We start from the raw sequence: 57,671 nt of genomic DNA, 5'->3' as shown, positions 1-57,671 counted from the left end.
AAAGACATTTATTTTAGAAAAAGTTACTCCTTATTTTAAAAACGCTCGCAAGGAAATAACAAAAGCGCCCGTGTATTATTTTTATGATATCGGCTTGCGGAATTACGCGGCTGGAGATTTTGGGCGGATTAGTTTGGAAGATAATATTGGATTTGTATTTGAAAATTATGTTTTTAGCGTTCTTAAAGAAAAAACAAGGCATTCGTCATCGTCTATTCATTTTTGGCGCTCTAAAGACGGCGCGGAAGTAGATTTTATTATTAACTCTGGTAGAACCGTTATTCCCGTGGAGGCAAAAAAACAAAATTTACGACAGTCGGAAATTACCCGCTCGCTTCGTAGTTTTATAACTAAATATAGCCCAGAAGAAGCTTGGGTGGTGAATTTAACTTTAAGTGATGAAATAATAGTTAGAAACACAGCAATGCGTTTTGTCCCATACTACGGGCTTCGGCTGGAGTTGTTTCTTTTATGATAATTTACAAGGAAGATGAAGAGTATCCTGAACTTTTAAAACAAACTAAGGGCGCGCCTAAGCAATTGTATTATAAAGGCGATTTTGACTTGAGTATTTTTGAAAATTGTTTGGCGGTTATTGGGAGCAGGAGATTGACTTCTTATGGCGAGCGGATAATGGAGCAGATAGTTGGCGAAATCGCGATGGCTGGAATTACGATTGTTTCTGGATTTATGTATGGAGGCGATGCGGCGGCTCATGAAGCGGCGATTAAAGCGGGCGGGCGAACGATTGCGGTGATGCCATGCGGGATTGATTTAATTCATCCGGCTCATCAAAAAAAAACTTTATAAGAGTATTTTGGAGAGCGGGGGGCTAATAATTTCTGAATATGAAGGGGAGATGAAGCCGGCGCTTTGGACTTATCCTCAAAGAAACAGAATTGTGGCTGGTTTATCAAAGGCGCTTTTGGTGATTGAGGCGGGAGAAAAGAGCGGTTGTTTGATTACTGCTAATTGCGCGAAGAAGTTTGGCCGAAAGGTTTTTGCCACGCCAGGGCCGATAACGGGTTCGTTGTCAAAGGGGACTAATTTATTAATTAAGAATGGGGCGGAAATGGTTTTGAGCGCGGAGGATGTTTTAAGGGGGATGGGGGCAGCCCCCGAAGACGAGGGACTGTCCCCAAGAGAGGGGATGGGGGCTGCCCCCGTTGCGGGGGCAGCCCCCGAAGCCAGGATTTTAAGAAAATTAGAGCAGGAGCCGATGGGGATAGATGAATTATCGCGCGGTTTGGAAATGTCGGTTTCGGAATTAAGTGTTAAGTTATCGTTGATGGAAATTAGGGGGCTAATTAAATTAAGAGGAGGGAAGTATAATACTAAATAGCTAAGACGGGGACAGTCCCCAAGAGAGGGGATGGGGGCTGCCCCCGTTGCGGGGGCAGCCCCCTAATTTAAATTTATGTTATCAAAAATTCCGTCGGTTTTGTATTCTGGTTTGGAGGCCTTGCCTGTGGATGTGGAAGTTAATATCGCCAGCCGAGGTTTGCCTGGGTTTGAGATTGTCGGCTTGCCCGGAAAAGCGGTGGACGAAAGCAGGGAGAGAGTCAAGGCGGCTATTGTTAATTCCGGCATGGACTTCCCGATGAAAAAAATCACCGTTAATTTGGCGCCGGCGGATATTCCCAAAGATGGTTCTTTTTATGATTTGCCAATCGCGATTGGAATTTTATCCGCTGTGATGGGTTTTCCCATTCCGGAAAAAACGCTCTTTTTCGGCGAACTTTCTTTTGACGGGACTTTGCGGCACACCAGAGGCGCTTTTCTTTTGGCTTTATTCGCCAAAGAACATGGTTTTAAAAATATTTTTTTGCCCAAGGATTCGGTTAACGAGGCGTCTGTTTTTCCGTCAATTAATGTTTATCCGGTGGAACGACTTTCTCAATTATTGTCTTGCTTATTGAATAAGCAAGAAATTCAAAAAGTAAAATACATAAAGTCGGTTAATCCTGATTTAACATCTAGCGAATTTGATATGAGAGAGGTGTTGGGGCAAGAACAAGCGAAAAGGGCGATGGAAATAGCCGCGGCGGGCGGGCATAATGTTATCATGACAGGCAGTCCGGGTTCTGGCAAAACGATGCTGGCGCGCGCGCTGACTGGAATTTTGCCTCCTTTGAGCGAGCCGGAAGCGATAGAAACAACTAAGATTTATTCAGCCAGCGGCAATATTCCGCCGGGCGCTTCAATTGTCAGGACTCGTCCTTTTAGGTCTCCTCATCATTCCACTTCTTTGGTTGGTTTGGTTGGCGGGGGTTCTAATCCGCGGCCGGGCGAAATTAGTTTGGCCCATCGGGGCGTGCTTTTTTTAGACGAGTTTAACGAGTTCCCGCGCGCGGTTTTGGAATCGCTTCGCCAGCCCATGGAAGATGGTTGGGTGGTTATTTCTCGGGCTAAAGCAATGGTCAAATATCCAGCCAGATTTATTTTGGTCGCTTCGGCTAATCCTTGTCCTTGCGGTTATTTAGACCACCCTAAAAAAGAGTGCGCTTGTTCGCCGCAGGAAATTAAAAGATATGGCAAGAAAATTTCAGGTCCTATTTTAGATAGAATAGATCTTCATATCAAGGCGCCAATTGTTGATATTAATAAATTATCTCAAAGTGAAAGGGCTAACAAATTTTTGGAAAGTTCAGCGTCCATCAGGGAACGGGTTTGTCGCGCCAGGGAAATTCAGCAAAAACGATTTAGGCGGGGAACTATTTATAATAACGCCGAAATGAATAATAAAGATATTAAAAGATATTGTTCTTTATCTCAAGAAGCGGAAAGAATACTTGGGCAAGCGGCGATCGCTTTTCAACTTTCGGCTCGTTCTTATTTTAAGATGCTCAAGGTCGCTCGAACAATCGCTGATTTAGAGGGAGCGGAGAAAATAGATGTTTCGCATACGGCTGAAGCGTTGCAGTATCGTAACTAAGATGGGGGCAGCCCCCGAAGACGGGGGACTGTCCCCGGGGATGGGAGAAAGGGGGCAGCCCTCGTTGCGGGGGCTGCCCCCGGTGTGTAATATGAACAAAGATATAATTTGGAAAATAGGGGAGGACGCGGCTAAAAATTATTTGGAGAGTAAAAATTATAAGATTATAGAGAAGAATTATAGGACTAAATACGCTGAAATTGATTTGGTCGCCAGAAAAGATAATATTTTAATATTTGTGGAAGTGAGAACCAAAAGGAGTCGCGCTTTTGTCGCGCCGGAGGAATCAATTAATTATAAAAAGTTAAAAAAATTATATTGGAACGCGAATGCTTATGTCGCGTTTAAAAAATGGAAAGGCGCGTATAGAATAGACGCGATTTGCATTGTTCTTAATCCGGATAATACTGTTGCCGAGTTGGAACATTTTGAGGGGGTGTGATAACTAAGACGGGGACAGTCCCCCAGAGGGGACTGTCCCCTCGTGGCGAAATGGGGGCAGCCCCCGAGGACGGGGGGCTGCCCCCGAGAAAGGGAAAGGGGGCAGCCCTCGCGGCGGGGGCTGCTCCCATCGGAAAAACCTGATGGGGATAATTCGGGCTTTTATTTTTTCAATTTTTTGGTATAATAAAAAAAGAGAATCCGGGGACAGTCCCCAAGAGGGGACTGTCCCCAGTCGTCTAATAAAGTCCTTGAAGGATTTGTTGGTGGTGATTGAAAAAGCCAGCGGCAATTCGAGAGGCAAAAAAAAAGATGAGGAAGATATACAACTTCGCGATTAAGTATTCGGTTTACGCGCTGGTTCTTTTGCTGCCTTTATTTTGGCTGCCTTGGACAGCGGAAGTGTTTGAGTTTAATAAGCAATATTTGCTTTTTGTTTTGGCCTCTTTGGCCTTGTTCGCTTGGCTCGCGAAAACAATTATTGTTCGAAAGAAAGTTGTCTTTCGTCGGACGCCTTTAGATATTTGGGTTTTGGTTTTTATGCTCATGGTTATTTTGAGCGCTGTTTTTTCAATTAATAGTGTTTCTTCGTGGCTGGGCGGGTATGGGAAGTTTTCGGATTCGGCGATTGGTTTATTGGCGATGTGTTTGCTTTATTTTGTCGTGGTGAATAATGTGATGGTTTCTAAGACGGGGGCAGCCCCCGAAGACGGGGGACTGCCCCCTGATATAAACGCAGTCGCGACAACAAAGAAAAGAATGTTGATTTGTTCGCCTGGGGTTTGTTTGAGGACGGTAATTAATTTAGTTTTGGTCTCGGGCTGGGTGGCTGTTTTGGCGGCTTATCTTTCTGTTTTTAATCTTTGGAGCAAAATTCCGGGTCTGCCTGAGATTATGAATTTGCGTTCTTTTAACCCAGTGAGCGGCTCGTTTGAGGGGTTAAGCATATTTTTGGCGGCGATTGTCGGACTGATCACAGGCGTCTTTTTACAGGGCAAAAAAAGAGGCGTTTTAGCAAAGGTCTTAAGTTACGGATTATTGGCGGCGTCGGTTATTCTTTTGGTTGTCATTAACTTTTGGGCGGCTTGGGTTTCTTTAGCGGCGGCGATGGCTCTTTTGTTAATTATCGCTTTTTGGACGCGAATTTTTCGCAAGAGAGTCAACGCGTTGATGTTGCCGATCGCTTTGCTAATTATCGCCGGAATTTTTATTGTTAATTTGCCGGGCCGGGTGGAGTTATTGAGCGATTTTAACAATATTAACCAGGATATACCCAAGGAACTGATTTTGGACGGGGCAATGACAAATACGATTACATGGCAGACGCTCAAAGAATACCCAATTCTGGGTTCGGGAGAAGGAACTTTTTTAGCTAATTTCGCCAAGTTTAAGCCGGCTGAATTTAACAACAGTCAGTTTTGGAACATTAGGTTTGACAGGGCGTCAAATTATTTTATGGAAACGACGGGGGCGCTTGGCATTTTGGGAATTTTAAGTTATTTAACGGTTGTCTTTATGTTCTTGCTGATTATGGTTTTGTCTTTGTGGCGGCTTAAGAAAAGTAAGGATGTCGCCGCCGCCGAACTGATTATTCTGCCTTTTCTTCTTTTCTGGTTAATTTTATTTATTTCTCAATTTGTCTATTCGCAAAATACGGTTTTGCTTTTCTATTTCTGGCTCTTTACGGCATTAGGTATCGTCAGTTGGCAAGGTCTTCAAGAGAAACCTTGCAAGAAAATATCTTTTTCTTTCAAAAAACTGCCAGAAGTGGGATTGGTCATTAATGTTGTTTTGTTGATTTTGATCTTTGTGATGGCGGGCCTCTTTTATTTAGGGGGCAGATTTTATTTAGCGGAAGCAAAATTAATTCAGACGGCGACTGACAGGCAAGATTTAATTCGCCGCGCCGAAGAAATAGTTAATTTGAACAGATACAGGGCGAGTTATCGGCAGAATTTGTCGCAGATTTATTTGGTTTCCGCTTGGGAAGAGGCGCGAAAGGCGGAGGCGGAGAGAAATATTGAATTGTTACAAACACTTGCCGCCGGTTCTATTCAGCAAGCGAGAGTGGCGACCGATTTGAGTCCCAATTCCGTGAGCGCTTGGGAAAATTTGGGAGCGGTTTATCGGGACGCGCGTGGCTTGGTTGGCGGAACTTTGCCTTTCGCTATGGAGGCGTTCGCGAAAGCGTTGGAGTTAGAGCCGAGCAATCCTGTTTTTTATCGGGAACTTTGTCGGTTGAATTTAATTACGGAAGACGAGACGGTTGAAAAAGAGAATTGGGACGAAACAGTCGCTTATTGTCAAAAGGCGGTTGATTTGAAAGCTAATTATTTAGACGCGCATATTCAATTGGCGTTGGCTTATGAGCAGAAGGGCGAGCTTGAAAGAGCGCTTGAGCAGACGCAATCGGTTTTAACGAAATTAAAAGGGGTGAGTTTCCAGAGGGGTTCGGAATTGGCGGGCGCGGCGACTGAAATTTATTTCCAGATGGGCCGTCTCTATTTCAACCTCAACAGAGTGAGCGAGGCCATTCCTATGTTTGAGCAGGCGGTGATTATTACGCCGCAATACGCTAATGGGCGATACGCTTTAGCGTTGTCCTATCAAGTTGCGGGACGAAACGCGGACGCGTTGATTCAATTTAAGATCGTAGACCAGTTGGTCCCGGGGAATGAGAATATTATGAAGATAATACAGGAATTGGAGGCGCCGGTAGTCGAATAAACTAAGATGGGGGCAGCCCCCGAAGACGGGGGACTGTCCCCGAGAGAGGGAAAGGGGGCAGCCCTCGTTGCGGGGGCTGCTCCCGTCGGGTCCCCGGTGAAGGGCTTGACTTATTTTTTTGGTTATGTATACTTGGAGGGTAGTTTAGGTTTATTTAATTTAGCCGCCTACTTTTTATGTCTTTTTGGCGGGATTGTCGGGAATAATTTTGAATATTTTTTTAAACGACCTTTCTGAAGCGTGAAGGAAGGGTTTTGTTTTGCGTAAGATTTTTTATTTTATGTCTAAAAAAGTCCATTCTCAATGTTGGGACGGTCAAAGTGTTGGCTGTCTCCCTAAGCGATTTAGCGCGGCTTCCGCTTCCCAGCGGAATGAGTATGAATTGCCCAACCTCGTAGAGATACAAAAAAATTCGTATCGGTGGTTTTGGGAAAAAGGCCTGCGCGAACTTTTAGATGAGTTTTCCCCGATTAAGGATTGGGGAGGCAAAGAACTTGAACTTTCTTTTGGCGACTATCGTCTGGATGAGCCGAAATATGACGAAAGAGAAGCCAGAACTCGCAATGTTTCTTACGAGGCGTCTTTGTATTGTCGAGTCAAGTTGATTAACAGAAAAACAAAAGAAGTCAAAGAGCAAGAAATTTTCTTTGGCGATTTTCCCGTGATGACTGACCGCGGGACATTTATCGTGAACGCCGTGGAGAGGGTCGTGATTTCGCAACTAATTAGATCTTCTGGGGCGTTTTTTGTTTCTCAATTTTTAAGAGGCCAGCAAAGATTTGGAGCAAAAGTTATTCCAAGCCGCGGCGCTTGGTTGGAATTTGAAACGGATTCGGACGGCGCGATTGCCGTAAAAATTGATAGAAAGAGAAAAGTTTCAGTGACCGCTTTAATGCGGGTTTTTGCCGCGCTTGAAGGAAATGACAATTTATCTAACGATGAGATCAAGGGATTTTTCTCCGATATTAACAATGGCGAAACGGATTACATTGAAGCGACAATTGAAAAGGACTCAGCTAAAACGGCGGGCGAGTCGTTTGTTTCGGTTTACAAAAGAATTCGTCCGGGCGATTTAGCAACGGAAGATAACGCGCGTGGATTTATTGAAGCGATGCTTTCTTTTGAAAGATACGATTTGGGAGAAGTGGGAAGATGGAAGTTAGGGCAGAGGGTGGGGAATTGGGGGCAGCCCCCGAAGACGGGGGACTGTCCCCAAAAAAAGAGGGTGCTTTGTTTGGAGGATATTAAGAATATTATTCGGGAAATTATTGTTTTAAATAATACGCCAGGCGCGACGCCGGACGATATTGACCATTTGGGCAATCGCCGCGTCAAGTCCATGGGGGAATTATTGCAGAATAAATTGCGAGTCGGAATGGCGCGGACAGAAAGAATTATCCGCGACCGAATGTCCACGCTTGACCCTTATGAAATGATGCCGGGGCAGTTGATTAATGTTCGGCCTTTTATTGCTTCAGTGAAAGAATTTTTTTCCTCTTCGCAATTGTCGCAATTTATGGACCAGCACAATCCTTTGGCAGAACTGGAGCATAAACGACGGTTATCGGCGATGGGTCCGGGTGGTTTGACGAGGGAAAGAGCGGGGTTTGAAGTGAGAGATGTGCACTCAAGTCACTACGGAAGAATTTGTCCAATTCATACTTCGGAAGGTCCGAACATTGGTTTGATTGGGCATTTAACTGTGACAGCGCGTTTGAATGAATATGGTTTTCTTGAAACGCCTTATCGCAGAGTAGTTAAAGGGAAACCGACAAAAGAGGTTGTTTGTCTTAATGCCGCCGAAGAGGAGAAATACAATATCGCGCATAAGGGGGTTGCTATTGGGGCGGACGGGCGGCTGGCTGACAAAATCGTGGAAGCGCGGGTTAAGGGACAGCCGAGCGTCATTGACCGCTCCAAGGTTGATTTTATTGATGTTTCGCGGCAGCAGCCAATTAGTGTTGCTACTTCTTTGATTCCGTTTTTGGAACACGACGATAGCAACCGCGCTTTGATGGGCTCAAATATGCAGAGACAGGCGGTTTCTTGCGTTAAACCGCAGGCGCCTTTGGTTGGGACGGGCATGGAAGACCGAGCGGCGAGGGATTCGGGTAGTTTGATTATTGCCGAGGAGGACGGAACGATTGAAGAGGTTGACGCGGAGCATATCGCGGTTAGACCCAAAAAAGGAAAATTAAAAACATATTATTTGCGTTCTTTTACGCGAACAAACCAATATACTTGCGTTTGTCAGCATCCACTTGTTCAAAAAGGACAGAGGGTTAAGAAAGATGATATTTTAGCGGATGGCGCCTCCACCGACCAGGGACGGCTGGCTCTGGGGCAAAATCTTTTGGTCGCTTTTATGTCATGGCGAGGGTACAATTTTGAAGACGCGATTATTCTTTCTGAGAAATTAGTCAAAGACGACCGATTTACCTCAATTCATATTGAAAGTTTTACCTGCTTCGTCCGGGAAACAAAATTAGGGCCAGAAACGACCACGCCTGATATTCCTAATGTGGGCGAAGACCGACTCAAGGATTTAGACGAAGAGGGGATTGTCCGCGTTGGAGCGGAAGTCGGACCTAATGATATTTTAGTTGGCAAAATTTCTCCCAAAGGAGAAACCGATTTGACGGCGGAAGAAAGATTATTGCAGGCGATTTTTGGAGAGAAAGCGCGCGATGTTAAAGACACTTCTTTGCGAATGCCGCATGGAAAAAGAGGCCGGGTCGTCGGAATTAAAATTTTCTCGCGCGATAATGGCGACAAATTGCAGAGCGGAGTAATTCGGAGCATCCAAGTGGAAGTGGCGCAATTGCGCAAAATTTCGGTGGGCGACAAACTTGCTGGCCGGCACGGAAACAAGGGCGTCATTTCTAAAATTCTTCCAGAAGAAGATATGCCTCATTTGGCGGACGGAACGCCGGTGGAAATTATTCTTAATCCTTTGGGCGTTGCTTCGCGGATGAACATCGGTCAAATTTTGGAAACACATCTTGGTTGGGCGGCGAAGGAATTGGGGTATCAAGCGATTACTCCGGCTTTGGCTGGATTTAAGGAAAGCGAAATTAAAAGCGAATTAAAGAAAGCTGGCTTGCCCGAAAGCGGAAAAGTTATTTTATACGATGGGCGAAATGGCGAGCCGTTTGAACAGCCGATTACGGTCGGATATACATATATTTTGAAATTATTGCATTTGGTTGAAGACAAGATGCACATGCGTTCAGTTGGGCCTTATTCCTTGATTACTCAACAGCCCTTGGGCGGAAAAGCGCAATTTGGCGGGCAGAGATTTGGGGAAATGGAGGTTTGGGCGTTGGAAGGATACGGCGCGGCGCACACTTTGCAGGAAATTTTAACGATTAAATCGGACGATGTGAGCGGGCGGACGAATGTTTACGACGCGATTATTCGCGGAAGAGAAATCCAAGCGCCGAACATTCCGGCTTCCTTTAATGTTTTGTTAAGCGAGTTAAAGGCGCTGGGACTGGGGATGGAACTGACAGGGAAGTAGTCAAAATTTTCAATTTTCAATTCTCAATTTTCAAACAATTTTCAATGACTGAATTTTCAAAACATGAAGTATGATTTAGAAGACAGAACAAAGAATTTTAGCAAGAATATTATAATACTGCTAAGAGAAATAAGAAAAGATGAAATAAACAGAAATTTAATATCGCAACTTATTAGATCAGCGACAAGTATTGGGGCTAATTATTGCGAAGCAAATAATGCCAGTTCTAATAAAGATTTTAAGAACAAAATATTTATTTGCAGAAAAGAAATTCAAGAAACCAAATATTGGATAGAAATAATGGCGCAATCAAATCCAGAAGAAAAAGATAAACTTAGAAAATTATGGTTGGAAGCTCACGAATTTGCTTTGATATTTAATAAAATATCTTCAACAATGAAACAAAACCAAAAAGCCGATAATTGAAAATTAAAGCATTGGAAATTTTTTGAAAATTGATAATTGAAAATTGATAATTATAAATCTTATGAGCACATTAGTTAGCGATTTCAAATCTATTCGGTTGAAGTTGGCCTCCCCAGAGGAAATTTTGGGGTGGTCGCGGGGGGAAGTGACTAAGCCGGAGACGATTAATTACAGGACGCAGAGAGCCGAAAAAGACGGTTTGTTTTGCGAGAAAATTTTTGGACCAGAAAAGGACTGGGAGTGTTATTGCGGCAAATATCGCCGCGTTCGCTACAAAGGAATTGTTTGCGATAAATGTGGAGTTGAAGTGACGCGCTCAAATGTTCGCCGCGAAAGAATGGGGCATATTAATTTAGCGGTGCCTGTTTCGCATATCTGGTTTTTGAAGGGTCTGCCTTCTAAAATGGGCTTGGTTTTGGATCGTTCGGCGCAGGAATTGGAAAAAGTGATTTATTTCGCCGGGTATATTATTACTAAAATCAACGAAGAAGAAAGAGGAGAGGTGATGAGCGAAATTAAAAAGGAGTATAAGACGAAGTTAAAAGAGATTGGTCCTAAAGCGGGTGAGAAACAAAACCTTAAAGAGCAGCAGGACGCAGCGATTCGGGAAGTGAGGGGGCTATATAAACATCAAATTCTTTCGGAAATTGATTATCGCGCTTTGAGTATGAAATATGGGCAGGTTTTTGAAGCGGGGACGGGTTCGGAAACATTAAGGACAATTTTTGAGGGAATTAATTTAGAAGCGCTTGCTAAAAAACTGGATGACCAGGCGAAAACGGCGAGCGTGGCGATTAAGGCAAAAATGCTCAAGCGGTTGCGACTGATTGAGGGAATGATTCGCGCTAAAATTCGCCCGGAATGGATGTTCTGGACGGTCTTGCCGGTCTTGCCGCCTGATTTGCGTCCGATGGTTCAATTGGATGGAAGCCGTTACGCGACTTCTGATGTCAATGATTTGTATCGCCGAGTGATTAATAGAAATAACCGCTTAAAGCGGCTTTTGGAGTTGAAAGCGCCGGAGGTTATTTGCCGCAACGAGAAAAGAATGTTGCAGGAAGCGGTTGACGCTTTGATTGACAACACGAGCCGTCGCGGACAAGTGACGGTTGCCGCGTCTACCGGGCAAAAACGCGTTTTGAAATCGTTGGCGGATATGCTTAAAGGCAAACAGGGCAGATTTAGACAAAACCTTTTAGGAAAAAGAGTTGACTATTCAGGCCGTTCAGTTATTGTTGTTGGTCCTGATTTAAAATTGAACCAGTGCGGATTGCCTAAATATATGGCCTTGGAACTTTTCAAGCCGTTTGTAATTAACAAATTAGTTGAGAGAGAGTTGGCGCATAATGTGAGAGGCGCAGGACGGCTGATTGAGGAAGAAATTGACGAGGTTTGGGATATTTTAGAAGAAGTGACCAAGAATAGATATGTGCTTTTGAACAGAGCGCCGACTTTGCATCGTTTGGGAATACAGGCCTTCCAGCCGATTTTAATTGAAGGAAAAGCAATTCAGGTTCATCCTCTTGTTTGTAGCGCTTTTAACGCCGACTTTGACGGCGACCAAATGGCAGTTCATTTACCTTTAGGCAAGGCGGCGCAAAAAGAGGCGAAGGAGATTATGCTTTCTTCGGTCAATATTTTAAAGCCATCTACGGGCGAACCGGTCGCGGTGCCTTCTTTGGATATGGTTTTGGGTTGCTACTGGATGACAAAAATTGAGGAGGGGCTAGTTGGCGAAGGGAAGATTTTTTCGGGCATTTCGGAGGCGCTTTTAGCGAAGCATTTTGGCGATGTCCATTTGAAAGCGAGGGTCAAAGTTCGCTTAGAGAACGGAGAATTAGTGGAAACATCTATTGGGCGAGTAATTTTTAACGAGCCCTTGCCAGAAGGAATGGAGTTTGTCAACAAGACGATGAATAAAAAAGAAATCCGCAAATTGGTCTCGGAAATAGTTGATAAATTTGGTATTAAAAAAACAGCGGTTATCTTAGACAAACTTAAGAGAATGGGCTTTAAATACGCTTCGGTTTCTGGCATTAGTTGGGGCATGGATGATTTACAAGTTCCTAAAGAGAAAAAAGAAGAATTAGAAAAGGCCTCGCGCGAGTCGGTTAAAGTTCAGGGGCAATATGACGACGGGTTGTTGACGGATGACGAAAGAAGAGCGCGCGTAATTGAGATTTGGCTGGGCGTGAGCGATAAAATATCCAAAAAAACAATGGAGGTCCTTGACCCAAACGGCCCAGTTTTCAGTATTTTTGATTCGGGCGCGCGCGGGTCTTTAAAACAGTTATCTCAAATGATGGGAATGAAAGGGTTGGTTGTCAACCCGTCTAATGAAATTATTGAACTGCCGATTAAAAATTCGTATAAAGAGGGCTTGAGCGTTTTGGAATATTTCATTTCCACTCATGGAGGCAGAAAGGGATTGGCTGACACGGCTCTGAACACGGCGCAAGCAGGGTATTTGACGCGTCGCTTGGTTGATGTCTGTCAGGATGTGGTCATTCGCGAAAAGGATTGCGGAGATACGACCGGGATTAAAATTTATCGCGAGGACGAAGAAGATTTGGGAGTTTCGTTCGCTTATCGGATTGTCGGGAGAATCGCGTTAGATAATATTTACGCGGAGGCGGGCAAAGGCGGCAAGAAAAAATTGTTGGCGAAAGCAGGCGAGATCATTAGTCAAAAAGCCGCTCAGATTATAGATGAAGCGGGCGTTAAAAGCGTCAGAGTTAGGTCTGTCATCGCTTGCAAGTCGTTGGATGGAGTTTGTCAAAGTTGTTATGGATATGATTTGGGTAGAAACGCGTTAATTGAATTAGGCGAGGCGGTTGGAATTGTGACGGCGCAGGCGATTGGCGAGCCGGCGACCCAGTTGACTTTGCGGACCTTCCACACGGGCGGTGTCGCGGGCGGGCAGGATATTACGCAGGGTCTTCCTCGGATTGAGGAAATTTTTGAAGCGCGCGTTCCCAAAGGCAAGACCGTCATTTCAGAAGTGGACGGCAAGGTGAAAAATATTATTGAAAATGGAACACAGAGAATTGTTCAGATAGAGGTTTTGGATGACGGGAAACAAAAGAAAGACAAGAATAAAAAAGCGGTTTTGGAATATACTCTTCCGTCGCATATCGCGATGCAAATTGAAAAAGGCGACTTGGTTGGAAAAGGACAGCAATTAGGAGAGGGGCATGTTGACTTGGCTGATTTGTATAAAGTGGCGGGAAGGGAAGCGGTTCAGAGATATATTCTGAAAGAGGTTCAACAAATTTACGCGTTTGTCGGAGCAAATATCAACGATAAGCACATAGAGATGATTATTCGCCAGATGTTTTCTCGCGTCAAAGTCAAAAACCCCGGCTCAACGACTCTTTTAGGGGATGAGATTGTTGAACAAAGTCGTTTTACGGCGGAGAATAATGAGGCCGCGGCAAAAGGCGGAGAACTTGCGTCTGGCGAGCAGATTTTGCTTGGTATTACCAAGGTTTCTTTGACGACGGAAAGTTTTCTTTCGGCAGCTTCGTTTATTCAAACGACGCAGGTTTTGATTAACGCCAGCATCCAAGGAAAAGAGGATAAATTAAAGGGGTTGAAGGAAAATGTAATTATTGGTAAACTAATACCAGCAGGAACAGGATACGGGAAATAGCAAAGAAAGACGGGGGCTGCCCCCGTTGCGGGGGCAGCCCCCTTAGAATCTTAGAATTATGCCCAAAAAGACCAAAAAAAAACTTAAAAAGGGTGGCGTTAAAAAGAAGATTTCTTTCCTCCACCCTGAAACCAAGAAGGGGGTTTTGGTGATTATTTTTTTCACTTTTGCCGCTGTTAGTTTGTTAAGTTTTTTGGGCGTGGCCGGGACATTTGGCGAATATTTTTTCAAATTGAGCGTAATGCTTTTTGGCAAGGGATTTTTCTTGGTTTCTATTAGTTTTGTTCTCGCTGGGCTGGCGGTTTTGCTTCCTGGTTTTGGTTTTGGCGGGCGAAGCAACCCTGTTTATCGGACGATTCTATCGGGAATGGCCCTTTTTATTTTCAGTGTTTTAGGTCTTTTTCATATTTTGACCGCTGAAGGCGGATATTTGGGATTGGTTTTGGGTTATCCCTCTTCTAAATTTCTGGGATTTTGGGCGGGACTGGTTGTCCTGTTCGCTGTTTTGGCGATTTCTATTTTAATTACTTTTAATATTTCTCTAATACCGGCGCGGGCGGTTAAATCCTCCTCCGCCAAATCTTCGGAGGACGAGAAAGAGGAATCTTTAGCTGTTGAGGTAAAAAACAGCGTTTGGCAACGGCTTAAAAGAAAATCTGATTTGCCAGACAATAAGCCAGAAATTGGAGGTGACCATATTGTAGGAAAAGAGGCGGCTCCCGATGTAAAGGCGAAAGCAAAAGCGACTGTTATTCCTATGGTTTCAATTTCGGACGGTTTGAACAAGCAATTTAGCGGTTTTCAATTGCCTCCTCTTGAGTTTTTGGAAAAAGATGTCGGCCAGCCGACGAGCGGCGATATTAAAGCGAATATTAATATTATAAAAAGAACGCTGGAGAATTTTGGGATTGAAGTGGAAATGGCGGAAGTAAATGTTGGACCGACGGTGACACAATATACTTTGAGGCCAGCCCAAGGAGTTAAACTTGCTAAAATTACTTCTTTGCAAAATGATTTGGCTTTGGCTTTGGCGGCGCATCCCTTAAGAATAGAGGCGCCCATTCCCAAAAGGTCTTTGGTTGGGATAGAAATTCCCAATAAATCAATGGTTTTGGTGCGATTAAGAACGCTTTTGGAGAGGCCCGCTTTTCAAGAATCCACTGCGGGATTGGTTCTCGCTTTAGGACGCGATGTGGCGGGCAAGCCGGTCTTTGCTGATTTGTCGCAAATGCCTCATCTCTTGGTTTCCGGCGCGACAGGAACGGGCAAAACGATTGCTTTGAATAATGTTATTTTGAGTTTACTTTATCGCGCTTTGCCTGAAAATTTGAAACTTATTTTAATTGACCCGAAAAGGGTTGAGTTAACGGCGTATAGCAACATTCCTCATTTATTAACGCCGGTAATTGTTAAGCCAGACAAGGCAGTCGGCGCTTTACGGTGGGCGGTTGGGGAAATGGAAAGACGGTTTGGCGTTCTTCAAGGGGCAGGGAAACGGGATATTGGAAGTTATAATAAGGATATAGACGGAGAGCGGTTACCATATATCGTGATTGTGATTGACGAGTTGGCGGACCTAATGTCGTCTTATGGACGCGAGGCAGAAGGAGCGATTGTGAGAATCGCTCAAATGGCGCGCGCGGTCGGGATTCACCTGATTGTCGCGACCCAAAGGCCTTCGGTTGAAGTAATTACGGGTTTAATTAAAGCGAATATTACTTCAAGAATGGCTTTTCAAGTTGCTTCACAGATTGATTCGCGGACGATTTTGGATATGGGCGGGGCAGAAAAATTATTAGGCAACGGCGATATGCTTTTCTTGGCAGGAAATTCTGCTAAGCCGATTCGGGTTCAGGGCGGATATGTTTCAGAAAAAGAGATTAAAAAAGTGACGGATTATTTAAGAAAGGGTTGCGAGCCGGAGTATAAGGATGAGTTGGATTCTTCCGGAACAGAGTCAAGAAGAACTTCGTTTAGCGCCGACGGTTCGGAAGCGGACGACGAGCTTTACGAAGAAGCGAAAGCGGAAGTTATCCGCGCCGGAAAAGCGTCTGCGTCCTTACTCCAAAGGCGTTTAAGGGTTGGATACGCCCGCGCCGCTCGTCTGATTGATATTTTAGAAGATAGAGGCGTAGTCGGCCCATCCGATGGAGCGAAGGCGAGAGATGTTTTTGAGGATAAGGGAGAAGAAGAGATATAATTTTCAATTCTCAATTATCAATTTCCAAATAAGAAAAATAAGAAAAACAAGAACAAGATTAAGAAAAATTTGAGAGTTTTAAAAATTGGAAATTAAAAATTTTTATGTCTAAACAAAAAACAGCGGTGGAGGTGAGGGAGGAGAAAATAAAGATATTGGACGCGACGGTTGATGAAATCAGGGGGCGTTTTGGCGATGGCGCGATTATGAAATTGGGCGACGCGAAGCATGTTGATGTTGACGCTATCCCGACGGGCTCAATCGCTCTGGATTTGGCTTTGGGGGTTGGCGGAATGCCGCGCGGGAGAATTATTGAAATTTTTGGGATGGAGTCAAGCGGCAAAAGCACCCTGGCGCTTCATATTGTTGCCGAGGCGCAAAAAAAAGGCGGTTTGGCGGCCTTTATAGACGCGGAACACGCTCTGGATCCGGAATACGCCAAAAAAATTGGCGTAAAAGTTAATGATTTGTTTATTTCCCAGCCAGATACAGGCGAGCAAGCATTGGAGATTTTGGAGAGTTTAGTCAGGTCGGGGGCGGTTGATTTAGTTGTAATTGACTCGGTTGCCGCTTTGACGCCCAGAGCTGAAATTGAAGGTGAAATGGGGCAGTCGCACATGGGTTTACAGGCGCGGCTTATGTCGCAGGCGTTAAGAAAATTGACCGCTATTGTTCATAAAAGCGGAACGACTGTTATTTTTATTAATCAAATTAGAATGAAAATAGGGATTGTTTTCGGAAACCCCGAAGAAACGCCCGGCGGAAAGGCATTGAAGTTTTATTCCTCGGTTCGCTTAGAACTTCGTCGCTCGGCGAAAATTCAGCAGGGCGAGCAAATTATCGGCAATAGGACGAAAGTTAAAGTAGTTAAAAACAAAGTTGCTCCTCCTTTTAGGCAGGCGGAGTTTGATATTTTTTACAATGAAGGAATTTCCCGTCTCGGGGACATTGTTAATACGGGCGTTAAGTTCGGCGTGATTAAAAGAGCAGGCGCTTGGTTTTCTTACGGAGAAACGAAATTGGGGCAGGGCGTAGAAGCGTCAAAAAAATACCTAAAAGAAAATCCCCGCCTTGTGGCGGAGATTGTGAAAGAGATAATGAAAAACGCGAGTTAAGATCGCTCGCATTCTGAAATTTCTGAGCGTTTTATCCCGTCGGAACGGGAACCCTACACGCATCAGAAATTTCAGAATGCTTGCTCGGAAAGTTCGCGTTTAGATTTTTCTGAACGCTTTAGCCCTAAAGGGCGCCCCACGCGTATCAAAAAAATATAAAACGCTTATTTCTTTATTTCCTTATAAATGGCATGAGCCCCATGACGCGGGCTCTTTTTATCGCTTTGGCGAGCTGTCTTTGGTGTTTAGCGCAGACGCCGGTTCGTTTTGGGGTGATTATTTTGGCTTGTCCTGAAGTAAACCGAAAAAGTGTTTCGGTGTCTTGGTAATTAATCTCTAAATCTTTTTCCTGGCAAAATGGGCAATTTTTAATCATAAGTGTTTAATAAAATTAAAAGGGGATGCTTTCTACATCAACTTCGTTTTTCACTTCCATTGGTTCTTCGGCGTTAATCACGGGAATATCTTCTTGGGAAACAGGCGCGGGAGCGGGGGCGGGTCGGTTTGGCTGGTTTGTTGTAGTGTTTGGCGCCGCTTGGCTTCCTCCCGGCCTTGGTCCCATTTGCATGTTGTTGGCAATTATTTCTGTTTTATATTTTTTATTTCCGCTTTGGTCGTCCCAAGAACGGGTTTGAATTCGTCCCTCCACCAAAATTAACTGTCCTTTTGTAAGGTATTGGGAACAAGTATCGGCTAATTTTCCAAAGACAACGATATTATGGTATTCTGTCGCTTCCTTTTTATTTCCACTCGCGTCTGTCCAAAAACTGTTGGTCGCGATACCCAAAGAAACAACGCTTTTTCCCGAAGGCATTGCTCTTGATTCTGGGTCGCGCGTCAACCGCCCGACAATAATAACTTTATTTAAATTCATATTATTGATTTAATATTTCTTCTAACTTTTTGTCTAATTCTTCAATTTTGACTTTTGCTTTTGAGGATTTGTCTGGGATTTCTTCTTCGGTTGTTTCTTCTTCTTTTTTTTCTATTTGTTTTTCTGGCTCAATTTCTTTTTTAACAAGCGGTTCTACTTTATCAACGAATTCAAAATCAAATTCGTTTTTGTCTGGCTGTGGTTTGGGTTTGCTTTTTTTCTCCAGAGTAGCCAGACAGCGAAGGACATCTTTCTCTGACCCGATTTGATTTACAATTTGGCCAATCGCTTCAGCAGGGGCGGTGAAGTTTATGTTTATAAAAAGCGCTTCCTGTTCTTTTTTAATTGGGTAAGATAATCTCTTTTTAGTTAGATTCTCTTTTACTAAAAATGCGGACGGCAAATCAAAAGAACCCTCGCGGTCGGTAATTTCTTTTTTAATTTTTTGAACTAATTTGTCGGATTCTTCAGAACTTAAGAGTGGAGAAAAAAGACAAGTTAATTGATATATTTTGTTTTGTTCATTCATCGGTTATAGGGTACCAAAAAACAAGAATAAGGTCAAGAAGTAAATTTGGGGGCTGCCCCCGCTGCGGGGGCAGCCCCCATCCGCGGGTTACCTTAATCCACGAAAAAATTCCTCCGCGGTCATTGGTTTTTTGCCTTCGGGCTGGACAATTTCTAAGAGAAGTCGCCCTTGGACGACCTTCGCTTTGAGGATTTTTACTCGGCGTTTTTTAATAATAGTCCAGACGCCGGGCCAAGGCGTAAAAGCGCAGAGCATTCTTTCAATTTCTTGGGCGGTTTGTTTTGGTTTAATTTGTCCGTCTTGGCGGGAAAGTATTTTAGTATAACTGGCTTTAGAATTGTTTTGTTTTTTCGGATTAATTTTTCCTTGGATATATCGTGGCAGAATCTTTAACAAAAAATTTGCCGAGAGGAGAGATAATCTTTTTTCCAAGTCCTGATAGTTTTCGCGCTTTTTTATAGCGACTTTTTTTTGGGCGATAATCGGCCCGTGGTCCATTTTTTCGTCCATAAGCATCACGGAAATGCCAGTATTTTTGTCGCCGTTCAAAATGGCCGTTTGGATGGGGGACGGTCCGCGATATTTTGGCAAAAGCGAAGGGTGGATGTTAATGGAGCCGTATTTTGGAATGTCTAAAATATTTTTTGGAATGATTTGTCCATAAGAGGCGGTGATGATTAAGTCGGGCTTTAAATTGGATATTTTCACCGCGGCTTTTGATATTTTTTCGGGTTGTAAGATAGGCAACCCGTTTTGCAAAGTGGCTATTTTAATCGGCGAGGGAGCGGGTTTATCGGGAGCGGTAATAACGCATTGAACGGCGAACAATGAACAGCGAACAAGCGCCTCCAAAACAGGAACGGCAAATTCAGAAGTCCCGATAAAAATTGTTTTAAGATAATCCGGGGACAGTCCCTCGTGGCGAGGGACTGTCCCCAAGAGGGAGTCAATAATTAAAATACCCTCTAAATGGTCGATTTCGTGTTGGATAATTCGGGCGGCGAGGCCTTCGGTTTTTATCTTGATTGGCTCGCCTTTTTCGTTGAGTGCTTGGACCGTTATTTTGGAATGTCTTTTAATGGGGATGGAAATATTAGGTAAACTTAAACAGCCCTCTTCTAAAACTATTTTTCTAAACGATGTTTTAACGATTTTTGGATTGATCAAAATGATAGATTTTTCATTTAGTTCGGGGCTGATTGCGATGATGCGCAGTGATTTGCCCACTTGTGGAGCGGCTAAACCGATGGAATTGCCGTCGCTTTCAAGCGTTTCCTTCATATTTAAAATAAGCTCTCTGATTTGAGAGTTGATTTTTTTAACTTCTTTGGCTTTTCGGCGCAAAACGGGATTGTCGGCGCCTGTTTGGATGTTGAGAATCATTTTTCTAATTTCCATTCAATCTCGGATTCTTTAGCGGCGAATTCTTTCCATTCGCCGTCTTTGGTAATAACAAACCATTTCTTTTTTGTCTTTGACCAAATCATCGGTTCATCTCTAAAAAAAGGTTTTTTGACGATCTCTTTTGGTTTGAGGCGATCTAATTCAAGCCATTTTTTAAAAACGGTCTCAATGGCGTAATCAAGGTTTCTTGAGCGCGCCCACTTTGAGACCTTATTGATGGCTTTTTTGGCTTTTGTGACGGAACCAGCGAGTTCTAAGAGTTGTTTCGCGGGGCGGGTATGCCTGGAATAAATAATTTTTCCTTTTTTGGCGTCTTTTTTAAGCTCGTCGGTGTTTAAGCCCTTAGTTGCGAAATAGTGATTGACGATTTGCTGGATGGCCGTTTCTTTTTTAATCATTTTTATTATTATTATATCCTTTTTGAGGCAGAGAGCAATAGAAAGACGGGGACTGTCCCTCGCCGCGAGGGACAGTCCCCTTGAGATTAAGACGGGGGCAGCCCCCGAGACGGGGGACTGCCCCCCTTGGAATGTCCCTTTGTTAAGAAGGGGACAGTCCTCGCGGCGGGGACTGTCCCCGGATGATGCTTTTATGCTATAATAAAATTATGGAGATTTTAGGGGTTAGAGTGGATAATTTAGGAGAAGAGGAAATTTTTGAAAGGATAGACGGATTTTTGCGAAGCGAAAAGAAACATTATATCGTCACGCTTAATCCAGAATTTTTGGTTTGGGCGCGGAAAGATGAGGAATTTAGGGGAATTCTTAACGGGGCTGATTTAGCGGTTCCTGATGGGGTTGGTTTGGTCTTTGCTTCTTGGTTTTTAGGCGAGCCGTTAAAGAAGCGATTCGCAGGCGTTGATTTGATGGAAAAAATTTGCCAGAAATTCGCGCGAGAGGAATGTCAAATTTTTTTAGTAGGCGGCGGCGCGGGAGTGGCGCGAAAAGCGGCGGACAATTTGAGGGAAAAATATGACGGCTTAGAGATTAGAGAAATAGATATAGAAAAAATTAGCGAATATCAAATAGAAAAACCGTCAATTCTTTTCGTTGCTTTAGGGATGCCGAAACAGGAAAAATGGATCGCGGAGAATTTAAGAAAACTGCCTTCGGTTAAATTGGCGGTGGGAGTGGGAGGCGCGTTTGATTTTATTTCAGGGGATATAAGGCGCGCGCCTAAATTTTTGCGAGCGACTGGATTGGAATGGGCTTGGCGTTTCGGCGTTCAGCCGCGGCGGGTAAAGCGGATTTTTAACGCTGTTGTGATGTTTCCGTGGATGGTGATTAGGGGAAGATAGTTATCCACAACGAAATTTTTTTGTTATTTTGATTTGTTTTTGTTATAATAAAAGTGGATTGTGAATATAAATTAAATAAAGAAAGGTAATTTTGTTTGGGGTTTGTTTTTTTAACATCAGTGTTTAGGAAGACAAATTTTAAGCGAAGTAAAAATATGTGGACATGGATTATAATTCTTTTAGTCGCGGCGGGCGGTTTGGCAATTTGGATGGGCGCGAAAAAAGATAAAGAGGATGAAGGAGCTTCAGCGCCTGAAGCGGTTGATGCCGCGCCGGAAGTATCCGATGATTCGGCTGATGTAGTTGCTCCAATGGTTGAGGACGCTCCGGAAGCGCCAGCGGAAACGCCAGCGGAAAGTGAAGATGAAGAAAGACCGATGTCAATGTAATTAAGACGGGGACTGTCCCTCGCGGCGAAGGACAGTCCCCTTGGGATTAAGATGGGGGCTGCTCCCGTTGCGGGGGCAGCCCCCTTTTGTTGTGACTGGGGTTGTGGTAATATGGGGCGTAATGAAGAAATTTTTTCGCCATCCTTTTATTTTGTCTTTGCTAATCATCGCCGTCGCTATTTTTATGAATGGGCAGGGGTGGTTGGAGTCGCCTAAAAATGTTTTTTTTCAATTGACCGGTTCGTTTCAAAAAATAATATATCAAATTGCCCAAAAAATTAACGGAATTACCGGCGAGGAGAATAACAATCTTAGAGAAGAGAACGCTCAACTTTTGGGCGAGGTTGCTTTTCTAAAAAGGGTGGAGCAGGAAAATAATTTTCTTCGGGAACAAATAGGATTGTCCGCGAATGAAGAGAGAGAATTGATTTTGGCGGAAGTGATTGGGTATGATATTTTGGGCTCTAATAGGCAATTTTTAATTAATAAAGGCAAAGAAGATGGCGTTGAAGAAGGGATGGTTGTTATTTCGGCTGGCAATCTTTTGGTTGGGCAGGTTATTGAAGCGCTTGGCTCATTCGCAAAAGTTCGTTTACTTTCGGATCCCAATAGTAAAGTCAATGCTTTAATACAAGAATCCGGGATTACAGGTCTGGTTAAAAGCGCGCAGGGGTTGGATTTAGTGATTGATTTGTTGCCCCAAGGAGAGGAGATTAACAGCGGCGAAACGGTGATTTCATCGGGTTTAGCAGGGTTCTTTCCGCCGGGCTTGCTGATTGGTCAGATTCAAAAAGTAATTTCTTCCGACGCGCGAATTTCGCAAACGGCGAAAATTAAACCAGTGGTTGATTTTATGAAGTTGGAGAGGGTGTTTGTAATTAAGTAAGATGGGGGCTGCCCCCGTTGCGGGGGCAGCCCCCATGGAGCATTAGATGAGGCATTTATTTATTATCTTTACTTTGTTGTTGGCGGCTGTTTTGCAGACGACGGTTGTTCCTTTTTTGTCTGTGGGGGAAGTCGCGCCGAATTTGGTTTTGATTTTGGCTTTGATTTTTGTTATTTTAGACGGTTTTAAGGGGGTCTGGTTAGATGTCTTATTGGCGGGCGTTTTTTTGGACTTATTTTCGGTTTTGCCTTTTGGGTTAGCGAACTTGAGTTTGATTGGAGCGGCTTACGGTGTTGATTGGCTTAATAATATGATTTCCTTGAAATTTAAATTTGCCGTAAAAATAGGGCTGGTCGTTTTGGGCGTTTCTGTTTTTAATTTGTTTTTGAATCTTCTATTAGTTTTATTTAAATTAGAACCAATTTTTAGCGTTGGATATTTATTTTGGAGCGCTTTGTATAATCTACTTATCGCGCTTCTTATTTTTAATGGGATTAAAAAAATATTTCGTAAAATACAGGTCTAAAGAGAGCGTTGAAGCGGAGGAGATTTTTTTGGACGCTGAAGCGGTTCGTTCTTTGGAAAGAAAAGGAAAACTAGAGCAACCGATTAAAAATCGTAATTTTGTTTTTTTATACGCGCTCATGGCTGTCGTTTTATTGGGGCTTTTTTTTAGGGCGGGCTATCTTCAGGTGATTAAAGGGGAATATTATTCGGAGTTGTCGCGGGGAAATAAATTGAGAATTTATTCGGTGAGCGCTCCGCGCGGAATAATTTACGACCGTTTTCATCAGCCGTTGGTTTATAATATCCCAAGTTTTGATTTAGTTGTTAATTTAGTTGATTTTTTGGAAAATTCTATTTTGGTTCAGGAAAAGATTTTGGAAAAAATTATTAAAGTCGTTTCAGTTGAGAGTAAAGACGCGTTAAGAGAAAAAATAGAAGAGGCATCGGGAAAGACGAGCCAAATAGTTCTGCTTAAAAATATTGAAAGAGAGGCGGCTTTGGTTTTGGAAAATTGGGTTGATAATTGGCCGGGGATGCGATTGGAGAAAAACGCCCAGCGGCAGTATCCTTTTGGGGCATATTTCGCTCATATTCTCGGCTATACAGGGCAGATTAGCCCGTCAGAATTAAAAGATAGAGATAATTATTTGCTCAACGACCAAATTGGAAAGGACGGGCTGGAACGGCAATATGAGGAAATTTTGAGAGGCGAGCCGGGGCAGGAGCAAATGGAGGTTGACGCGCTGGGGCGGATAAGAAATTTATTGGCTTCTAAATTGCCTGAACCGGGGGAGGGGTTGGTTCTTTTTATTGATGGTGAATTGCAAAAGAAACTTTATTCTTCTTTGGAGGGGATGGCGGACAATGCGGCGGCGGCGGTTGCGATTGACCCGAACAACGGCGGGGTTTTGGCGATGGTCAGTTTGCCTGGTTTTGACAGTAATCTTCTTGTTCAAGGAATTTCCCAATTGGAGTTGGACGCGCTCTTTGGAAAATATGACCAGCCATTTTTAAATCGGGCGGTCGCGGGGCAGTATCCTCCCGGCTCAACGCTTAAGCCATTAATCGCGGCCGCCGCGCTGGAAGAAAAAGTGATTTCTTCTTCTCGCCAAATCAATTGTACTGGCCTTTTGAGCATCGCCAATATTTATAACCCAGAAATTGTTTATCGCTATCCCGATTGGACGGTTCATGGATTGACGGATATTGTTAAGGCGATCGCGGAGTCCTGTAATGTTTTTTTCTATATTGTTGGCGGCGGGTACGAGCAAACAGCAGGACTGGGCGTTGACCGAATCAAAGAATATCTTCAAAATTTTGGATTGGGACAGAAGACGGGAATTGACTTGCCTTATGAAGAAGCGGGTTTAATTCCAGACGAAGAGTGGAAAATTGGACAAGGCGGCGAGAAGTGGTATTTAGGCGATACATATCATTTGTCAATTGGACAGGGGGATCTTTTAGTAACGCCTTTGCAAATGGCGGCGGCTATTTCCGCTATTGCCAACGGGGGTATTTTTTATCAGCCGCGATTGGTTGATAAATCTGTTGATGCTGTTATTGTTAAAGACAATTTTATCCAATCGGAGAATATCGCGACGGTTCAAAAAGGAATGCGCCAGGCGGTAATTACCGGCTCGGCCGCCGCTTTAGGGAGTTTGCCCGTTGAGGTGGCGGGCAAAACCGGAACGGCTCAATTTGGGACAGAAGGGAAAACGCATAGTTGGTTTGTCGGCTACGCGCCTTATGATAATCCGCAAATCGTCATAGCAATTGTGATTGAGGGCGGAGGAGAGGGGCACAAGGCGGCTGTCCCAGTTGCCAAAGAGGTCTTGGAATGGTATTTTAATAGGTATGGAACATATTAGCAAAGAGGGGTTGGTACAATTGAAGAAGGAGTTAGAGGAGCGCAAAACGGACGGACGGCGAGAAATTGCTGAACGGTTGGAGGAGGCGAGGTCAATGGGCGACTTGTCCGAGAATAGCGAATACGATGCCGCTAAAAACGCTCAATCGTTTAACGAGGGTAAGATCGCTGAATTGGAAGAGGCGCTCAAAAACGCGGTTTTAATTGAGCCGTCCAAAGGGCAGCCATCAGAGGGGAAGAAAGTCCAAGTGGGCTCGGTTGTTAAGGCGCTTATGACCAATTCTACGGCTGAAGAAAGGATTTTTGCGATTGTTGGTTCGCGAGAAGCCGACCCGGTTCAGGGCAAAATTTCAAACGAATCGCCTTTAGGTCAGGCCTTTTTAGGTCGTCAAATTGGTGATACAATAGAAGTAGAAACGCCGAAGGGGAAGGTGGGGTATAAGATTGTGGGGATAGAGTAAGATAAGATGGGGGCAGCCCCCGTTGCGGGGGCTGCCCCCATAAATTGCGCTTATGAATGAAATAAAACAAAATCGGCTGGAGAAATTAGAGAGTATTCGCAAAGCCAAAATAAATCCGTATCCGAGCGAAACGGAGCGGACGCATACTTGCCAGGAGGCGTTTGATGGTTTTGATGAACTTTCCGCTGGGGGCGAGGAGGTCTCTTTGGTCGGTCGCTTGCGTTCAATTCGCCAACATGGCGGTTCTACATTCGCTAATATTGAAGACGGCTCGGGGCAGATTCAGATTTATTTAAAAAAGGACGGAATTGGCGAGGAGAAATATAATTTTTTTATTGCTCATTTTGATGTGGGAGATTTTATCGGCGCGCGCGGGACGCTCTTTTTAACAAAGAAGGAAGAAAAAACGCTTTTGCTGAACGATTACAAAATTTTGAGCAAAAGTTTGTCGCCTTTGCCCGAAAAGTGGCACGGGATTAAGGATGTTGAAGAAAGATTTCGCAAAAGATATTTGGATTTGATCATGAATAAGGATGTTCGCGAGGTCTTTGTCAAACGGAATGAAATTATTAAAAAAATAAGAGAGTTTTTGGAAAAGAATAATTTTATGGAGGTGGAGACCCCCATTTTGCAGTCGCTATACGGGGGCGCTAACGCGAAACCTTTTACGACACATCTTAACGCGTTGGACATAGATTTGTATTTAAGAATCGCGCCAGAATTGTATTTGAAGCGGCTTTTGGTGGGCGGGTTTGAGAGGGTCTTTGAAATTGGCAGATGTTTTAGAAATGAGGGCATGGACAGGGAGCATAATCCTGATTTTACAATGTTGGAATGGTACGCGGCTTATTGGGATTGGGAGGACTTGATGAAATTTACGGAGGATTTAATGTATCATCTTGATCCGAAGGTTTTTCCAAAAAAATGGGACAGAGTGGAATACGGAGAAATTGTTAAAAATGGCGACGATAAGGCGGCTTACGCTAAACTTGAAAAGCCAACTTTTGTTTTGAATGTGCCGAATATGCCGCTTTGCAAAGACGGACAGGCGCTTCAGGGTATTGCCTGTGGAGTAGAATTAATAAAAGCGTTTACCGAGCAGAATAATCCGATTGAGCAGAAAAAAGCGTTTGAGGAACAAGAGAAAAAACGCGAAAAAGGAGATGAGGAAGCGCAAAGATACGATAAAGATTTTATTGAAGCGCTTGAATATGGAATGCCCCCCGCCGCTGGTTTTGGTCTGGGCATAGACCGACTGGTGCTCTTATTGACAGATGCGAAAAGCTTAAGAGAAGCAATTCTATTCCCCCTAATGCGCCCAAAGGAATAATAATTCGGCTTTACCAAAGCCGAACGGGATTATGAAAAAATATGTTGGATATTAAATTTATTCGGGACAATTTAGATAAAGTGAAAGAGGGGTGCCGTCGGAAGAAGGCGGAGGTTGATTTGGAGCGGCTTTTGGAATTGGATGGGGAGCGACGGGAGTTGATGGGGAAGATTGAGGCGTTGAAAGCAGAGAGGAATAAATGTTCAACCCTGAACGTTGAACACTTGCGTGAAAAAGCGAAGGAGATAAAGAAAGAGATTAAAGAGTTGGAGCCGAGGTTGGATGCGGTTAAGAAGGAGTTTGATAAATTAATGAGGCAGGTTCCTAATCTGCCTTTTGACGATGTGATTGAGGGGGCGAGCGATAAAGATAACAAAGTTTTAAGAGAAGAAGGGGAAAAGAGAAAATTTGATTTTAAGCCGAAGGATTATTTGGAAATTGCCGAAAAATTGGACATTGTTGATGTCGCGCGGGCAGCAAAAGTTAGCGGGACGAGGTTTGGCTATTTGAAAGGCGAAGCGGTTTTGATGGAATTCGCGCTGATCCAATTGGCGCTTGAGGTTTTAGGCAAAGAAGGATTTATTCCTGTTATTCCGCCCGTCCTACTGAAAGACGCGCCTATGCGAGGAATGGGTTATTTGGACAGAGGAGCGGATGAGGTTTATCACTTAGAAAAAGACGATTTGTATTTGACTGGCACTTCCGAGCAGCCAATCGGAGCGATGCATAGCGGCGAGATTTTTGAAGAAAAGGATTTGCCCAAAAGATATGTCGGATTTTCAACTTGTTTTCGGCGCGAAGCGGGGGCGTACGGGAAAGACACAAAGGGGATTTTGAGAGTTCATCAGTTTGATAAAGTGGAAATGTTTAGTTTTTGTCATCCCGATAAATCAAAGGACGAGCATAATTTAATTTTTTCGTTGGAGGAAAAGTTGATGAAAATGTTGGAAATTCCTTATCGAGTGATTGATATTTGTTCGGGCGATTTGGGCGACCCGGCGGCGAAAAAGTGGGACATTGAAGCGTGGATGCCCGGGCAAGGCGAATACAGAGAAACGCATTCGGCGAGCAACTGTACTGATTGGCAAGCGCGGCGTTTGAATATCCGCTATCGCGGGAAAGAGGGAACGGAATTTGTTCACACTTTAAATGGGACGGCTTTCGCGATGGGGCGGATTTTGATCGCTATTATTGAGAATTATCAGAAGAAGGATGGGGGGATTGTTGTTCCGGAGGTTTTGCGGAAGTTTATGGGAGGGACCGCTCGCATTTAGATTTTTTTGAACGCTTTAGCCCTAAAGGGCGCCCCACGCGTATCAAAAAAATCTAAAGTGCTTGCTGCGAAAAAGAAACTAAAAAAGTCAGAGGTTCTGAAAGAAATAAAAGGTCTGACCTTGTAAATTAATGATTAAAAGAAAGAAAAAAAAGTCCCTTAAAAAGTTTGTTTTTTTGGGACTGTTTTTTTGTTTGATAGGCGGCTTGGCTTATTTTTTGGTCTGGTCGCCTTTTTTTTGGGTGGGTGAAATTAAAGTTGAGGCGGCGGATGGCAAGGAGCCGATGTATTATTCATCCGCAGAGATAGAAGAAATCGCGAAAAGGGTTTTAGAAGAAAAGATTTTTTATTTTATTCCGCTAAAAAGCGTTTTTTTGGCGCCGACGGAGGAAATTGAAAAAAGGATTCTGGAAAGGTTTCCTGAAATTCGGCTGGTCAATGTTTTGAAAAAAATGCCTTCTGTTTTGGAGATTAAAATAGGGGAGAGGGAGAGTGTCGGGATTTGGTGTGTGATAACTAAGACAGGGACAGTCCCTCGCGACGAGGGACTGTCCCTTAGTGATGAGGACAATTTAGCTACAACGGGGTCAGCCCCCGCGGACGGGGGACTGTCCCCTGGGGAGATTGGGGATTGTTTTAAGATTGATCGGGAGGGCGTGATTTTTCGGGAGTCGCCTCTTATCGGAGGCAATTTAGTTCTTAATATTTATGGCGAAAATAATTCGGCGAAAATCAGAGACGAAGTTATTCCGCCAAGGGTGATTGATTTTATTTTAACCGCCAAAAAGGTCTTTCCCGACGCGCGCGATTTTGAATTTGTTTCGGATGAAGAATTGAAAGCAACGACTATTCAGGGCTGGCAGATTTATTTTAATCCGTCTGTTCCGGCTATTTCGCAAATCGACGCGCTCAAGGTTATTTTAAAAAACGAAACGGAAGAGGGATTGGCCGCTTTAGAGTATGTGGATTTAAGGATAGAGGGAAGGGTGTATTATAAGTGATAAACAAAAATGGAGTGGCCGATGATGGCTGTTGGTTCGTATCGGTTGAGCCAGTTGTAATAGTCGGTTTTTTGGTCAAATCCTTTGACAGGGGTTGCTCTTCCTCCTTGCAGTTCGTTGATGGAGATGGCGAGCCAGCTGTTTGGCGGCAATTGGTCTGGTTTTTGTTTGGCGTCCCATTTTTGGTATCGAGCGCCGAGATAATAGGTTGGGGAGCCGCCGCCGAAATAATTAAGATAAATTTTATCTATTTTGTTTTCTTCAACAAAAGCGGTTAAACGCCTTAGGTCCTGACCCCAATCAATGTTGGAATCCGTCACAAATTCATATCCGTTGGCTGGACCTCCGACTAATTCGTTGAAGTAGGCGAGGAAACTGGGATAGATTTGGATAACTGAAACGGCTTGCCAAAGAAGAAGAAGTCCGACAAAAATATATTTAATTTTTAAGGCGGGTTCTTTTAACCACGAAATAGTAGCGCGACTGACTAAAATAATAGTAAAAGGGAAGACCGGCAAAAGATGTCTTACTCCAATATTGAGATTGCCTTTGATGCTGACAGTCCAGTAAATAATTAGAAAAATGAACATAGCGAATTCCGTAAAATACTTGGAAAGCAATTTTCTGACTGCTATTTTCTTTTTTCTAAAAATTGAATAAAGGGACCAGATTAGGGCAAGGAGGGTGAGAATGTGAAATGGTAGCGGTTCTTTGATTAGATAAACAATAGGGAAATAACTTTTCCACGCTTCGGCGGACATTTGTCCCATAAAGAATGTGGTATTGCCTCCGCCAGCGCGGCTAACAGTCATTACTATTCCAGTAAAGTAATGGCTAAGAGACCTCAAGATTGGTTTATCGCTCATCCAAAGAAGCGGTTCTGCAATAAATTCAGGAGCAGACGCGCTCTCAAGCCGAAAGACAGTGTCTTTGAGTTGTTGCTGGACAGGGTAATTAAATGTATGCGCTTGGTAAATGGGCCAGATAACAAAAATTAAAGCGATTAAACCGATAAGCGTGGAGAGGGCGATATATTTTAGGAAGGGTTTTTTGTAAACCCAGGCGTAAAAAAGAGTAATAATGCCCAAGAATGGAATTAGTAAAATCAGGGAAAATTTAAGAAGCAAAGAAATGCCTAAAATAAAAGCGGCTAAAAGAACATTTTTCCAAGATGGCTTTTTTAAAAATTTTAACCAGACGCAAGTTGCGATTACTGTTCCTAAAGCGGCTCCGATGTCAGTTGTGACTAATCTTCCATGGGCTAAAAAAGTGGGAGATAACGCGATGAAGAAAAGGGATAGCAGGGCGGTCTTGTTGCCAAAAAGTTTTTTTGTCCAAAAAAAGACAAACCAAGCCAGGAAAAGAAATAATAAAATCATTGGTATTCTCGCGAAAAGGAGGATTTGGTCTGGGTCGTTGCCGGCTTGGTATAAAAATTGGCTGGCGAAATCAAATTGAAGCCACCAGACAGGGTCTCCTTCTTGGAGCCACGCAGAATGTTCTTTGGGAAAGTTGAGATTAAGAAACAAGAGAGGCGCGGCCGCTAAGTCCTTAATGAGCGGCGGGTGTTCTGGATTGAGGCGAAAGTCGTGTTGAGTTAAATAAGAATAACCGGACGCGATGTGCGCGGTTTCGTCAAAGGTCCAGCAATCGTCAAAGAGAGTAAAAAAGCAGAGGGTAAAAGAGATTATTAGAAGAAGGAACGCGATGGCGTAGGTAAAACGGTTAGACATATCTTTTTGTTTATTTTTCTATTTTATTCTATTTCAAACCGATAGGGTTCGTCTTGTCTTATTTTTCCTTGAGGGAACATTTTTTGAAGTTCCTCAAAGGCCTGGTGGTTATAAAGAGTTAAAATGACAGTTTTGTAGGGAGAAATTTCAATTTGTCCGATTTCTTGCCATGGCAGATAAGTAGCGCGCGGCTTTCCGAATTTTGCGCTTTCAATGAAAATTGGCGTTTGGGCGGCGATTGAGAGCCCATAATAAGGAGTTCCTTTTTCATTGACGATGACATATTTTTTTACTTGGTCAGGAAGAGAGTTGAGGTATTCGCCAATTTTTACATAATCATTAGAAAAAGACATGGCGGTTTCTGGTTTTTTTGCCCAGTCAAAAAAATACTTGTTAAAGTTTCTGAAGCCTGGGTATAAGATAATAAAAATAAGCAAAAAAGCGGCAAGATATTTAGCGCTTTTCATTTTTGCTAATGACAGTTTTTCAAATAACCAAAAGCCGCCCAAAGCGGATATTATATATACCACTGGGATAATTCCAATAGCGCGAAGGGCATGAGGCATTCCTTCATAGGTGAGAATAGCTGGCAGGAGCATAACCGCGAACCAGCTCAATAAAAAAATGGACTGGTATTTTTCAGACGAGAAAAGTTTTTTAATCGTTGAAATCATTCCTAATATAAAAAGGATGCCTATGGGCCAAACAAGCATTGGCGAGCCAGCGTAATTATGCCGCCAGTTCCAATCGCCGAAGACATTAAACATAAAGAATATTTTAACGGCGCTTTTTCCGAATTCTAATAGCGGTTGTTCCGTTGAAAAAATAGAGACCCCGCCAGTTCTTCCTGTGAAATCCAGAGGGTTGTTGAGAAAATAGATACCAATAGGCAAAGCGACAATAAAAATAACAACTAGAAATAAACCTATTTTCCAAAGATTAGACCATCTCATATCTTTAATAATTTGCGTTAAAATAATAATACCTAAGAAAATGACAGCCACCCTAAAGGCGATATAGCTGTAAAAACCGAGACCAAAAAATACTCCAGCCCAAATATAGTTAAGAATATTGTTTTTGCGAAACGCGCGGAGGAGGAAATAAAAAGAGAAGCACATTAAGAATGGGACGAGAATGGCGCGGAAGCCGATGCGGCTGAAATTGATGTGCCAAAAAGAGATGGCGAGAAAAAATGAAGAGAGAAGAGCGATTTTTTTTGAAAATAGTTCTTTGGTTAGTAAGTAAATTCCTAAGACAGTTAAAGTTCCGATGATGGCGCTAGTAAAACGCAGGGACCAGATTGAAACGCCAAATATTTTAAAAGCAAGGGCGATGAGCCAAAAATAAAGACCTTCGCGGCCGTTGTTTTCTGGGTAGAAAAGTTTAAATTGATTATTATTTAATGATGTTAGGGCATCGTTGGCGTTCATGGCTTCATCAGGATAAAGTCCAGGCGGCGCGCTATCAAGTTGCCAAACGCGTAAAAATGTCGCGATAGATAGGATGAGAAGGAGAAGGATAATTGTTTTATTTTTTTTCATAAACATAAATACTCGCGTTTAGATTTTTCCGAACGCTTTAGCCCTAAAGGGCGCCCCACGCGTATCAGAAAAATCTAAAGCGCTCGTCGCAGAAGAAAGCCATAAAAGGGTCTGACCTTGAATTTCTTTCATTGGGGATTAGTTATGTTGATTATACATTATGTTTTATGTTAAAATCAATGTGGATAATGTAATGTTTGATAAAAAAGGGAAATTAAAATTTGTTTTTTTGTTTTTGGTTCTTTTTGCCGCGCCTTTTTTTGCGAACGCGTTTTTACCAAAGCTGGACCTAATAAAGGGAAGCGGGCCAGAGGTGTATTTATTGGAGAAAGGAACGAGGCATTGGATTCCCGACCCGGAGACATTCTCGGTCTTTAATTTTATTTGGGAGAATATTAAGACATACACGAATTCGGTTGTGGGGAGTTATCCGCGGAGTGAAGATTGGGATGACGGGGAGGATTATCCAGACGGAAGTTTATTAAAGGGCTCCGGTCCCGAGGTCTATTTGATTGAGTTGGGGAAGAAACGATGGATTCCCAGCCCGGGCATTTTTACGGGGAATGGTTTTGGGTGGAAATATATTATTAGCGTTGACGATGATGTTTTGGACGATTTTGATGAGGGCGCTTCTTTAACATTGTCGGAGCCGAACCGATATCCGGAAACAAGTATTTTGAGCGGTCCGTCGCAAGGCGAGGCGATAGAGAGTACTGACATTTCTTTTACATACACAGGAACTAATCCTTTGGGCGATGTAAGCGAACTGGAGTTTGAAACATATTTGTCAGGGTATGACGATGAGTGGGAAGGCGAGGGCGATGATTATGTTAAGGAGTATGATTTGTCGGGTTGGAATGGGGCATTTACCTTTTTTGTCCGGGCGATGAATGAAGAGGGTTATGTTGACCACAGTCCGGCTTCTTGGAGTTTTCAAATAGGGGTTTCGTCTAATTATGGAGCCGTGGAAATTGACGATATTTCTTACGACGAAGACGATTTTGAAAATGATTATTTGGTTTTAGTTAATGAAAGCGATAACGCAGTTAATATGGGTGGATGGACGATTGAGACAAGCAACGAAACGGCGGACATTCCGCAAGCGATTCATAAATTGCGGTATCCTTTTTCGGCGAGCACTCCCGCGGATGTGGAATTGGCTCCTGATGATGAGGTTATTATCTCTGTCGGGATAAGTCCCCAGGGAATAGATTTTAGAACCAACAAATGCGCGGGATATTTAGACCAAAGCGAGCAGTTTTATCCATCATTGAATGAGGATTGCCCCGTTTTTGACGCGTCGGAATACAGTCATTTGAAAACAGCCTGCCGCTCTTTTATTGACGATTTAGACGAGTGCGAAATACCCGATTATTCCAGCAATTATGAGGTTAGCGTTGACAATACATGTGTCGCGTTTTTGAACGAGCAGTTTAATTACGCGTATTGCTATAACGACCACTATTTGGAGGTTGATTTTTTTGGCGATGAGTGGAGGGTTTTTTTGGGCAAGTCAATTGATATTTTAAATAATGTGAGCGATAAGGTTATTTTAAGGGACGGAAACGGGCTGGTCGTTTGGGAGTATGAGTATTAGTATGGTATAATAATTTTATGGACGATAAAGATAAAAAATATGAGAAGGATGCGGAAGAATTAGTAAATCATGCTTTTGGGGCGGAGATTTTTGAGCGCTCGGATACATCGGAGGTGGCGAAGGTGGTAAGGAAATGGGAAGACCAGCCGGCGCTGGTTAAGAAAAATATAGCGGGCAGTTTGGAGGACAAGACGAAAAAAGTGAAGAAAGTTGAAGCGAGAAAATTAAAAAAATTAAAAAAAGTAAACAAAGACGAGGGCAGCCCTCGCGGCGAGGGACTGTCCTCTATTAGCGAAGAGAATCAAAAAATAATTGATAAGACATTTGAAGATGAAAACAAAGACGAGATAGAAGAGATGGAGAAAGAGCTGGTTGCTGACAAAGAAAAAGAAGCGAAAATAGAGAAAGAAAAGACAGCGACAGAGATTTTAGAGGAGGCGCGGGGAGAGTTTGCGAAAGTGGATTTGATGGCGGAGAAATATATTAGAGCGAAGAAAAAGTTTTCTAAAGAAAAAAAGACGAAAGAAGATTTTGAAAAAGATGGCGGGAACGCGGGGAAGGAATACGCGGAGGCGAAGGGGAGGTATTTTGAAGCGTTAAAGGCGCGGAGAGCGGAGATACTGGATTCCGGATCCGAAAAAGATATTATTATAGAAACAATCGCGGCGGAGGCGAATAAATTGTATGACAAAAAAACGGAATTGGATTTGGAATTAAGAGGCGGGGCGTCAAGGTTTGAAAAAGTTTTGAATATTTCTAAAAAAGTAGTTGAGAAGTATCGGAAGATGCCTTTGAAATACAAACTAATGCTTTCGGCTGGTTTGCTAGCGGGAGGCGTGGCGGCGGGCGCGGTTGGCGGAGCGGCGGGCGCGGCAATGGTGACGGGAGTTGTGGCGGGCAGGTGGTTTCAGAGAGTTTTGGGCGGTTCAGCGGCGGCGGTTGGTCTTGAAGGATTGATTAAGAGAAGCCAAGAGAAAAAAGCGGGGAAGGAAGTGACGGCTGAATTCGCGGACAAGTTGATGGAGAGCATAAAGAATGGGGATAAAAAATTAGACGAAAAATTGCTTGAATTGGAAGGCGGGAAGAAATGGGAGAAATATCGGCGCTTCGCGCTGGCCGGGTCAATGGGCGCTTTGATCGCTTCGGGGTGGACGGCTAAGGCGTTGGGAAATGTTATTCCTCATGAGTGGGCGGATTGGGCGAAGGAGAAGGTGGGTCTTGGGGCGGAAGCGGCGCCAACGGTGGAGAATCAGGGGACTGTCCCCGCAGAGGGGACAGTCCCCGAAGCGAAGGTTGTTCCTGAAAGCGCGCCGATGGAAACGGGCGGCGGTTTCGTGGAAGTGGCGGGGAAAGGGGATTCGGTTTGGAAAATGGCGGAGGAGCAGTTGGCAAAAAATTATGGAGAGAAATTCGCGGGGCTGGATGGGGCGAGGAAAACATATTTGATTGACGCGATTAAGGGTAAAATAGCGGCTGATCCGGGTAAGTTTGGATTGGAGGATATTGATAAAATTAAAGTGGGGCAGAAAATTGATTTTTCAAGCATTTTTGAGGATAAAGCGGGGATGGATGAAATATTTGGGGATGCAAGCGCCTTAAAGCAAGCGGCTTTGGAAAATATTACAAATAACGATAAAATATTGGGCGACTGGACGGCGGCGCATCCGGGCGAGGAACTGACTTCAGGGAAGATAGATGAGATTTTGACTAATAAAGGAGTTGAGATAAATTTAGATGATCAGAGATTTAAGACATATTTAGAAGCGCAACCAGAATTACCAGAGGAAGGAGTTGACCCGTTTTTAGAAAATGAAATGGCGCATATTAAGGCGTTCGGCTTTAGTAAAGCCGAATACGAAGCGATTAAGAGCGTTAAAGTGAGCGAATTACTTGAAAAAATTCCTTCAAGCAAAGAAGCATGGGAGATATTTAACCAGCCAGGAGGCGCGAAAGCAATTGGGCTGCCTTCAGATGGAAAATTAGGCGCGATTGAGTTTAATAGACAAATTAAATTAGCTGAATTTATTCGCGGGTTTAATCCAAGCGCGAATATAAAACAAATGTCAGTAAGTCGGTTTTTAAGAACGATAAACTAAAATGGGGGCAGCCCTCGCGGCGAGGGCTGCCCCCATGAAAAAAATTATGGATACACAACAAATAAAACAAAGTATTATTGAGGAGTTGGGTTTGGCGGGGTTGTCGGAGGAGAAGCAGGCGGAGCTTTTGACGGTGATGACAGAGTCGGTTTTGAAGCGGATTACCGTCAAAACGCTTGAATTACTGTCGGACGAGGACAGGGTTGAGTTTGAGAAGTTAAGGGAGACGGATGATCCGGATAAGATTGCAGAGTTTTTAAGGACGAAGATTAGCGATTATGACGCGATGGTTGAAGGAGTGGTTCGGGAGTTTAAGGAGGAGATAAAAGGGACGATAAACTAAGACGGGGGCTGCCCCCGCTGCGGGGGCAGCCCCCTTTGTAAAATTATGGACAAATATAAAGAGTCAATTGGGGAGGTTGAGACGGAGCCGGTTGAGACGGGGACAGTCCCTCGTCCCGAGGGACTGTCCCCTCGGGAAGTTGAGGTTGAGAAAGTTGAACAGGAAGTAAAGCAAGAAGTAAAGCAAGAAGTAAAGCAGGAAGTTATTGAAGAGGTAAAACCAGCGCCGCCCGCGGATGACTTGTCCGCCAAAGCCTCGGCGAAGGAGGACAAGGCGAAGCGTGGCAAGAAAGTTGAAGAGATTAGCAAATTGGGCGTTCAGGAACAGATTGAGGCGCTTCGGAATTTGGCTCTTGAAGAGGGGCCTGATTTTGCTGTTGGAGTGGCGAAGGAGTTGGATAACGCTTTTGTCCTTGATGAATTTCACGATACATTAGATAAGTTAGAGTTGATTAAAGAGGGGAAGCTAAAGGAGATCTAACTAAGACGGGGACAGTCCCTCGCGGCGAGGGACTGTCCCCTTATATATGCCGTTAAGTCAAATTCTTTTACTTATTACCGTTTTGCTTGCTCTAAGCGTGGTTGGCTTGGGGGCGGCGGTTTTTGTAATGCATCTTAAAAATAAAGGGCGGATTACGCGGTCTTTAAATATGCGTCTTTTTTTGATTTCCTTGCCTAAAAAAGTTAAAAAAGAGGAGGGCGGCGCGCCGAAGAGTGAGAAGGAAATTGTCGCGGTCATGGAACAGCTTTATAACGGCTTGAGCAATATCCGAGAAACAAAGGATATTTTTATTTATGGTCAGCCGTATTTGGCGTTTGAAATCGCGACGCCGCGGGTGGGCGAGGAAATTTCTTTTTATTTGGCTGCGCCACGGCGTTATGAAAATATTATTGAAAAACAAATTCACGGGCTTTACCCAGAAGCATCGGTTGAAGAAAGCGACGATTATAATATTTTTAATCCAAAAGGGGCGGCGGTTGGCTCGTATTTAAAACTGGCTCAAAGTTTTGTTTTGCCTTTTAGGACTTATCAAAATTTGGAAGTTGACCCGCTCAACGAGATTACGAATGCTTTGAGCAAATTAGAAAAAGAAGGGGAGGGGGCGGCAATTCAGATTGTTATTAGACCAACTTCTCCAAAATGGCAAAATTTAAGCCGAGGCATCGCGCGAGAAATGCAAAAGGGAAAGAGTTTTTCAGCGGCGAAATCGGAGAAGGGCGGAAATTGGTTAGTCAAAATTATTAAGGATTTTAGGGCGAGCATTAAGCCGCCTAAAAAAGAAGGAGAGATGGCGGAAGAAAAACCGTCGCTCACTCCAGGACAGGAAGATGTGATTAAAGCGATAGAAAACAAGGCGGGCAAGGCGGGGTTTGAGACGAATGTCAGATTGCTTGTTTCGGCTGGCGAATTAAAGAGAGCGGAGGAGATTTTGGGGCATTTAGAATCGGTTTTCGCGCAATTTAACGCTTCGGATATGAACCAGTTAAAGTCGGTTAGGTTGCGGAAGGGGCGGGAGTTAAAAAAATTGATTTACGAATTTTCTTTTCGCCTTTTTAACAAAAAGCGGGCGATGCTTTTAGGGACGGAGGAATTGACGAGTATTTTTCATTTTCCAACCGCGTCTTTGGAGACGCCCAAGGTTAAGTTTTTGAAATCGGGACAGGCGGCTCCGCCCGCGAATTTGCCTAAAGAGGGGATAATTTTAGGCAAGAACGCTTATCGCGGCGAAGAGGCGGTAGTTCGTCTGCAGGAAAACGACCGGAGGCGGCATCTTTATACAATTGGACAGACCGGAACCGGAAAATCGGCTTTTATGCAGAATATGGCGATACAGGACATTAAAGAAGGGCGGGGCGTGTGCGTTCTTGACCCGCACGGCGATTTGGTTGAGAAAATTTTAGCGTTGGTTCCAAGCGAGCGAGCGGAAGATGTAATTGTTTTGGACCCTTCTGATTTGGGGAGGCCTTTGGGCTTGAATATGCTTGAGTATGACCCGGCTTATCCAGAGCAGAAAACCTTTGCCGTGAATGAGTTAATGAATATTTTTGACAAACTTTATGATATGAAAACGACCGGCGGGCCGATGTTTGAGCAATATACTCGCAACGCGCTTTTGCTTTTAATGGACGACCCGAATGAGAAATCTACTCTGATGGAAGTGCCGAAGGTTTTGGCTGATAAGAATTTTCGCGATAAATTACTGGCGAAATGCGGGAATATTGTGGTCAAGGATTTTTGGGAAAAGGAAGCGGAAAAAGCGGGTGGCGACGCGTCTTTGGCGAATATGGTTCCTTATATCACTTCTAAATTTAACATTTTTATCGCCAATGATTATATGAGGCCGATTATCGGACAGTCGGAAAGTTCGCTTGATTTTAGGAAGATTATGGATGAGCGGAAAATTTTGCTCGTTAATTTAAGCAAGGGGAAATTGGGGGATACAAATAGTTCTTTGCTCGGTTTAATTGTCACGGGCAAATTGCTGATTGCGGCTTTTTCAAGAATTGACATGGCGGAAGAGGAACGGAAAGATTTTTATTTATATATGGATGAGTTTCAAAATTTCGCCACAGATAGTATTTCAACTATTCTTTCGGAAGCGCGAAAATATCGGCTTTGCTTGGTTCTCGCTCATCAGTTTATTGGGCAATTAACCGAAGGGATTCGCGACGCGGTTTTTGGAAATGTTGGCTCAATGGCGAGTTTTCGGGTTGGCGCGGAGGACGCGGAATTTTTAGTGAAGCAGTTTGAGCCGATTTTTGACGCGAATGATTTGATTAATGTGGGTAATTTTAACGCTTATGTTAAATTAATGCTTAATAACGAGACATCCAAGCCGTTCAGTATTGCGACCTACCCGCCCGAAAAGGGCGACGCGGAAACCGCCGAAGCGATCAAGGAACTTTCGCGGCTGAAATACGGGAGGGATAAGGTGATGGTTGAGAGGGAAATTGGGGAGAGGTATAAGAGTTAAGGACGCAGGGGGCAGCCCCCTAATTAATATGAAATTTTTCAAAAACTTATTCTTAGACGCTTTTTGGTTGGTTGTCTACTTCCCTATATGGTGGTATGGCGAGGGGTTGAAGGAGGCGGCTGTTTTTTGTTGGCGGCGGATTAAGGGCGGCTGGCGGGGATTGGCTTTGGGAATTCTTTTTGAGAATTTTTTTAGACCGATGTACGGGGAGCGCGGCTGGGACGCTTATGTTTTAAGTTTATTTGTTCGCTCGTGGCAGATTTTTTGGCGCTCGCTCTTTTTTGTTTTTTTGTTTGTTTTTTGGACGATTGCTTTTGCGCTGTGGCCGCTTTTGCCTCTTTTGGCTGTTTGGGGAATGATATAAATTTATGTCTGAACTTGATATTCAAAATACGGATTTTAGGTTTGAGCCCGGCTTGGGCGTTTTGGCTATTGCTTTGAGGCGATTAAAGGTTGTTTTGGGTTGGTTAATAGTTATTTTTTTAGTTTTGTTCGGGATTTATGGAATTTTTGTTCTATCATCCTTATCTTTATTCGCTGATATGTTTCTTTTCTATCTTTGGCGGAAGAAAAAGACGGGGGGCAAAATTAGAACAAGCGAACTGCTTAAGCCAGATGATGATAAAATTGAAGTGTCTTCTTTTTTGGACGGTTCGGCGCGAAAGGCGTTGGAGAGCGCTTGGATTTTTTGCGAGCGTAAAAGATATTCTTCTTTGCGTCCAATCCACATTTTTTATGTTTTCTTAAAAAACAAAGAGTTCAAAAAAATTCTTAAGCGGCTTAATTGCGAGCCGAAGGATGTCGTTCAAAAAACGAAATCGGTTCTTGAAAATTCTTCTTTTTTTCCAAAGACAAAAGAGAAAGGGGGGATTTTAGGACCTAAAATAGCGTCTGACTTTAAACAAATATTTTTTGACGCTTATCTTTTTGCGTTAAAAAACGAGAGGCGAAAAATAAATTCTTTGGATATTCTTTGGGCGATTAGCCGACGAAAAAATTTAGTTGGGATGATTTTTGACGAATTTGGCATAAGTTCGGAAGAAATTGAACGGGTAGTTGAATGGGCGCGTCTGGATGAGGAAATTGAAAAACGCGAAAAAATGTTTTTTTGGAAACGGCTCTTTAAGCCAAAAGGGAAATTAAATCGGGCGATGACGGCCGCCTTAACGCCTCTTTTGGACAGAGTTAGTTATGACTTGACTTTTATGGCTCGACAGGGAGGATTTGAAATGGTTTTGGGCAGGGATAAAGAGATAGAGGAAATTTTTAATTTTTTTGGTCTGGGGAAAGTGGGCGCGGTTTTGGTTGGGCAGAGCGAGGTGGGGAGAAAGGCCGTTTTGAAAAAATTAGCTCAAATGATGGTGGAGGAAAATGTTCCAAAACTTCTGCGAGACAAAAGATTAATTAAATTGGATTTGGGAAGTTTGGTCGGATTGAGCGAGGCGAGCGAGAGGGGCGAGGAGTATTTGAGGAAAATAATTTTTGAGGTTAATCGGGCGGGGAATATTGTTTTAGTCATTGACGATGTGGATAGTTTGGCTGGTTTGAAAAGCAAAGAAACGGGTTTGGATTTCGCGGAGATTTTGGCTTCGGCGCTGGATAATTACGCCTTCTTTTTTATCGGGACCGCTTCGCTAAATGGGTTTTCTTCTAAAATTGAGGGTAAAATATTGGGTCGGGTTTTGAATAAAATTGAATTAGCTGAGCCGTCCAGAAATCTTCTTTGGCGGATTTTAGTTACTAAAATTTTTGTTATTGAAAAAGCGATTAATGTTTTTTTCTCGGTTGACGCGCTGGACCGAGCGGTTGATTTGGCGGATAAATATCTTTACGGAAAAGCGCTTTTAGGCAAGGCAATTGATTTGTTAACCGAATCAGCGTATGTTGTTAGACAGCGGGGAGGGGTGGGAAGCCAAGTCGGCGAGAAAGACATTGTTGAATTAGTCGCGCGAAAGACCAAAATTCCATTGGGACAGGTGATGGAAACGGAAAAAGAAAAACTGCTTCAATTGGAGGAGTTAATTCATCGGAGAATGGTTAACCAAGAAGAAGCGGTTAAAGCGGTGGGGAACGCTTTAAGACGGAGCCGTCTTCAATTGCAGGAAAAGAAAAAACCGATTTGCAATTTTCTTTTTGTCGGACCGACGGGCGTGGGAAAAACAGAATTGGCGAAAACACTGGCGCGCGTTTATTTTGGCGATGAAAAGAGGATGATACGATTAGATATGTCCGAGTATCAGGAAAAGAGAAGTTTGCGGCAGCTGATTGGTTTTCGGACGGAAGAGGGCGTGAATAAAGGATATTTAACGGAAGCGGTCAAGAGACAGCCATACGCGCTTTTGCTTTTGGACGAGATAGAGAAGGCGCATCCGGATATTTTGAATTTGTTTTTACAAGTAATGGACGATGGGCGGTTGACTGACGCGTCGGGAGAAACGATTAACTTTACAAATGTGATTTTAATCGCTACTTCAAACGCGGGGACACAATTTGTTCAGCAGCAAATCAGGCGAGCGGTTGATTATAAAGAAATCTACAGGGAGTTGAAGGAAAAGGTCTTATTGAAGGATTTTAAGCCGGAATTTTTGAATCGCTTTGATGAGATTATACTTTTTAAGCCGCTTTCGGTTGAGAATGTGACGGAGATTACAAAATTGTTTTTAAACAGCGCGCGGGAGCAGTTGGCGGAAAAGGGCGTTGTTTTTGAAGTTGAAGAAGAGGCGGCGCGGGAATTGGCTTTGGCTGGGTTTGACCCGCTTTATGGAGCGCGGCCGCTGAAGAGGGTGATTCAAGACAAAGTGGAAAGCGAGTTGGCACGGTTGTTTTTAGAGGATAAAATCAAACGCCGTGATAAAGTAATTTTACAAGAAGGGCTTGTTTTCAAGGTCGAGAAAGCCCCCGAGATATAGGGATGAAACTAAAAATTTATGTTTTTATTAAACGAAAAATACAAAAAGTTGGTTGTTCAGTTTAGCAAATTTGTTTTGATTGGGTTTTTGAATACGGGGATTGATTTCGCGATTTTGAATTTGCTGATGTGGCAGACGGGGATTTATAGCGGGAAGTATATTATTCTGTTAAACGCGGTTTCTTTTTCGGTGGCGGTCATCAACAGCTTTTTCTGGAATAAGTTTTGGATTTTCCGCGCCGGGGAAACAGAGAAAAAAGCGGGGGAATTTGCGCAGTTTGTCGCGATTACACTGGTTGGGATGGCGCTTAACACGACTGTGGTTTATGTTATTACGACTTTGGTCTCGCCGATGTTCGGCTTGAGCGCGGAACTTTGGGCGAATTTAGCCAAGGTCGTCGCGACGGGTATTTCGCTGGTCTGGAATTTCGCGGGGTATAAGTTTATTGTCTTTAAGCGGTAATAGTTTTGTATATGTCAAATTTAGTTTTGTATCGAAAATATCGGCCGAAGAGTTTTGAGGAGGTCGCGGGGCAGGAGCATGTCGTTAGAACTTTGACGAATGCTTTGGCAATGGATAAGGTCGCGCACGCTTATCTTTTTACCGGACCGAGAGGGACGGGGAAGACGACAATTGCCCGTCTGCTCGCCAAGGCGGTTAATTGTGAAAATAGAACATGTCATAAATCATGCGGTAAATGTCCTGCTTGCGTAGAAATTAATAACGGCAAGTCAATGGATTTGATTGAAGTTGACGCGGCGTCTAATCGTGGGATTGACGAAATTAGAGAGTTGCGCGACGGGATACAATTTAGTCCGAGTAAATTAAAATACAAAGTTTTTATCATCGACGAGACTCACATGCTCACCCAGCCGGCCTTTAATGCCTTGCTTAAAACTTTAGAGGAGCCGCCTGCGCACGCGATTTTTATTCTCGCTACGACTGAAATTCAAAAAATCCCCCAGACGATTATTTCCCGCTGTCAAAGATTTGATTTTTACAAATTAACTCTGGAAAAAATTACTGAACGCTTGGCTTGGATTTCCAAACAGGAAAAGGTGGCGATTGAAAAAGAAGCGCTTGAATTGGTCGCCCTTAACGCCGACGGGGCGATGCGCGACGGGGAAAGTTTGCTCGGGCAGATTATGTCCATGGAAGACAAGCAGATTACGCTGAAAGAAGTTCAAGATATTTTAGGAGTGGTTGATATTCGTTCGGTTCAGGAGTTGGCGGGCTTTTTGGCGGAGAAGAAAAATTCGGAAGCGATTCATCATATTAACGAAATTTTTGGCAAAGGATACGACCCGGTCCAATTCACGAAATCGTTCATTAACTATTTGAGAAAAATGATGATTTTGAAAGTTGACCCCGAATTAGCGAAACTGATTGCTATAGAATTGACCAAGGAGCAGTTGGATGTTATAACAGGACAGGGAGAAAAGTTTTCCCAGCCGGATTTAATCAAAACAATCCGTCTCTTCATCCAAGCCGAAAACGAAGTAAAATCCGCCGACTTCCCCCAACTGCCTTTAGAACTGGCAGTAGTGGAATGCTGCGGAGAAAATTCGGCTTGATTTATCAAAACCACAGATGTATAATGGAGACAATATATCCATGGTTCATGATTTCAAAAACGAGAGAAAAACAAAAAGCAATAGTGTTAAGAAAAAAGGGATTATCGTATAACGAAATTTTGAGATTGGTGCCAGTAGCCAAATCTACATTGTCGGTTTGGCTTCGTGAAATAGGATTAGCCAAAAGGCAGCGACAACGACTTACTGAAAAAAGAAAATTGGCCCAAAAAAAAGCGCAACAAACATGTCGCGAAAATAGAATCAGAGCCACAGAAGAGATAAAAACTTTAGCCGGAAAGGAAATAAAAAAGATTGGTAAAAAGGAGTTATTTCTAATTGGAATAGCGCTGTATTGGGCGGAAGGGTCAAAACAAAAGGAAACAAATGTTTCTCAAGGGTTAAGATTTAGCAATTCAGATCCAAGAATGATAAAGATTTTTCTTAAATGGCTTATTGAAATTTGTAATGTTTCCAAAAAGAATATGGATATGAGGTTGTATATTCACGAGACAGGCGATGAAGAAAAATCTTTAAAATATTGGTCTAAAATTGTTGGAGTGCCCGTAGTCAGGTTTAGAAAAACCGTATTCAAAAAGCATAATATAAAAACCAATCGTAAGGTGGATAACAATAATTACTTTGGGCTACTTGATATCACGGTGAAAAGAAGCACAAATCTCAACAGAAAATTGATGGGTTGGGTTGAGGGGATAGTAAGTAAAATTTAAAATTTGGGGAGTGGTGTAGCGGTAACACGTCGCTCTTTGAAAGCGAAAAGCGGGGGTTCGAATCCCTCCTCCCCAGCAAAGTAAATAAAACAATCGCTATCTGGGCGGTTGTTTTTGTGTTATAATGCTTTCAATAATATGACGCGAAATTATGGAGGTAAAAAAATAAAAAACGGGGGGAGGGAGATAATAGAATCCTTGCTGGGCGAGGCGGGCGTTAGAGTGGGCGGGAGCGAGCCGCGGGATATTAGGGTTCATGACGAAAGGTTTTATCAGAGGGTTTTAGGGGGCGCGTCTTTGGGTTTGGGCGAGTCATATATGGACGGCTGGTGGGATTGCGCGGCACTTGACGAGTTTTTTTATAGGGTTCTTGGGGCAAAACTGGACGAAAAAGTTAAAATTTCCAAATGGCTCCTGTGGATTTTGCTTAAGGCCAAAATAATCAATTTTCAAAAAAAATCGCGCGCTTTTTTAATTGGAGAAAAACATTATGATCTCGGCAACGCGCTTTATCAAAATATGCTTGATGAGAGAATGATTTATAGTTGCGGATATTGGAAAGACGCGAAAACGCTTGATGAGGCGCAGGAGGCAAAGTTGGATTTAGTTTGCAGGAAAATAGGGCTGAAGGAGGGGATGAAGATTTTGGATATCGGGTGCGGATGGGGAGGGTTCGCCAAATACGCCGCCGAAAAATACGAGGCGCGAGTGGTCGGTGTCACTGTTTCCAAAGAGCAGGCCGATTTAGCCAGGCGAGTATGCGAGAACTTACCGGTTGAGATACGGCTGCAAGATTACAGGGATATTTCCGAAAAATTTGACGGTATTGTTTCTATCGGCATGTTTGAACATGTCGGTTACAAGAATTATCAGACATATATGAAAGTTGCGCGCAACTGTCTGAAAGATAACGGATTGTTTTTGTTGCATACTATTGGGAGAAATGTAGCGCGTGTCGCGACAGACCCGTGGATGAATAAATATATTTTTCCAAATTCTGTCATTCCCTCGCCGGAAAAAATTATTAATGCGGCAAAGGGCTTGTTTGTGCTTGAAGATTGGCATAATTTTGGAGCTGATTACGACAAGACGCTTATGGCTTGGCATCAGAATTTTAAAAATAATTGGGATAAAATTAAAAATATTTATGACCAAAGGTTTTACAGAATGTGGTCATATTATTTGCTCGCGTGCGCGGGCAGTTTCAGGGTGAGAAAAAACCAAGTATGGCAAATTGTCTTTTCCAAAAACGGCGTAGCGGGTGGATACGCGAGCGTTAGGTAAAAAAAGGAAGAGCGATTTTGCTCTTCCTTTTTGGTTTGTGTTTTGAGGAGTTTAGATATCAAGTTCCTCAATTTGCATTTGCCTTCTCATATAAACCAGCGGATTTTTTTGCGCCAGGATGTTTAGGGCGGCCAGGAAAGCATTTTTTTCCGGCCAGGTAGTCAACAAAGGAACATTAGATGGCATTCGGATACTGCTCCAAATGTCTTCAGGGTATTCTTCAATTGTGGTTGGTATAGCAATAACAGGCCAGTTTGTTCTGGCTGCAAGCATAGGTCCAAGTCCGTTGCTCCGTCCGACTTTGACAATAATTACTCCGCCGTCAGGATATTTCCCGATAATCTTATCAAGTTGAGCAAGGGCTTTTCTTGGAGATTTGTGACCGGATAAAATAATTTCATTAATGTCAAAATGGACGATTTGAACATTGAGCGATAGATCACTTTTTGAACCTTTCCAGAAAATTAAAACTTGTTTAGGAATTCTGATTTGATCAATTAGTGAAGAAACAATTCCATATTTTTTTTCAACTTCGGAAAGTTCTTCTCCTTGGCGGAACGCTTCTTTGCTTAATTCTTGCCATTTAGCGTCGCGGAGCCGCCAGCTGTCGTTATCAATCACATCGGCTACTATAAGTTTTCCGTCGGCGGTAATTCCGAATTCAATTTTCATATCAATCATTCGGAGTCCCATAGTATTCCAAGCGCCTTCAAGGACTAAGAATACTTTTCGGAGAATGTTTTCCATCTGCCCGATTTTTTCTTTAAAATCACTTCCTAGAATCTTAATTGCTGAAACGGATTTTTTGAAATCTGCTTCAGAATCCCATGACGGTTTCTTTGAATGAAAAAGACGCCATTCTGCTTCGTAAGGGTTGGTAATAAAAGGATCTTCTTCGCCTTTTTGTGAGTCAAGTCCTTGTACTATTTTCCCATATCCCGGTATAACCAGCTTCCCTTCGGTGGTCTTAAGAAAAAATTCAATAACTAATCGGTGGAAACGATGAGGCGTTTCATTTTCTCTTGGAGTTAATTCAGGGTGTCTTTTGAGATAACTTCCTACGGCAAATCGTCGAGCAACCGCTTCCAAGGGAATCATAATACATTTTTTGGCCAGAAATTCGGTCGGCGAAACCTGTTCTTGATAAGCCGCGGGGATGCCAGCTTTCCGCAAAAGTTCAAATACGCGGCAGGTAATGTTGGTAGAATAAATGGCTTTAGTTTCAAATTCCTTGGTAAAACTTGGGTCATCAAAGGCCGTAATATCTTTCTTATTTTCAATAATCACGATGTCGGGGTTATCCCTTACGCCCCAAATTTTCTTTGTTTTACCTTCATTAAGCAGTGATCCTTTTTCATAATTCATTTTGCGTCTCCTTTTCTGTCTTCTTTGGGTTTTTACTCTATTAGGCGTCTGGCAGAGAGCGCTATTTCTCGCGCTTTTTCTTTGGCTTTGCCGATGTAGTTTTCGGGATGTCGGAAAAGTTCTTGAATTTCTTCAGGAATCTTTCCCAACACTTCTTGAAGGTATTCATCTTTATTAGCCAATCTTTCTAATACTTCAATTAAAGACGAATTTGTTTTTTTCGCTTCGGGGACCAGTACTCTATTAACCAATTCGTGAGCATCTCTTTGGTAGCCAGCCATTTGCAGAGCGATATATAGAGGTTCAGAGAGAATAAGATTAGAGCTCATATCGAAATTTTTTTGGCAGGCCTCTGGGTCAATCGCGATTCTTGAAAGAAACGGAATTCCTTCTTTATTCTTTTTAGTTAGAGTATTAATCTGTTGCTGGAGATTAATTAGAATAATAGGATAATCTCTGGCAACGCAACTGCCGACCAAATCGCGTTGGTGCTCGCTGATGAGAGTGTCTATTACTTTGCCGAATTCATTTTTTGTTCTTAACCACATTCCTTCAAGATTCTCAAAATTAATCGGGTTTCTCTTATGAGCCATAGTGGACGAGCCGACCTGATTTTTTTCAAAGGATTCCATCACTTCGGCTATTTCCGTTCTCATTAAGTGGCGACAATCTCTTCCTAACTGCCCAAGCGAGGCCGACATCATAGCGCACGAGAAGAGAAAATAGGCGAGCGGTTCGGGCGGAAGAATTTGCGCGCTGATTTTTGCCGGGATTAGATTAAGTTTTTCTAAAATCCGTTCTTCAAAAGTTTTATCGCCGCATCGTTGTTCTAACCGGAGTCCGACTTGGGCATTGTAAGCTCCGACCGCTCCTGAAATCTTGCCGACCAACCCTCGAGAATAAATATCCATTTGGCGCCAATTATAGAGAATTCGTTGAAGGATGGTTGCTAGCCAAAATCCAACAGTTATTGGCAAGGCGTGTTGTCCGTGTGTTCTGCCAATTTGCAGTTGTCCCGCAAATTTTTCAACTAAATCCGCCAAAAGAGAGACAACTTCTTTTAATGATGGTTTAAGCGCTTTCTGGTAGGCGGATTGAAATTGGATCATTCTTCCGGTATCCAGAGCGTCATAACTGGTGAGAGGAATATGAACCCATCTGGCTAAAGCGCAATTCATTATTTCTTGAGCTTCTCTAATCCAAGCGCGAACATCATGATGGGTGATTTCCCTCTCAATTTTATCCACCTGATTTGTTGGAATTGCCAAAAGTTTTTCTTTCAGTTCCAGCGTCAACGATTCCATCTCTTCTGCAGGAATTACGCCGATTTCTCCGAGCGCTTCCAATGTGGCAATTTCTACTTGCGCCAAACCAAAGTAAAGGTTGTCATAGCCAAAAAAATCCTTCATTTCTTTGGGTTGATATCTTGGATTTCCAGGCAAAATCAAGTTCCTTTCATTCATTTTTCAGTCCTCCTTATTTTATTTCTTATTCATTTTTTAAAGGGCTTTCTATTCTTGTTGTTGAATATAGTGCTTGATATGACCGTAAAAGTCAATAAAAACAGGTATTATTTTTTACTGATTGGGAGAATGTGGTATAATAAAAGAGATGCGCAAGAAAACTATATTTATTTTCATTCTTGTTTTGTTTGTCGCTTTTTTGTTTGGCTCTTCTGTTTATTTGCGGGGCGCTTTGTCTGATTTGACGGCAGTTTTTGAGGGGTTTGTTGAGCGCTATCCGTTTTTCGCGCCCGTGGCGTTTGTTTTGCTTGCGGCGGTGTCTATGCTTTTGGGAATGTTTAGCAGTGTTCCGCTTGTTCCTTTAGTGGTGATGACATGGGGGGAGGCGGCAACTTTGTTATTACTTTTGCTTGGATGGCTTTTAGGCGGTTGCGTTTCTTACGCGATTGGGCGGTACGCGGGGTATCCACTGGTTAGCAAAATCGCGGGGCGGCAGAGGTTGGAAGGGTGGACTCTTAAACTGAAGCCGCGAATGACTTTTCTTTTGCTTTTTCTTTTTCGTCTTGCCACTCCTTCGGAAACGGGCTATGTTTTTGGGATATTTCGTTATGATTTTTGGCGATATCTTTTGATTACATTTTTGGCGGAATTGCCTTTCGCGCTTTTGGTTGTTTACGCAAGCGGAGCGTTTATTGAGGCGGATTGGAGGTTATTCGCGGCCTTGTTTTTGATTGGAGTCGCCGCTGCCGCGCTGATATATTATTTGTTTGAACGAAGGTTTGAGGGTAAATAAATTTTTTATGATTATGCCGCCGAAGGTTTTTATTATAATTGTTAACTGGAATAATTGGGCGGATACGCACGAGTGCTTAGAGTCGCTTGAAAATGTTGACTATCCAAATTGCGAGGTGATTGTGGTTGATAATGGGTCAACTGAAAAATTTTCAATTTTCAATTTTCAATTTTCAATTAAAGTCATTTACAATAAAGAAAATTTGGGATTTTCCGAAGGGAATAATGTTGGTATTAGATATGCTTTGAAAAATGGCGCCGATTATGTTTTACTTTTGAATAACGATACGATTGCGAGCGCTGATTTTTTAACGAGATTAGTTGAAGCGGGGGAGAGCGACGAAAAAATCGGTTTTTTAGGGGCGAAGATATATTTTGCGGACGAACCGAATAAAATTTGGTTTGCGGGCGGGGAGGTGAATTGGTTGTATAACAAAGGGACGATGAGGGGGTATGGCGAGATGGATAAGGGGCAGTATGATTTGCCGGCGATCCAAGAGACAGAGTATATTACGGGGTGCTGTCTTTTAGCGAAGCGGGAGGCGTTAGAAAAAATTGGCTTAATGCCGAATGAATATTTTTTGTATTACGAAGATGTAGATTGGTCTTTGCGCGCGAGGAGGGCGGGGTTTAAAACAGTTTTTGTCCCAGCGGCAAAGATTTGGCATAAGTGTTCAAAGAGTACGGTTGAGGGTTCGCCTTCGTATATTTATTATCACATCCGAAACGGATTGATTTTAGCGAGTAAATTCGCGCCATGGTATGTTTTGCCGTTTGTTCACTTGGATGCGCTTTGGCGAACGATTAAGCAGTTGATTAAATTGGTTTTTTCCCCAAAAAAGCGCGTTTGGGCGAAGTATATTTTAATAGGGATGAAGGATTTTTATTTAGGAAAAAGAGGAAAGGTTTAAATATGATTATTGGGATTGATGGGCGGAATTTGGAAGGCGGACGGACGGGCGTCGGCCGCTATTTGTTTAATCTGCTGAAAGAGTGGAATAGTTTTAATTTGCCTAATGATTTGAAATTTATTTTGTATTTTAAAGAAGAAATTCCGAAGGATTTAATCTTGTCAGAGGCGGTTTTTGAAAAAAAGATAATCGGCGGACGGAGTAATGCTTTTTTTACACATTTTGTTTTACCGCGGGCGGCTAAGAAGGACGGGATTGATCTTTTGTTTTGTCCAGCTTATGTCGCGCCGCTTTTTTATGGCGGGAAGATAGTGTTAACCTTGCATGATATTATTTATCAGGCGCGCCCTGATTTATATAACTGGCCGAGTGTTTGGGATAAAATATTGTTAAAAAGATTTTCTAAAATAGCTGCGCGAAAAGCGGAGATTATTTTTGTTCCTTCGGAGTATAGCAAAATGGAGGTTTTGAAATATTATCAAGTGGATTCGGAAAGGGTTTTTGTCACGCCTTTAGCGGCGGACGAGTCGTTTAGACGGATTGATGACGAGAATAAACTGGCGGAAGTTAAGGAAAAATACGGGGTGAAAAATAAGTTTATATTTTACATTGGTTCAATTTTTAATCGTCGCCATTTACCAGAAGCGATTAAAGCGTTTGGAGAAATCGCCGGTGAATTGCCTGGTTACCAGTTTTTAATTGTTGGAAAAAATTATACTTGTTTTTCTATGAAGAGCAGGGGAGTTTTGCGAAAAGAATATATCAATTCTAAAGATTTGGCTCTTCTTTACAACGCGGCGGATTTGTTGGTTTGGCTTTCCGATTATGAGGGCTTTGGCCTGCCCGTTTTGGAAGCGCTCGCTTGCGGAACACCAGTCATTACCAGTCCAGTCGCTTCAATCCCAGAAGTAGCGGGTGAGGCGGCGATTTACATTCAGGATAATTATGACATCAGCGAAATTTCAGAAGCGATGCGCGAGGCGCTGACGGATAAAAGCGCGCGGCAGGAATTAATTAGCAGGGGATTGGAACAAGCGCAAAAATTCTCATGGAAAAAATGCGCGAGGGAAACGCTTGATGCTTTATTGACAAAAAGATTATAATATATTATACTGTTCATAGTTATTTAAAATATTAACCCGAGAATCAAAGGAGGTAGGTTGTGGAATTATATTTTGCTTATGGTTCAAATTTGCTTTATGAACAAATGCGAGAAAGGTGTTCAAGCGCTTCTTTTGGAACATTAGCGTATTATCCAAATTTCAAATTAGATTTTACGCGAAAATCCACAAAAGGCGGATGGGTGGCTGATATGGTATTTGATCCTAATAATCGTGTTTGGGGCGCGGTTTATGCTCTCACAATGTCGGATATGTTAGTTTTAGACCAACGGGAAGTTGTCCATTTGACTGACGGCTATCTAAGGCAAAAAATCGTCGTTTTTAATTCTTACGGTGAAGAGCATATCGCATGGGCGTATTTTGTCAAAATCAAAAAAGGAAGTGGCCAGCCGCGTTTGCTGTATATGAATAAAATATTAAAGGGAGCGCGACAGCAAAAATTACCAGTTGATTATATAGATTTTTTGGAATCTATAAAAACAACGGAGGTTTAATTTCAATTAACAATAGTTTTATTGAGACCGATTGGTTATAAAAATACTAATCGGTCTTTTTATTTAAGTTATATTTTTAAAATTATTGGCACAAGGTCTAACCTTGATTATTATAGTTTTTTGGTATAAAATCATATCAATAATTAAATATTCCGCGGTAGCTCAATGGTAGAGCAGTTGCCTGTTAAGCAATTGGTTGCAGGTTCGAATCCTGCCCGCGGAGCCGAGTTAGACGAGGCGAACTCTGATTTGTCAGAGAAAATAGCATTTTCTGTTTCTTTCTTTATTTTTTTCGCGCCGCCTTGCTTTCGCAAGGCAGGCGTTTTTTCGGAGGCAAAATTCGGAAAATTCTCTGAATTCTCTGAATAAAAGAGCCGAATTTTAACATTTTCAGGGGAATAGATAATTTCTTTCAGAAATTTTTTAATCAAGAGGTTTCTTTCAATCCCTTTTTTCCGAGAGAGGGCGGAGAGGAAGGATTTTAGGTTGTTCGCGATTTTCTTTGCCGAAAATAGCGAAAGTTTAGAGCATGCTTTTGCTGGTTCGTATCCAGCCCGATAGGGCGATTGAAAATCATTATTCAAGCGGAAAACCAAATTTTCAATATAGTTTTTATCAACGGAAATTCGTTCTAAATTTTCCAAACAAAAATCTTCTAATCTTTCGGCAGACACTTGTTTTACTGAACAACTTTGCCAATCATTTCTTAGTGTTGAGGTGCAACGATAGTAATAATATCTTTTTAATTTTTCATTTGTTCTTTTGTTAGTAAAACAAGATGTCATTTTAGAGCCGCACTCTTTGCACTTAATCAATCCGCCGAAAAGAAAATTTTTATACAGTCTTAATTTTTTTATTTTGTTTTTGTGCATTGCTTGCGCAAGGGCAAAAATTTCTTCTGAAATTATCGGCTGGTGAAGTCCATTATAAATTATATTGTTATATTTTACTTTTCCGTTATAAACAACATTTCTTAAGATGTGGGCGATACTTGTTTTTGAAAAATTTTTGCCGTTTTTATTTTTAACATCCCTTTCTTTTAAAAAATTATAAACAGCAGAAAGAGATTTTGTTTCAAGGTATTTTTCAAAAATTGATTTTATCTCTTCTGATTCTTTTGAGTGGGGGATTAGTTTTTTATTTTCACGAATATATCCATAGGGTGTCAATCCGCCGTTGCACATTCCTTTTTTAGCCCGTTCCAATAATTTGTCTTTTGTTCGTTCGCTTGCCAATTCTCTTTCAAATTGCGAAAATGTAAGCATAATATTTCGCAAAAGCCGCCCTGCCGGCGTTGAAGTGTCAAATCTTTCAGTAATAGAAATAAAATCAATTTTTGATTGCTCAAAAAAATCAATCAACTGATAAAAATCTTTTGGCGAACGGGTGAGCCGATCTATTTTATACACAAAGACAATATCAATTTTCTCTTGTTTCAAATCTGAAAGCAGTTCTTGCAACGCGGGTCTGTCTGTATTAACTCCAGAATATCCCGCGTCAGAATATACCTTAAAAACCTGCCAATTCTCTTGGCTGGCGATGAATGACTTTATTTTTTGCTCTTGGGCGTCGCAAGACGAAAATTCTTTTTCCGCTTGGTTGTCCGTGGATACTCTTGTATAAATCGCGCATTTTTTAGATTGTCTTTTGTTCATATTTTTGTTATTATTTACTTAGATACAAGTTTTATTATCTCTTGTATTCCAGTATAGCGTATTAAGATACTATGTCAATTGCGCATAACAATATAAAAAATCTAAAAAAATACAGAACTAAAAAGGGCTGGTCGCAGGAAAAACTGGCAAGAGAAGCCGGCATTTCTTACAATACACTTATTAAAATTGAAAGAGGCGGAATTAAAAATCCAAAAATTGAAACAATAATCAAATTAGCAAGAGCGTTGGGCGTTTCTATTGATGATTTAGTAAAATAAAAATATGACGAATGCGAAAAACAACAAATTGAAATTTATTGATTTTTGCGCCGGCATTGGAGGCGGACGAATTGGTCTAGAAAATTTAGGAATGAAATGCGTCGGTTTTTCAGAAATTGATAAAAATTCAGAAAAAACATATCGCGAATTTTTTGGCAATGAAGAAAAAAATTATGGCGATTTAACAAAAATAAACCCTGATGATTTACCAGAATTTGATTTAATGATTGCTGGTTTTCCATGCCAAACTTTTTCGGTTATGGGGCAAAGAACGGGAATGAAAGATCGGCGCGGTCAAATTATTTTTAATTTGATAGATATAATGAAAGCCAAAAATCTAAAATATTTTATTTTAGAAAATGTGAAAGGCCTTCTGAATCATGGGAGCGGCCAATCGTTAAAAATCATTTTGAACGCTCTGGGCGAAGCGGGATACAATGTTTATTGGAAGTTGGTTAGCAGCCTTCATTACGGAGTGCCGCAAATGAGGGAAAGAATATATTTTGTCGGAATGCGAAATGATTTAGCGAAGAATGATAAAAGATTTGTATATCCGGAAATTGTAGAAACCCCCGAACTTAAAGATTATTTAATAGACGATAGCGAACTGGAATTTGGCGAAAAGAAAAGAACTTACGAAACATTCTTAAATTATGTTAATAATAAATATAATAAGAATAGATTTTCAGTTGACGAATTTTTAAAAGAGGATTATTTGATTATAGACACTCGCCAATCAGATTTGCGTCTATATCGAGGAAAGGCGCCAACATTGCGAACAGGAAGACACGGAATTTTGTATGTCAAAAATGGAAAATTTAGAAAATTATCCGGCTACGAGGCTTTGCTATTGCAAGGATTTCCCAAAGAAATATCAAGCAAAGTCAAAGATAAAATTCAAGATATTTACCTGCTTAGCCAAGCCGGCAACGCGATGACCGTCAATACTGTTGAAGCGTTCGGCAAAAGCCTTCTTAATTTTATAAATAAATAACAAATAAACAAACAAATAATATGACCGCCAAAAAAGAATTAATAAAACGAGGATCCAAAACCGCAAAAGACGGATTTAGGAATGAAAAAGATGTTATTGATAAATTCAACGACTGGGAGAAAGATAAAACCGCTCAAAAATGGCTTGAAGCGATGGACTATAATATCAATGATATTGAATATGTAAAAGCGTCTAAAATAAGGGGCTCGTATAAAGCCGATGTTCAAGTGCAAATACAGATAAGCATCAAGTTAAAATCTCAAATAGATGTTCAAAATTTACAAGTAAAACTGGTTAGCAATCATAATAGCGGAGGCAATCAGGTTGATAAAAGATGGATAGGCAAATATATTGAATTATGGAACATTCCAGCCGACATCGCGAAATTGCTAAAACTTTTTACCGGCGAAACAAAGCCAAGAAAAAAAGGATTAAAAGATCTGCGAAGAATGTTTTTACCCGAAATGAACGAAAATGATCAAAATAAAATCGTTAAATTTTTTGAAGATAATAAAATTTTGGTTGTTTCGGATTTATTAAAAGGCAGAGGCAAGTTTTCAGCCGATTGGATGTTAGTTATTTCAAAAGATGACATTCAAGAAAAGTGGGTTTTAAAATCAATAAACGAAGCAATGAACATTTTTGGCGAAGGACCTGTTAAAATTGCCTCTAAAGGAAGCTTAAAAATTGGGAAAATTGGAATGCAAAGAAAAGGCGGAGATAACGGACGAGCTTCTGCTAATATGCTTCAATTTAAAATTAACCCGATTTTGCTTTTTGATAAATAAATTTATGGCAGATACCGTTTCCAAAAAGAAAAGAAGCGAGATTATGTCCAAAGTCAGAAGCAAGGACAGCAAGATTGAGGTTGATTTCAGAAAAGCGATTTGGAAAGCTGGGTTTAGGTATAGAAAAAATCCGAAAGGATATTTTGGAAAGCCCGATTTGGTTTTGAAAAAATACAAAACAGTAATTTTTATTGATTCTTGTTTTTGGCACGGCTGCAAAAAACACTGCCGCATTCCATCAACAAGAAAAGAATACTGGGTTCCCAAAATTGAAAGGAATAAGCAAAGAGACAAAGAAGTTAATCGTCATTACAAAAAAATTAGCTGGAAAATTATTAGAGTTTGGGAGCATGAGATACAGAAAAAACCAGCCAAAACCCTTGAGAAAATTATCCTATGGATAAAAAAATAGTCAGGGAAAAATTGGATTTAATCAGGGGGGAAATTATCTCATCCACCACAAGAGTTGAGTTCGTTCTTGGTTATCGCTTAAGAAAGTATTTTTTTCCTAAAAGTAACAATAAAGCGACAATTCTTTTTTGGAATGTTGTGAATACTCCTTATCTTACTTTTGATAATAAAATTAGTATTTATGAATCAATACCTTATTTTCAAAAATTGAAAGGTTATCTTGCTATCAAAAAATCTTTGAGATTTGTTCAAAGGTTGAGAAATATAATGGCTCATTGGGACTTAGATGAAAAGAAAAGCGACCTTCAAAATATTTTTATGTTTACATTAGTTGGGAAATATAAAAGGATAACAATTAACGATAATTTAGTTGAAAATTATAGAAAGCAGATTAATTTTCTCCTAAAAGAATTCGGTTATAGTAGGTGAATCAACATGGAAAATAAACGAAAACATTTAGAATTTATACAAGGAGTCATTACTAGAATGGCCGGTAATTTATTTTTCTTGAGGGGTTGGACAATTACATTAATTGCCGCATTGTTTGTGTTGTTTGTAAAAGATACTAATACAAATTATATTTTTATTATTTATTTTCCAGTTATTATTTTTTGGATTTTGGATGGCTACTTTCTTTCGCAAGAGCGATTGTTTAGGGCTTTATATAATTATGTAAGAAAACTTGACGAAAAAGAAATCAACTTTTCTATGAATGTAAATAAATATAAAAAAGACAAAAGGAATAGTTGGACATACTCAATGTTTTCAACTACACTTCTATTTTTCTATTTACCATTGGTCGGCGTCATGTTATTAATCATATATTTAATAAATTAAATTCAAAACCATGGTGATAAAAAGACAAGTTTTTTATAGTTTTCATTACAGACCAGATTGTTGGCGTGCGTCTCAAATTCGCAATATAGGTGTTATCGAAGGGAATAAACCAGCGCCCGATAATGAATGGGAAGAAATTACAAACGCTGGTGAGGATGCGATTAAAAAATGGATAAATAATCAAATGGAATACAGGTCGTGCGCCGTTGTGCTTATTGGAAATAAAACCGCAAATAGAAAATGGATAAATTATGAAATAGTGAAGTCATGGGATGCTGGTATGGGCGTTGTGGGTATATGTATTCACGGACTAAAAAATAGTAATGGATGTATCTCTGAAAAAGGGGATAATCCGTTTAATTATATAACTCATGGCGGAACAAAGAAAAAACTATCTACGATAGTAAAATGTTATAATCCATCAGGAGCAAACAGTAAAGAAAGATATGGTTGGATCTCAAAGCACTTATCTAATGCAGTTGAAGAGGCAATAGAGATTAGAAAAAATAATTAGTTCGTCCGAAAAAATTCGGGCGGAGCCCGAACCCTAAAATCCCTCCTCTCCGCCCTCTCTCGGAAAAAAGGGATTGAAAGAAACCTCTTGATTAAAAAATTTCTGAAAGAAATTATCTATTCCCCCGAAAATGTTAAGATTCGGTTCTTTTATTCAGAGAATTCAGAGAATTTTCCGAATTTTGCCTCTGAAAAAACGCCTGCCTTGCGAAAGCAAAGCGGCGCGAAAAAAATAAGGGAAGAAACAGAAAACGCTATTTTCTCTGACAAATCAGAGTTCGCCTCGTCTAACTCGGCTCCCGAACAAAATCCGCAACAAACTTTCACAATCATTCTGCCGAATTTGATTCATAAATCAAAGAAAAGAATGCCCAGAAATTAAATGCTATTTTTATTCTTTCTTGTCGGTTGCGAAAATTGGCTCTATCGACCATCG

52 protein-coding genes, 2 tRNA genes and 2 pseudogenes (1 of these 56 running past the window's edge) are annotated in these 57,671 nt (G+C 42.1%); 45 read left to right on the top strand and 11 right to left on the bottom strand.

Features of this window, described 5'->3' with window-relative positions; all coding sequences use genetic code 11:
* From KKF19_04000 to recA, 11 genes are all read left to right on the top strand, one after another.
* Positions 1-475: the final stretch of an ATP-binding protein gene (locus tag KKF19_04000; GenBank protein MBU2580084.1), read on the top strand. 782 nt of this gene lie to the left of the window's left edge; only the last 475 of its 1,257 coding nucleotides appear in the window; the start codon falls outside the window, past its left edge; its stop codon occupies positions 473-475.
* Positions 472-810, top strand: a complete 339-nt coding sequence (locus KKF19_03995) for a DNA-protecting protein DprA (protein MBU2580083.1) — start codon at positions 472-474, stop codon at positions 808-810. The genes KKF19_04000 and KKF19_03995 overlap by 4 nt, the downstream gene beginning before the upstream one ends.
* Positions 811-817: 7 nt before the next feature.
* Positions 818-1,342, top strand: coding sequence for a DNA-processing protein DprA (locus KKF19_03990; GenBank protein ID MBU2580082.1), 525 nt, complete (start codon positions 818-820; stop codon positions 1,340-1,342).
* 75 nt (positions 1,343-1,417) lie between these two features.
* A complete protein-coding gene (locus tag KKF19_03985; GenBank protein MBU2580081.1) occupies positions 1,418-2,935 on the top strand; it encodes a YifB family Mg chelatase-like AAA ATPase in 1,518 nt (505 codons plus the stop codon).
* 91 nt (positions 2,936-3,026) lie between these two features.
* Positions 3,027-3,377, top strand: coding sequence for a YraN family protein (locus KKF19_03980; protein MBU2580080.1), 351 nt, complete (start codon positions 3,027-3,029; stop codon positions 3,375-3,377).
* A gap of 311 nt (positions 3,378-3,688) precedes the next feature.
* Positions 3,689-6,103, top strand: a complete 2,415-nt coding sequence (locus KKF19_03975) for a tetratricopeptide repeat protein (protein ID MBU2580079.1) — start codon at positions 3,689-3,691, stop codon at positions 6,101-6,103.
* 280 nt (positions 6,104-6,383) lie between these two features.
* Positions 6,384-9,623 (top strand): DNA-directed RNA polymerase subunit beta, encoded by a 3,240-nt coding sequence (locus KKF19_03970; GenBank protein ID MBU2580078.1) that lies wholly within the window; start codon positions 6,384-6,386, stop codon positions 9,621-9,623.
* Positions 9,624-9,686: 63 nt separating this feature from the next.
* Positions 9,687-10,049: a four helix bundle protein gene (locus tag KKF19_03965; GenBank protein MBU2580077.1), complete on the top strand. Its 363-nt coding sequence runs from the start codon at positions 9,687-9,689 to the stop codon at positions 10,047-10,049.
* Between the two features lie 61 nt (positions 10,050-10,110).
* Positions 10,111-13,701 (top strand): DNA-directed RNA polymerase subunit beta', encoded by a 3,591-nt coding sequence (gene rpoC / locus KKF19_03960; GenBank protein ID MBU2580076.1) that lies wholly within the window; start codon positions 10,111-10,113, stop codon positions 13,699-13,701.
* A gap of 58 nt (positions 13,702-13,759) precedes the next feature.
* Positions 13,760-15,901, top strand: a complete 2,142-nt coding sequence (locus tag KKF19_03955; protein ID MBU2580075.1) for a DNA translocase FtsK — start codon at positions 13,760-13,762, stop codon at positions 15,899-15,901.
* A gap of 104 nt (positions 15,902-16,005) precedes the next feature.
* Entirely contained in the window at positions 16,006-17,016 is a 1,011-nt protein-coding gene (recA, locus tag KKF19_03950) for a recombinase RecA (GenBank protein ID MBU2580074.1), read from the top strand.
* 172 nt (positions 17,017-17,188) lie between these two features.
* Here recA and rpsR read toward each other — a convergent pair whose 3' ends face one another.
* The 5 genes from rpsR to KKF19_03925 all read right to left on the bottom strand — a co-directional run bounded on the left by rpsR (position 17,189) and on the right by KKF19_03925 (position 20,221).
* Positions 17,189-17,392 carry a 30S ribosomal protein S18 gene (rpsR, locus tag KKF19_03945; protein MBU2580073.1) on the bottom strand — a complete coding sequence of 68 codons (204 nt, stop codon included), beginning with the start codon at positions 17,390-17,392 and terminating at the stop codon, positions 17,189-17,191.
* 15 nt (positions 17,393-17,407) lie between these two features.
* Positions 17,408-17,890: a single-stranded DNA-binding protein gene (ssb, locus tag KKF19_03940; protein MBU2580072.1), complete on the bottom strand. Its 483-nt coding sequence runs from the start codon at positions 17,888-17,890 to the stop codon at positions 17,408-17,410.
* Between the two features lies 1 nt (position 17,891).
* The gene (locus tag KKF19_03935) at positions 17,892-18,419 is read right to left on the bottom strand and encodes a 30S ribosomal protein S6 (GenBank protein ID MBU2580071.1); all 528 of its coding nucleotides are present in this window, start codon (positions 18,417-18,419) and stop codon (positions 17,892-17,894) included.
* An 87-nt stretch (positions 18,420-18,506) separates the two neighbouring features.
* A complete protein-coding gene (gene fmt, locus KKF19_03930) occupies positions 18,507-19,817 on the bottom strand; it encodes a methionyl-tRNA formyltransferase (protein MBU2580070.1) in 1,311 nt (436 codons plus the stop codon).
* The gene (locus KKF19_03925) at positions 19,799-20,221 is read right to left on the bottom strand and encodes a hypothetical protein (protein ID MBU2580069.1); all 423 of its coding nucleotides are present in this window, start codon (positions 20,219-20,221) and stop codon (positions 19,799-19,801) included. The genes fmt and KKF19_03925 overlap by 19 nt, the downstream gene beginning before the upstream one ends.
* Before the next feature lie 209 nt (positions 20,222-20,430).
* On the opposite strand from KKF19_03925, the gene KKF19_03920 reads away from it, so the two are divergent.
* The 9 genes from KKF19_03920 (at position 20,431) to KKF19_03880 (ending at position 28,834) form a co-directional block, all read left to right on the top strand.
* Positions 20,431-21,120, top strand: coding sequence for a WecB/TagA/CpsF family glycosyltransferase (locus KKF19_03920; protein MBU2580068.1), 690 nt, complete (start codon positions 20,431-20,433; stop codon positions 21,118-21,120).
* A gap of 155 nt (positions 21,121-21,275) precedes the next feature.
* Entirely contained in the window at positions 21,276-21,509 is a 234-nt protein-coding gene (locus KKF19_03915) for a hypothetical protein (protein ID MBU2580067.1), read from the top strand.
* Positions 21,510-21,630: 121 nt separating this feature from the next.
* Entirely contained in the window at positions 21,631-22,395 is a 765-nt protein-coding gene (gene mreC, locus KKF19_03910; protein ID MBU2580066.1) for a rod shape-determining protein MreC, read from the top strand.
* Positions 22,396-22,441: 46 nt separating this feature from the next.
* Positions 22,442-22,921, top strand: coding sequence for a hypothetical protein (locus KKF19_03905; protein ID MBU2580065.1), 480 nt, complete (start codon positions 22,442-22,444; stop codon positions 22,919-22,921).
* Positions 22,884-24,770 (top strand): penicillin-binding protein 2, encoded by a 1,887-nt coding sequence (mrdA, locus tag KKF19_03900; protein ID MBU2580064.1) that lies wholly within the window; start codon positions 22,884-22,886, stop codon positions 24,768-24,770. The genes KKF19_03905 and mrdA overlap by 38 nt, the downstream gene beginning before the upstream one ends.
* Positions 24,757-25,230 (top strand): transcription elongation factor GreA, encoded by a 474-nt coding sequence (greA, locus tag KKF19_03895; protein ID MBU2580063.1) that lies wholly within the window; start codon positions 24,757-24,759, stop codon positions 25,228-25,230. The genes mrdA and greA overlap by 14 nt, the downstream gene beginning before the upstream one ends.
* Before the next feature lie 43 nt (positions 25,231-25,273).
* On the top strand, positions 25,274-26,560 hold the full coding sequence (locus KKF19_03890; protein MBU2580062.1) for a lysine--tRNA ligase: 1,287 nt from the start codon (positions 25,274-25,276) through the stop codon (positions 26,558-26,560).
* A 41-nt stretch (positions 26,561-26,601) separates the two neighbouring features.
* Positions 26,602-27,834 (top strand): serine--tRNA ligase, encoded by a 1,233-nt coding sequence (gene serS, locus KKF19_03885; GenBank protein MBU2580061.1) that lies wholly within the window; start codon positions 26,602-26,604, stop codon positions 27,832-27,834.
* A 130-nt stretch (positions 27,835-27,964) separates the two neighbouring features.
* Positions 27,965-28,834: a hypothetical protein gene (locus KKF19_03880; protein MBU2580060.1), complete on the top strand. Its 870-nt coding sequence runs from the start codon at positions 27,965-27,967 to the stop codon at positions 28,832-28,834.
* On the opposite strand, the gene KKF19_03875 is transcribed toward KKF19_03880, so the two are convergent.
* Positions 28,825-30,567, bottom strand: a complete 1,743-nt coding sequence (locus KKF19_03875) for a glycosyltransferase family 39 protein (GenBank protein MBU2580059.1) — start codon at positions 30,565-30,567, stop codon at positions 28,825-28,827. The two genes, KKF19_03880 and KKF19_03875, sit on opposite strands and share 10 nt — an antisense overlap.
* A gap of 23 nt (positions 30,568-30,590) precedes the next feature.
* A complete protein-coding gene (locus tag KKF19_03870; GenBank protein MBU2580058.1) occupies positions 30,591-32,108 on the bottom strand; it encodes a glycosyltransferase family 39 protein in 1,518 nt (505 codons plus the stop codon).
* Between the two features lie 160 nt (positions 32,109-32,268).
* Between KKF19_03870 and KKF19_03865 the strand changes: the two genes are divergently transcribed.
* The 12 genes from KKF19_03865 to cfa all read left to right on the top strand — a co-directional run bounded on the left by KKF19_03865 (position 32,269) and on the right by cfa (position 45,613).
* A complete protein-coding gene (locus KKF19_03865) occupies positions 32,269-33,705 on the top strand; it encodes a lamin tail domain-containing protein (protein ID MBU2580057.1) in 1,437 nt (478 codons plus the stop codon).
* A 17-nt stretch (positions 33,706-33,722) separates the two neighbouring features.
* Entirely contained in the window at positions 33,723-35,801 is a 2,079-nt protein-coding gene (locus KKF19_03860; GenBank protein MBU2580056.1) for a hypothetical protein, read from the top strand.
* A gap of 46 nt (positions 35,802-35,847) precedes the next feature.
* Positions 35,848-36,144: a hypothetical protein gene (locus tag KKF19_03855; GenBank protein MBU2580055.1), complete on the top strand. Its 297-nt coding sequence runs from the start codon at positions 35,848-35,850 to the stop codon at positions 36,142-36,144.
* A gap of 45 nt (positions 36,145-36,189) precedes the next feature.
* Positions 36,190-36,624, top strand: coding sequence for a hypothetical protein (locus KKF19_03850; protein ID MBU2580054.1), 435 nt, complete (start codon positions 36,190-36,192; stop codon positions 36,622-36,624).
* A gap of 46 nt (positions 36,625-36,670) precedes the next feature.
* Positions 36,671-39,118 (top strand): type IV secretory system conjugative DNA transfer family protein, encoded by a 2,448-nt coding sequence (locus KKF19_03845; GenBank protein MBU2580053.1) that lies wholly within the window; start codon positions 36,671-36,673, stop codon positions 39,116-39,118.
* A 28-nt stretch (positions 39,119-39,146) separates the two neighbouring features.
* Positions 39,147-39,482 carry a hypothetical protein gene (locus tag KKF19_03840; GenBank protein MBU2580052.1) on the top strand — a complete coding sequence of 112 codons (336 nt, stop codon included), beginning with the start codon at positions 39,147-39,149 and terminating at the stop codon, positions 39,480-39,482.
* A 4-nt stretch (positions 39,483-39,486) separates the two neighbouring features.
* Positions 39,487-42,027, top strand: coding sequence for an ATP-dependent Clp protease ATP-binding subunit (locus KKF19_03835; protein ID MBU2580051.1), 2,541 nt, complete (start codon positions 39,487-39,489; stop codon positions 42,025-42,027).
* Between the two features lie 18 nt (positions 42,028-42,045).
* Positions 42,046-42,489, top strand: coding sequence for a GtrA family protein (locus KKF19_03830; protein MBU2580050.1), 444 nt, complete (start codon positions 42,046-42,048; stop codon positions 42,487-42,489).
* An 11-nt stretch (positions 42,490-42,500) separates the two neighbouring features.
* Entirely contained in the window at positions 42,501-43,601 is a 1,101-nt protein-coding gene (dnaX, locus tag KKF19_03825; protein MBU2580049.1) for a DNA polymerase III subunit gamma/tau, read from the top strand.
* Positions 43,577-44,329 carry a hypothetical protein gene (locus tag KKF19_03820; protein ID MBU2580048.1) on the top strand — a complete coding sequence of 251 codons (753 nt, stop codon included), beginning with the start codon at positions 43,577-43,579 and terminating at the stop codon, positions 44,327-44,329. The genes dnaX and KKF19_03820 overlap by 25 nt, the downstream gene beginning before the upstream one ends.
* A gap of 4 nt (positions 44,330-44,333) precedes the next feature.
* A tRNA-Gln gene (locus KKF19_03815) sits at positions 44,334-44,405 on the top strand.
* Positions 44,406-44,467: 62 nt separating this feature from the next.
* Positions 44,468-45,613, top strand: a complete 1,146-nt coding sequence (cfa, locus tag KKF19_03810) for a cyclopropane fatty acyl phospholipid synthase (GenBank protein MBU2580047.1) — start codon at positions 44,468-44,470, stop codon at positions 45,611-45,613.
* Between the two features lie 51 nt (positions 45,614-45,664).
* On the opposite strand, the gene KKF19_03805 is transcribed toward cfa, so the two are convergent.
* Together KKF19_03805 and KKF19_03800 are read right to left on the bottom strand one after the other, a co-directional pair.
* Positions 45,665-46,978, bottom strand: coding sequence for an AIR carboxylase family protein (locus KKF19_03805; protein ID MBU2580046.1), 1,314 nt, complete (start codon positions 46,976-46,978; stop codon positions 45,665-45,667).
* Positions 46,979-47,010: 32 nt separating this feature from the next.
* Positions 47,011-48,441, bottom strand: coding sequence for a hypothetical protein (locus KKF19_03800; protein MBU2580045.1), 1,431 nt, complete (start codon positions 48,439-48,441; stop codon positions 47,011-47,013).
* A gap of 148 nt (positions 48,442-48,589) precedes the next feature.
* Between KKF19_03800 and KKF19_03795 the strand changes: the two genes are divergently transcribed.
* The 5 genes from KKF19_03795 (at position 48,590) to KKF19_03775 (ending at position 51,982) form a co-directional block, all read left to right on the top strand.
* Entirely contained in the window at positions 48,590-49,234 is a 645-nt protein-coding gene (locus tag KKF19_03795) for a VTT domain-containing protein (GenBank protein ID MBU2580044.1), read from the top strand.
* Positions 49,235-49,241: 7 nt separating this feature from the next.
* Positions 49,242-50,144 carry a glycosyltransferase family 2 protein gene (locus KKF19_03790; GenBank protein MBU2580043.1) on the top strand — a complete coding sequence of 301 codons (903 nt, stop codon included), beginning with the start codon at positions 49,242-49,244 and terminating at the stop codon, positions 50,142-50,144.
* Between the two features lie 2 nt (positions 50,145-50,146).
* Positions 50,147-51,247, top strand: coding sequence for a glycosyltransferase family 4 protein (locus KKF19_03785; protein MBU2580042.1), 1,101 nt, complete (start codon positions 50,147-50,149; stop codon positions 51,245-51,247).
* 59 nt (positions 51,248-51,306) lie between these two features.
* Positions 51,307-51,759, top strand: coding sequence for a gamma-glutamylcyclotransferase (locus KKF19_03780; GenBank protein MBU2580041.1), 453 nt, complete (start codon positions 51,307-51,309; stop codon positions 51,757-51,759).
* 151 nt (positions 51,760-51,910) lie between these two features.
* Positions 51,911-51,982: transfer RNA gene (locus tag KKF19_03775), tRNA-Asn, on the top strand.
* A 412-nt stretch (positions 51,983-52,394) separates the two neighbouring features.
* On the opposite strand, the pseudogene KKF19_03770 reads toward KKF19_03775, so the two are convergent.
* Together KKF19_03770 and KKF19_03765 are read right to left on the bottom strand one after the other, a co-directional pair.
* Positions 52,395-52,631 (bottom strand): annotated as a pseudogene (locus KKF19_03770) (zinc ribbon domain-containing protein).
* Between the two features lie 312 nt (positions 52,632-52,943).
* Positions 52,944-53,414 (bottom strand): annotated as a pseudogene (locus tag KKF19_03765) (recombinase family protein).
* A 71-nt stretch (positions 53,415-53,485) separates the two neighbouring features.
* Between KKF19_03765 and KKF19_03760 the strand changes: the two are divergent.
* The 8 genes from KKF19_03760 (at position 53,486) to KKF19_03725 (ending at position 57,617) form a co-directional block, all read left to right on the top strand.
* Positions 53,486-53,692 (top strand): helix-turn-helix transcriptional regulator, encoded by a 207-nt coding sequence (locus tag KKF19_03760; protein ID MBU2580040.1) that lies wholly within the window; start codon positions 53,486-53,488, stop codon positions 53,690-53,692.
* Positions 53,693-53,696: 4 nt separating this feature from the next.
* Positions 53,697-54,686 (top strand): DNA (cytosine-5-)-methyltransferase, encoded by a 990-nt coding sequence (gene dcm, locus KKF19_03755; GenBank protein ID MBU2580039.1) that lies wholly within the window; start codon positions 53,697-53,699, stop codon positions 54,684-54,686.
* 20 nt (positions 54,687-54,706) lie between these two features.
* Complete coding sequence (locus KKF19_03750; GenBank protein MBU2580038.1) at positions 54,707-55,474, top strand: type II restriction endonuclease; 768 nt, start codon at positions 54,707-54,709, stop codon at positions 55,472-55,474.
* Between the two features lie 4 nt (positions 55,475-55,478).
* Entirely contained in the window at positions 55,479-55,886 is a 408-nt protein-coding gene (locus tag KKF19_03745) for a very short patch repair endonuclease (GenBank protein MBU2580037.1), read from the top strand.
* A complete protein-coding gene (locus tag KKF19_03740) occupies positions 55,871-56,314 on the top strand; it encodes a hypothetical protein (GenBank protein ID MBU2580036.1) in 444 nt (147 codons plus the stop codon). Before KKF19_03745 ends, KKF19_03740 begins: the two co-directional genes overlap by 16 nt.
* A gap of 6 nt (positions 56,315-56,320) precedes the next feature.
* Positions 56,321-56,722, top strand: coding sequence for a hypothetical protein (locus KKF19_03735; protein MBU2580035.1), 402 nt, complete (start codon positions 56,321-56,323; stop codon positions 56,720-56,722).
* Positions 56,723-56,738: 16 nt separating this feature from the next.
* A complete protein-coding gene (locus KKF19_03730; GenBank protein ID MBU2580034.1) occupies positions 56,739-57,236 on the top strand; it encodes a TIR domain-containing protein in 498 nt (165 codons plus the stop codon).
* 87 nt (positions 57,237-57,323) lie between these two features.
* A complete protein-coding gene (locus KKF19_03725) occupies positions 57,324-57,617 on the top strand; it encodes a hypothetical protein (GenBank protein MBU2580033.1) in 294 nt (97 codons plus the stop codon).
* Positions 57,618-57,671 lie beyond the last annotated feature (54 nt).

The sequence above is a fragment of the Patescibacteria group bacterium genome (genome assembly GCA_018830295.1).
Lineage (GTDB): Bacteria > Patescibacteriota > Minisyncoccia > Portnoybacterales > UBA2143 > JAHJSM01.
This window is presented reverse-complemented; position numbering and strand designations above follow the sequence as displayed.

Coding starts and splice junctions, on each gene's coding strand:
- KKF19_03875 (MBU2580059.1), bottom strand. CDS start 30,567: ATGTCTAACCGTTTTACCTACGCCATCGCGTTCCTTCTTCTAATAATC.
- fmt (MBU2580070.1), bottom strand. CDS start 19,817: ATGGAAATTAGAAAAATGATTCTCAACATCCAAACAGGCGCCGACAAT.
- KKF19_03835 (MBU2580051.1), top strand. CDS start 39,487: ATGTCTGAACTTGATATTCAAAATACGGATTTTAGGTTTGAGCCCGGC.
- KKF19_03935 (MBU2580071.1), bottom strand. CDS start 18,419: ATGAATGAACAAAACAAAATATATCAATTAACTTGTCTTTTTTCTCCA.
- ssb (MBU2580072.1), bottom strand. CDS start 17,890: ATGAATTTAAATAAAGTTATTATTGTCGGGCGGTTGACGCGCGACCCA.
- dcm (MBU2580039.1), top strand. CDS start 53,697: ATGACGAATGCGAAAAACAACAAATTGAAATTTATTGATTTTTGCGCC.
- KKF19_03760 (MBU2580040.1), top strand. CDS start 53,486: ATGTCAATTGCGCATAACAATATAAAAAATCTAAAAAAATACAGAACT.
- KKF19_03830 (MBU2580050.1), top strand. CDS start 42,046: ATGTTTTTATTAAACGAAAAATACAAAAAGTTGGTTGTTCAGTTTAGC.
- KKF19_03975 (MBU2580079.1), top strand. CDS start 3,689: ATGAGGAAGATATACAACTTCGCGATTAAGTATTCGGTTTACGCGCTG.
- dnaX (MBU2580049.1), top strand. CDS start 42,501: ATGTCAAATTTAGTTTTGTATCGAAAATATCGGCCGAAGAGTTTTGAG.
- KKF19_03745 (MBU2580037.1), top strand. CDS start 55,479: ATGGCAGATACCGTTTCCAAAAAGAAAAGAAGCGAGATTATGTCCAAA.
- mreC (MBU2580066.1), top strand. CDS start 21,631: ATGAAGAAATTTTTTCGCCATCCTTTTATTTTGTCTTTGCTAATCATC.
- KKF19_03790 (MBU2580043.1), top strand. CDS start 49,242: ATGATTATGCCGCCGAAGGTTTTTATTATAATTGTTAACTGGAATAAT.
- KKF19_03785 (MBU2580042.1), top strand. CDS start 50,147: ATGATTATTGGGATTGATGGGCGGAATTTGGAAGGCGGACGGACGGGC.
- KKF19_03840 (MBU2580052.1), top strand. CDS start 39,147: ATGAAATTTTTCAAAAACTTATTCTTAGACGCTTTTTGGTTGGTTGTC.
- cfa (MBU2580047.1), top strand. CDS start 44,468: ATGACGCGAAATTATGGAGGTAAAAAAATAAAAAACGGGGGGAGGGAG.
- KKF19_03920 (MBU2580068.1), top strand. CDS start 20,431: ATGGAGATTTTAGGGGTTAGAGTGGATAATTTAGGAGAAGAGGAAATT.
- KKF19_03955 (MBU2580075.1), top strand. CDS start 13,760: ATGCCCAAAAAGACCAAAAAAAAACTTAAAAAGGGTGGCGTTAAAAAG.
- KKF19_03820 (MBU2580048.1), top strand. CDS start 43,577: ATGCTGCGGAGAAAATTCGGCTTGATTTATCAAAACCACAGATGTATA.
- KKF19_03795 (MBU2580044.1), top strand. CDS start 48,590: ATGCGCAAGAAAACTATATTTATTTTCATTCTTGTTTTGTTTGTCGCT.
- KKF19_03870 (MBU2580058.1), bottom strand. CDS start 32,108: ATGAAAAAAAATAAAACAATTATCCTTCTCCTTCTCATCCTATCTATC.
- KKF19_03845 (MBU2580053.1), top strand. CDS start 36,671: ATGCCGTTAAGTCAAATTCTTTTACTTATTACCGTTTTGCTTGCTCTA.
- KKF19_03850 (MBU2580054.1), top strand. CDS start 36,190: ATGGACAAATATAAAGAGTCAATTGGGGAGGTTGAGACGGAGCCGGTT.
- KKF19_03805 (MBU2580046.1), bottom strand. CDS start 46,978: ATGAATTATGAAAAAGGATCACTGCTTAATGAAGGTAAAACAAAGAAA.
- KKF19_03855 (MBU2580055.1), top strand. CDS start 35,848: ATGGATACACAACAAATAAAACAAAGTATTATTGAGGAGTTGGGTTTG.
- KKF19_03800 (MBU2580045.1), bottom strand. CDS start 48,441: ATGAATGAAAGGAACTTGATTTTGCCTGGAAATCCAAGATATCAACCC.
- KKF19_03740 (MBU2580036.1), top strand. CDS start 55,871: ATGGATAAAAAAATAGTCAGGGAAAAATTGGATTTAATCAGGGGGGAA.
- KKF19_03995 (MBU2580083.1), top strand. CDS start 472: ATGATAATTTACAAGGAAGATGAAGAGTATCCTGAACTTTTAAAACAA.
- KKF19_03985 (MBU2580081.1), top strand. CDS start 1,418: ATGTTATCAAAAATTCCGTCGGTTTTGTATTCTGGTTTGGAGGCCTTG.
- KKF19_03965 (MBU2580077.1), top strand. CDS start 9,687: ATGAAGTATGATTTAGAAGACAGAACAAAGAATTTTAGCAAGAATATT.
- rpoC (MBU2580076.1), top strand. CDS start 10,111: ATGAGCACATTAGTTAGCGATTTCAAATCTATTCGGTTGAAGTTGGCC.
- mrdA (MBU2580064.1), top strand. CDS start 22,884: ATGGGATTAAAAAAATATTTCGTAAAATACAGGTCTAAAGAGAGCGTT.
- KKF19_03905 (MBU2580065.1), top strand. CDS start 22,442: ATGAGGCATTTATTTATTATCTTTACTTTGTTGTTGGCGGCTGTTTTG.
- KKF19_03860 (MBU2580056.1), top strand. CDS start 33,723: ATGGACGATAAAGATAAAAAATATGAGAAGGATGCGGAAGAATTAGTA.
- serS (MBU2580061.1), top strand. CDS start 26,602: ATGTTGGATATTAAATTTATTCGGGACAATTTAGATAAAGTGAAAGAG.
- KKF19_03980 (MBU2580080.1), top strand. CDS start 3,027: ATGAACAAAGATATAATTTGGAAAATAGGGGAGGACGCGGCTAAAAAT.
- KKF19_03750 (MBU2580038.1), top strand. CDS start 54,707: ATGACCGCCAAAAAAGAATTAATAAAACGAGGATCCAAAACCGCAAAA.
- KKF19_03970 (MBU2580078.1), top strand. CDS start 6,384: ATGTCTAAAAAAGTCCATTCTCAATGTTGGGACGGTCAAAGTGTTGGC.
- KKF19_03880 (MBU2580060.1), top strand. CDS start 27,965: ATGATTAAAAGAAAGAAAAAAAAGTCCCTTAAAAAGTTTGTTTTTTTG.
- KKF19_03925 (MBU2580069.1), bottom strand. CDS start 20,221: ATGATTAAAAAAGAAACGGCCATCCAGCAAATCGTCAATCACTATTTC.
- KKF19_03865 (MBU2580057.1), top strand. CDS start 32,269: ATGTTTTATGTTAAAATCAATGTGGATAATGTAATGTTTGATAAAAAA.
- KKF19_03915 (MBU2580067.1), top strand. CDS start 21,276: ATGTGGACATGGATTATAATTCTTTTAGTCGCGGCGGGCGGTTTGGCA.
- greA (MBU2580063.1), top strand. CDS start 24,757: ATGGAACATATTAGCAAAGAGGGGTTGGTACAATTGAAGAAGGAGTTA.
- rpsR (MBU2580073.1), bottom strand. CDS start 17,392: ATGATTAAAAATTGCCCATTTTGCCAGGAAAAAGATTTAGAGATTAAT.
- KKF19_03735 (MBU2580035.1), top strand. CDS start 56,321: ATGGAAAATAAACGAAAACATTTAGAATTTATACAAGGAGTCATTACT.
- recA (MBU2580074.1), top strand. CDS start 16,006: ATGTCTAAACAAAAAACAGCGGTGGAGGTGAGGGAGGAGAAAATAAAG.